Origin of the sequence: Brevibacillus sp. LEMMJ03 (genome assembly GCF_007197875.1) — a bacterium.
Taxonomy (GTDB): Bacteria; Bacillota; Bacilli; order Brevibacillales; family Brevibacillaceae; genus Brevibacillus; species Brevibacillus thermoruber.
In genome coordinates this window covers 1-45,572 of the sequence record NZ_VKJN01000024.1, presented here as the reverse complement: position 1 = coordinate 45,572, position 45,572 = coordinate 1, and the positions used below count along the sequence as shown (strand labels likewise).

Below are 45,572 nucleotides of genomic sequence, written 5' to 3'. Positions count from 1 at the left end.
GGGCCAAATTCTGTTGCAACTGTCCGTTCAGTTTCCGGAGCGAGTTCAACCATATCTCCGCTGAGCCTAACGGCTATTGGAGTTTACACAAAATCATTGACAGACCCTGGTTGGATAACAAACCTTTCCTCTCCCAAAGGTGGTATCTTCTCCATATGGATGGAACTGATCTTCGCGGGTGTCCTTACTTCTGTCTGCAGGTCATGAAGAAAGGACTGGATACACGCTGGATCTCCTTCTATTTCAATGACAACTCCCCCCTGTTCATTACGGGAACATCCTGTCAAACCGTGTTTTACTGCTGTTCGGTAGACAAACGGGCGAAAGCCAACGCCTTGGACGATTCCTTGTACAGACAATCTTACCCTTTCCATCCTACTTCTCCTCGTGTGGTCATCAGCCAATCACTAAATTCTTCCACACCCTTTCCTTTCAAAGCGGAAACGGGGAACAATCGAATGTCCTTATTTAGGTGGAACAACTCTTTATGAAAAATATCCAAATCAAATGAAACGTATGGCAAAAGGTCGATCTTATTCAGGACAACAGCATGCGCTTGTTGAAATACTGCCGGATACTTCTGTACTTTATCCGATCCTTCTGCGGTACTTAGCACAACCACGCGAATCTCTTCTCCCAAATCAAAATCAGTGGGACAAACCAGATTCCCAACATTCTCAATGATCAACAAATCCAATTCGGAAAGGGAAAAGTGGCGGGAAGCACTTGCAATCATTTTCGCGTCCAGATGGCATGCGCCATGCGTATTGATTTGAACCGTTTGGATCCCGCAGCGAGCCATTCGTTCCGAGTCGATTGTGGTTGCCACGTCCCCTTCAATCACTCCGACCAGTACGTTCCTCTTCATATAAGGAATCATACTCTCCAATAAAGTAGTTTTTCCGGCTCCGGGTGACCCGATGACATTGACCACGAGTAATGCGTGTTCCTGAAATCGTGTGCGATTTTCTTGTGCCCATCGCTGGTTTCCTTGCAGGACCTGTTGTTGAAGATAAATGCGCTGGCTCACGTCCTTACTCTCCTTCCACATAGTCTACATACAGCTCCCGCCCACTGGTGCTGCCAATTTCCAATGCCGCCTTTCTCGCACATGAATTTTCCTTTATGAAGGAAAACGCAAACTGAAGAGCTTCAGGAATAACCATCAGTTGCTCGCCGACAACCACCTTTATTCGAGTAACAGTAGTCATTCCCGCTTTCTGTGCAGCATGTTGAACAATGGCTAGTATTTCAGCTGCCAATCCTACTTCATGCACGTTATCACCCGGTTTCGTAGTACTTTCTCTAACCATATGATCTTTTCCATGTCCATTATTCCTAGGGGGAGGAAAAACATGCAGAAACAAACAGCCTCCAGACTCATCCTCCCTCCTAGTTACGGCTTATGGAAACGGATGCGGATGCGGATTAAGCTGTTCAAATGTAAGCGGTTGCTTCGCATACCCCAGTTCCGCCGGTACCCGGAGCACCCTCTCCAGCCCGGTCAAGCGGGTAAAGTGATGCCCGAATGTCATTGGCAGCATGCCCGGAATCAGCACTTTCACGCAATACAGTCCGTTTCGCAGGATTTCCGGTGTCGTCTGGTCTACCACAATTACATCGAGGCTGAATCGGCGAAACGCCTGGAGCAACTCCTTCAGATCGTCGGTCAAGTCGGCATGCCTGGCTTTTTGCTTGAATTCCTCGTCAAACGTTCGCAACGGACGATTTTCATCCAGCAAAAACTGCAGGCGTCCTTCCGCTTCCGGCAAACTGTACAGCATGGAATGGTCCTCCATCTTCTGCACCAGGGACGGATCGTGGAGCATTTGCACGTATTTCTCCCGATTCGCCTCAAATTTCTCGTCAATCGTCAGCAGCAGGCAGGCAATCTCGTGTAACGAGCTTTTCACCGCCCGAACCGGATCCGGATGAGCTCCGGCCGCACAGATGAGATTCACTCCCTTTTGCTTCCTGTTTTTCGCCAGCGTCCAAACGCTTGGAATCCCGTACTCCATCGTCGAGTTAAACAAATACACATCATATCCCGTCACCGCGCGCAGACGTTCGATCATCAACCGCAATTCTTGATCGTTGGCGGAATAAGGGTCAAGGCGCGGAATAGGCAGCTGCGCGTACCAAGTCATTAGGAACGAATCGCGCTCCACCACTTCCAAAATGCCGTAGAAGATCGCCTCCTCCAAACTTCCTCCTAACGCGCATCCGTTGGACGTTTCATAGACAAAGCTGTGCCCACAGCCCGAGCTGTAATAGGCGAGCAGCTCCGGAACCAGAATCGGACGCTCTTGCAAAAACGAATAGCCCCATACCCAATCCATAGTGAGGTCAGGATCAAACGGTTTGAACGGAAAATCAGGCCGCGCATACTGTTCCTTCGCGTGTAATCCAACCTTGACGGGGTTGAGCGCTTGATCCGCCAGATTGCGGAAACTGTCGCGGATCACCTTCCGTTTTCCGCGGGGTTCCACACCGCAATATCGCTCCAATCCCTCCAAAATGGCTGTCAATTCGCTGTCCGCATAGGAATGAGTCCGACCTGCTGTTGACTCGTCCTCCGTAAACAGCGGCAGATTCACACTCGCATCGGCAAACGATGCCACGAGGTCAACCATTTTCCCATTCATTACTCCAGTCCGGTAATCCAGATAGTCTTTGACCAGAACCTTCTTCAGTTCCCCCATCGGACGGCAGCGGTAACTGTCGGCGCTGACCTTCGGACTAGGCTGCAGCGAAATGTGCGCCGCTGTCGCTGAATCGTCGGGCAATCGCCCACACACCTGACACAACGGGTTGGGCAGAATGAAGTGACGCGAGCACTTCAGCGTATTTAGATTGATGAAAAACACATGTTCTTCCGAGTGGGCCTGGCTGCCTTGCAGCACCCTCTGTGCCTCCGCCACGAGCAGCTGAGCCACCTGCAAAAGTCCCGTGCGCGATGCCCATGCGTCACGCGGTTTTCCCCCTTGCGAAGCCAACCTCTGCTGCAGCTCCCACATCTCCTTGCGGTCGCGTCCCGCAATGAGCTGCCGCAGGTCCGCACATTGGGAGCACCCTGGCGCGCCCGGGCGAACCAGCGGCCCGACCACGCCCTCGCCAAACGAAACGAAGCCGCGCAGCCAAGGGATGCCGACCGGTTGCAATACCTCTTCCGCCTCGTGATGAATGGAGGGATGCCAGGCATCGTGCAGTACCAGAGCCAAATCCGCCGCTTTTGGTACTCCTGCCTTGAAATCGGTCTGACGAACGACCTCGTATTGGGCGGACAGTCCTTCGCACACGAAGTCCGCCAACACCCCTTCTCCGACAACCGCCACGACAGCGCTCACTCGGATTCCTCCTCTCGCAGCAACACGCCAAACACTCCTGCCAGTTCCTCACTCAAGATTGGTTCCAACGCCAGATCGAGGACAAAGAGCCGCTTGCCATTCCGTTTCAAGACCTGCAGGGCGGACTGCAAGACCTCCGATCGTACCGCCTCTTCACATGCGGGGATCACAAGGCGTTGCGGGACCTTTTCGTCCAGCAGCACGGACGAAACCTCCAACGCATAAGTCGCGAGGCACGCCGCTTGGTTTTGTGCCTTCAGCAGCGCCTGTTGCAATGCCTTCCGCAACGCTATTGTCACATTCAAGCCTGCACTGCCATACCATCGGCCGTTCGTACCGACCCAAACCACAGGGAAACCGGACACTTCCGCTCCCAAGCCGATCATCGGGGTTCCTTGCATCGTGGTCAATGCCTGCAAATAAAACCGACAGCGTTCATCTTCTACCGCACTCAACTGCAGCGGGATGACATTCGGCTTCTCAACCATCTGTTGCTGTTTGCCCAGCTCCTCGGCCAAACACTGTTGCAGCCCGCGGCAAACGCCTTCCGCAACCGTTTCCCCCGCTCCGACGCCAACAAATTCTTGCGGGTTTACCTGCCCTTCCTTTTGATGTGAGGAAAGCGTCGCAACGAGAGGAGCGACTATTCGCGACACATACGCTTCAATCCCGGCCAGCCCAGCCTCCCGCCGCGCCTCCTCATGCGTCAGACCATTACAGACAATGTCCGGCAAAAGCTCAGCCGGTCCCTCCGACAGCGGGTCGGCTGCCTGAACGCGGCACTGAGCCAACGGAAGCTGCTTCAAGTCCCCCTCCTCCCACACATGGAAAATCCCTGATTCCGCCGATGTCAACAGGCTGAAGAAAGGAAACAAGTCGCTCGACTCACGTTTGACCGCACTTTGTTCGAGCCGTTGATCGAGATCTACCACCCATTCGGCCGACGCATCTCCGGTCACGAGCGGATGGGGCATGAACGAATGCCAGTTTCCTTCCAACGTCGCCAGATCAAGCAGGAAGAATGTATGATTCAGGCCCGATTCGGTCACGCCCGTAACGGTTTTAAACAACGCAAACACAATCACATTCGCCAACATTACGCTCGCTGCGGAAGAGAAGGTGTGCAACTGCGGGTCTTTGCTAAGCGCGGTTTGGTGAATACGGCGCCACGCCGACTCCCAACATCCCTCAGAGTCCGGATGCACCAGCGGACCAGCCAGACCCACCTGCTTGATACACATGGCGGGGAGAAACACCTTACCCTCCTCCCTGCAGACCGCATGAAGAACCCGGAGTTCCTCCACATCGCCCTCCTGTGACACATACAAAATCGATTCAAACGGCTGCACAGCCTCCCGCCAGAAACTCACCCCCTTTTCCTGCAGAATGACCTCCTCCACCGCCACCTCAGGGTCCGTTTTTCGGGCATGTACCACCAGTTCCGCCAACCGCTGCCGATTGGTCGGCACCGAGTCCGTGACCAGCACGTGGAACTTGGACAATCCGGATTCCAACAACGCCGCAACCAACGACACAAAAAAGGGGCCCGAGCCGACCGCCAACACCTTGGCCTGACGATAGGTCTGAAAACGGTAGGCGCCGGAATCCACTACATTTTCCAAAAATTCAATTTGAGAAGCATACTTTTTGAGAACCTCATCCGGCAATTGATGCGGACGGTCTTGACTCACATCCCGAACAAAGCCGTTTTGGTACAGCATTTCGGCGATTTCATACACCCGGTCCCGATGTCGGTCCGGCAATCCGTCTGTCAAATCCTCCAACGTGTGCTCCCCGTTGAACATCGGTATCAGATTTTCAATCCACCGATCGATCGCCACGCCTTCCATACGGAACGAGCCTACGTTGTTCCGAAAATACACGCTGCCGTTTGGATCAGGCAGAAAAAACGTGTCTCCCTTCACTTTCAGACGCATAGAAGGGTTCAAATTTGTCATTACGCTCCTCCTTACCGCGTTCTCAAATCTGCGCGATCCACTTTCACTGTATACACGGTATACCTAATTCTTACGTATGGCGATTTGTCCCTCATGCCTAATCTTGTAAAGAAAACCCCCCTGCCAGCCCAACTTCTGGACTATGCAGGGGGACCTCTTCTCTTTAAGCAGCCACGGTTTCCATTAGGGAATGAGAAACAACGGGCACAACCATATTATCGGCAGAATCTTCGGCAAAATTCACGACAGCGCTCACGACAAAATTCACGACACCGTTCCCGGCAAAATTCACGACATCGTTCACGACAAAATTCACGGCATCGCTCACGGCAGAATTCACGACAGCGCTCACGGCAAAATTCACGGCATCGTTGAGCCGGAACAACGTCGCTCTGACTGTCCCAAGGCGTCACATCGTCTGAACTGAAATCGACAACTCTCAACTTTAGTAGTTCTTTTTTGAAATCATCCATGTGTACCACCTCCGTTCGATACATCAATTGGGTACTTCGACACCGCAACAAGGAATGGGTAAGGAGGTTAGAACGAAGATCATTCGGAAAACAACTCCCCGACGAGTGAAACCGTCAAGTGCGATTAGTACTATCAATTTATGGACATGATTTGCTATTAGTTACGGTTCAACTACCTATTTATTGAGTTTTGGTATAAATGTCTTTCTAGCAAGATGCCTATGTCATTTTGGATAATAGCTGCTTAACCCACCCGCTCAGAGAACACAACAAAAAAACCGCCGAGCAGGCGGTCTCATCCGATGGACTTCCTTGTTCGCGGGCTACAACCAGCCGCGCGCTTTCATGGCGTCAACAATGCGTTTCTTCCTTTTGCCCTCCCCAAAATCAACGGTTTCCCAGTGACGACGCCGGGGGAACACTGATATCTTCTATTCATGCCCCGTGTCTTCATTACGGAATTAAAACAACCTTGCCTGTTGTCTGACGCCCTTCCAGCAGTTCATGAGCTCTTTTCGCTTCCGTTAACGGCACTCTTTCTCCAATGATCACTTGCAATTTCCTCTCCTCCACGTAGTCAAGCAGCTGCTTCACACTCTCCCTGTACAAGACCGGATGCTGAAGAATGCGCGGCAGCCAGAATCCCACTACGCTCGTATTCCGATGCATAAGTACAGAAGGATCAAACTGGGTTGTTTCTGCGCCCGCTCTACCGTAATAGACAAGTCGCCCGAACGTTGCCAGGCATGTTACACTTTTCGCAAAATGTTCTCCCCCTACCATTTCCAACACGATATCGACACCTCTGCCTCTTGTCAGCTCCATCACCTGATCGTTCCAATTCGACTCCGAATAATTAACCCCGGCATCGGCTCCCAGTGAACGAGCCAGTTCCAATTTGTCCGAACGGCTTGCCGCAGCGATCACGTGCCCCGCTCCCATCAGTTTCGCCAACTGAACAGCCAGCGTCCCGACTCCTCCTGCTGCCGCGTGAACCAATACGGAATCCCTTTGAACCAACTGCCCTGACGTCTTCAAGACATGGTAGGCGGTCAGCCCCTGAAGCAATAAGGCAGCTGCCTGGTCAAAATCCACTCCATCCGGTATGGGATGAATCTGATGTTCAGGAAGAGCCACATACTCTGCATAGCATCCGTTTTCGGTCAAGGCGACGACGCGGTCCCCCACCTTGTATTGGGTTACCTCAGGTGAAACCTCTGCAATGACACCGGCAACTTCCGAACCGGGGATGTAAGGGAGCGGGGTTTTCGCCAAATATTGATTGCGGCGGCGCATCGTGTCCGCAAAGTTTACTCCTGCCGCTTTGACTTGTACCAACACTGTCCCTGGTTTTCCTGTCGGAACGGGAACATCGACTGTTTGCAATACCTCAGGACTTCCATACTCACGAAATTGAATGGCTTTCATCCGTTTTCATCCCCCTGTATGAAGATACGTGATTCCTACTCTGTTAGGATCCACGGCTGCCTCCCTTTCTCGGTGATTTCGTTATTCCCCGCGGAATTCCGGGTTCCGTTTTTCAAGAAAGGCCTCAATTCCTTCCTTTACATCTTGGGTCCCGAAACAGAATGTTATGGAGGAATACTCTTGTTTCAACAATGTGACAAGATCGGTTTCCAGGCTTTGCACGAGGAGTCGTTTCGAAAGCGTCTGCGCAATCGGAGGACCACTGGCCAATTGTCTGGCAAATTCCATGACGCGCTCATGAAATTCTTCATCAGGGAATACGTCGTTAACCATCCCGATTCGTTGGGCTTCATCAGGATATACGTCGCGGCCGGTGAAGATCATCTCTGCAGCCCTTGTGAGCCCGACCAACCGGGGCAAAAAGTAGCTCATCCCCGCGTCAGGATTTAACCCTCGTCTGATGTACCCGGCAGTCACTCTCGCACGATCGGACATAAAGCGCAAATCGCATGCAAGTGCCAGGGCAAATCCCGCCCCCGCTGCCACTCCGTTTATCGCGGCAATCACGGGTTTATCGCAGTGAACGATCCCCAGTGCTTGTCGGCCTACCCACCCAAGGTCGTCCAACCGTCCGTGACGGGAGATGCCGGACGCACTCCTCTTATCCAGATCGGCCAAATCAAGCCCTGTGCAAAACGCGCGTCCCTTACCTGTTATCACGACGACGCGAACGTCATCGTCAGCCGATGCCTCTGTCAAGGCCCTTTCGATCTCCGAACGAAGAGGATCATTGAGTGCATTCAGGCGCTCGGGACGATTCAGGGTTAACGTTCGCACGCCATTTTGTGTATCGATTACAAGTTCTTCCATATCGACTCCTCCAGTGAAGTGTTGGGATTCCTTATATCGCAGTAACCCCTCCGTCAACAGCAAGTACCTGCCCTGTGACGTAAGCGGAAGCATCGGATGCAAAGTACAAGGCGGCTCCCTTCAGGTCGTGTTCCCCTCCATAACGCCGCATGGGAGTGCGTTCAAGGAGTTGATCCCCAAACTTCTGAAGGAGGCCGGAAGTCATTTTACTCGGGAAGAAACCAGGTGCTATCGCATTGACTGTCACACCCTGCCGCGCCCATTTTATGGCTAAATCACGTGTAAATGAAATCACTGCCCCTTTGCTCGCGTTATAACCGATTGCATTCATATAGCGAGGATCGCTGCCAACCAAACCGGCGACGGAAGCAATGTTCACAATTCGACCGTATTGCCGTGCCACCATTTCACGACCAACTGCTTGCGACATTAAAAACAATCCCGTTACGTTTACTTGTAAAATTTGATTGAATTTTTCGAGCGGGTATTCCTCGACAGGGGCACCCCACGAGATCCCGGCGTTATTGACCAAGATGTCAATCTTGCCAAATGCGTTTTTGGTTTCCTCCACTACGCGTTGTACATCTTCCGGATTCGTGACGTCACACGCAAGCGACAGGCTTTGCCTGCCTACTCCTTTGATCTTTTCAGCCACCTCGTCACAGGCTTCTTTTTTCCGCGAGCAGACGACGACAGCAGCGCCGGCTTCTGCCAGCCCCATCGCAACTTGTTCACCGAGACCGCGTCCGCCTCCCGTTACGATCGCGACTTTTCCGTCAAGATGAAAAAGATCGTGAACATGCATGAAACCATCCCCCTAGTCGTTCTCATCCAACACTCTTCAACAGCAGCGCCGATCTTTCCGAATGAAGTTCCTTTCCTCCACGAACTTCACTCTGTCCGTCCAACGGATTTCTGCTTCGCCACCACTTCTTCCACCAAAGATCTGCGCAAAATTTTGCCAACCGCGGTTTTCGGCATCCGATCCCTGAATTCAACCGATCGTGGAACCTTATACTTGGCCAGGCGTGCGGAGCACCAATCGATGATCTCTTTTTCTGTAACAGGCATCTCGTTCTTCGGTACGATCACCGCCATCACGGTCTCTCCCCGGTAGGGATCGGGAATGCCAAACACACAGGCTTCCGCGACGGCCGGATGCTGATAGATGACTTCCTCCACTTCGATGGGAAAAATATTGTAACCGCTCGCAATGATCATCTCTTTCTTTCTGCCCACGATGTAGAAGTAGCCTTCCTCATCCATCGTGGCGATATCTCCGGTATAGAGCCATCCGTCCCGCAAAACGGCAGCGGTTTCCTCCTGATTTTTCCAGTATCCTTTCATCACCTGGGGGCCTTTGATGATCAATTCCCCCGGCTCTCCGGGCGGCAGTTCGACCGTTCCCGTCTCCAGATCGACCACCTTGCAATCCGTATTCGGGAGCGGCAGTCCGATGCTGCCCGGCTTTCTTTTTCCGTGGATCGGATTGCGGTGGGTAATGGGGGCAGCTTCAGATAACCCGTATCCCTCGATGATACGCGCCCCCGTTTTCCGTTCGAACTCGCGCATCACCTCGACCGGCATCGGTGCCGACCCGCTGTTGCATACCTTGAATGAGTCAAGGCCGATGGTTTCCGCATCGGGATGCTGCAGCAAGGCGATGTACATGGTGGGAACCCCCGGGAAAAAGGTGGGGCGGTATTTGCGGATGACCTCCAGTGTGTGATTCGCATCAAACCGGCGGAGGCAGATGATGGTGGCTGCCCCGTACACGGCGATGTTCATGGCACCGGTCATCCCGTACACGTGAAAGAAAGGGGACACGCTTAGAATGCGCTCGCCGGGCCGCTCGAACACCCCGTCGGAATATGCAAAGCTTTGCAAGACATTGCTGACGAGATTGTAATGCGTCAACATGACTCCTTTCGATCTGCCGGTGGTTCCTCCCGTATTGGAGAACGGCGATATCTTCCCGTGGGTCGATTTCCACGGAAGGAGGTTTGGATGATACAGCGGCTATTTCTTCATAATAGCCGTACTCGCCCTCATGGGAAGCCCCTTCGACGAAAATCAGCGTCAGTTTTGCATCCCATCCGATCAACGCCAGTTTCTGCTTTTGTTCCCGATGGCCAATGAATGCCGTTGCTTCCGAATCTTCCAACAGATAGGCCAACTCGGACTGCTGGTACATCGGGTTGACCTGGACGAGAATGCCGCCCAGGCGCTGAATGGTATAGTAGGAGACGATATACTCCAGACAATTGGGCAGCATCACTGCGATCCGGTCGCCTTTGCGCAGCCCCAGACGATACAGGACGGCAGCAAACCGATCCACGATCCGCTGTAATTCTGCGTAGGTCACGTTCTTTTCTCCATCGATCACGGCAAGCTGTTCCGGATATTCCCGCGCTGTCCGTGCCAGGAGATCATACAAGCAGATATGCGGAAGCTCGATGTTCACGGGAACCCCTTTTGGATAAAATGCGTACCACGGCCTGTTCACATCCATCGCCCCTCTTCCTTTCCAGCCGACCTTCTATTCGCCCCAGCCAGCCCTTGATGGCCTGTGTTGCACCATTCCTTTTGCAAGTTCCGCTCCAGGCTGATTTCACCGGTTGACGTTCAGTCCATCGATTCAAAAATGAATCAAGCAGATGTACAGTCGCTGGTTTTCCGCGATTCTTTTTTGCTTGCGTGATTCAAATTTGATTTGCGAGGCCTCTTACGTCGCAAAGCAGACAAAAAAAGAAGGCCCTTCATTAAAAGCGCCTTCTCTCAATGACAACTGGATGCTTGCGGCCGGTACTTGTTTTTTAAAGCGACTCAATCGACCCGACCGTGAACAACATGCCGGAATCAAACGCAAATCAGAGGGCAGGAACGATGGTGCTGCCCTCTGCCCCATTCATCCGCAACGGTTTGCCGGAGGTGCCTTTTCGTAACAGCCGTCCCCCTGCCAACCGCTCTGCCCACGGCGGTGCCCCTCATCGAAACAGCTTGGTCACCGAGACAAAGGAAAGAAGATTCAACTTCGCGAGTAAGCCATGCTTCTCGTCTCCGGCGCAAACAGGCTCAACGCCAGGCTGAGCGCTATCCCAGCCATCATGAACCCGCCAAAGATCCAGGGCGATGGACCGTAGGATTTCGCCATGGAGGTCCAGATCAGCGGTCCAAAACCGACAATGGCCGCTGCGATCTGATAACCGACCGACAGCCCCGTATACCGGACTTTGGGCGGAAACAGTTCGGAGAAAAACGTCCCCTGCGTGGAAAAAATCGCCGCCCAGATGATCCCGAGCACGATCGCCTGCATCCAGTAAAACCAGCCGGCCCCTTTGCCGATCAGCGAAAAGTAGGGAACCGCCAGAAGGAAGAGAAGAATCAATCCCCCGATGTAGATGCGTTTCCGGCCGACAAAATCAGAAAGGTACCCGATGATCGGGATGGTGACGAGCATGACAGCGCATCCGATCGTCAGGGCGTTCAAGGCCGTGTCACGGGGGTAACTCAGGTAAACGGTGGCAAAGGTGAGCACGTAGGACATCGTGAAGACGTTGAAGAACCCGTCACCCAGCTTCAACCCGATGGCGCGCAGCACGTTTTTCCCGTCGCTGCGGAGCGCTTCGACGATGGGCACCCGCGCGATATCGCCGCTCTCCTTCTGCTCCTGGAAGATCGGGGTTTCTTCGATGCCGCTCCGGATCCAGATCGCCAAACTGACGAGCACGATGCTGAAGAGAAAGGGAATCCGCCACCCCCAGGACATGAACTGCTCGTTGGTCGTGACGTGGCTGATGAGCGAAAAACTTAGAGTCCCGGCCACCAACCCGATCGGTACCCCCATCTGGGGAATCGAGCCGTAAAGCCCGCGAACTCCTTTGGGCGCGGATTCTGTCGCCAGCAGGATGGCTCCGCCCCATTCGCCCCCCAATGAAATCCCCTGGATCAGCCGCAGGATCACCAGGAAAATGGGAGCAAGCAGCCCGACTTGTTCATACGTGGGGAGCAGCCCAATCAGCGTCGAACTGCCTCCCATCCCGACCAGCGTATACATGAGTGCCGCCTTTCGCCCCAGGCGGTCACCGAGGTGGCCGAACAGCACGCTGCCAATCGGCCGAGCGGCATAGCCGGCCCCAAAGGTGGAAAAGGCGAGAATCAGCGAAATGGCCGGGTCGTGGGTCGGAAAGAACAGCGTGGAAAAAACCAGGCCAGTTGCCGACCCGTACAGATAAAAATCATACCACTCAATGATCGAGCCAGCGATGCTGGCAAAGAGGACGCGGAACTTGTTCAAAGGACTTCCTCCCCCTTCCGTTCGGTTGTCACATCCCGCCGCTTGCTCCCTGCCAGGCAGCCGGTAATCCGCCGCTCCTTTCTTGCGGATTGCCAGCACCACACACGGGAGCCTGCTCGACACAGTCCGCCAGCGGTACGCATGCCCCGGTTAGACCCTGCGCGTACGCCCGTCCCAGTACCTGGCGCGGAGGTCACGCTTGAGCACCTTGCCATAGGCGTTCTTGGGCAGCTCCTCGACGAAGTCCACCGAACGAGGCTTCTTGTAGCTGGCGAGGTGATTCCTGCAAAACGAAATCAGCTCCGCTTCCGTGGCCGCGTGCCCCGGCCGCAGCGCCACAACGGCCTTCACCGCCTCCCCCCATTCCGGGTCCGGGACGCCGAAAACGCACACTTCCTGGATGGCCGGATGACACAGCAGCACCTCTTCCACCTCGCGCGGGTAGATGTTGTTTCCGCCGCTGATGATCATGTCCTTCGTCCGGTCCAGAATATAGAGGTACCCATGCTCGTCCATGTACCCGACATCGCCTGTGCGCAGCCACCCGTTCACAATCGTCGCGGAGGTAGCTTCCGGGTCGCGCCAGTATCCCTTCATCACGAGATCGCCCCGCACGGCAATTTCGCCGATGCTCCCAGGCGCCAACGCGCTGCCTTCGGCGTCCTGAATGCGCACCTGCACGCCCAAACGGGCTGTACCCGCAGAGGCCAGGCGATCGGGGCGATTCAGGTCGTGCTCGTGGCGGCTGAGGCCGGTCACCGTCATGGGGCATTCGCCCTGCCCGTACACCTGCGCAAATACCGGTCCGAAGGCCTTGAGCCCGGCTGTCAGATCCTCCACGTACATGGGAGCGCCGCCGTACACGATGCACCGAAGGCTTCGCAGGTCGTACCGGGTATGCGCCTCCGATTCAATCAGGCGCTTCACCATGGTGGGAGCCATGAACGGAAGCACAGTGACCCGGTGTCTTTCCATCGCGGCAAACACCGTTTCCGGATCAAACCGGGAGGACGGCAGGATCACATTCGTCCCCCCTTTGGCGATCAGGGGAAGGGCGTACAGACCGGAGCCGTGGCTGAGCGGCGCCGCGTGCAGTCCGATGTCGTCGTGACCGAACGGATAGATGTCGGCACAGGTGTTCAGCGCCATCAGCAAAAGAATCCGGTGCGTCAGCATCGCCCCTTTGGGCCGCCCCGTGGTGCCCGAGGTGTAGAAGATCCACGCCAGGTCGTCTCCATCAACCGGCTCCACCCACTCTGCCGCATCCCCGCTGTCCAGCAGTGCGCGGTAATCAAGAGCCGTCAACGAATGCCCCCGCTCCTTCCCCGCCAAGCCATCCAAACAAATCGAGAAACGGGTTGCGGCGAGGTCCCCCGCAATGAGGTCGAGATCATCCTGGTACACACCCGCATGCACAAGCACCTTGGCTTCACTATGGTTCAAGATGTAGCGCACCTCGTCCCGGTGGAGGCGGAAGTTCATCGGGACGGCTGCCAGGCCTGCCTTCCACGTCGCAAAAAGCACTTCCAGGAGTTCCGGGCGGTTCGGCGAGAGAATGGCCACCCGTTCCCCTTTCGCCAGGCCAAGTCGGCGCAGCGCGCTCGCAGCCCGGTTGACGCGTTCGTTAAACACCCGGTACGTCACCACCGAGTCGCCGCAAATGACGGCCGGATGATCCGGATATGCCGCCGCCGACCGAGCTGCCAGATAGCCGAGGTTCATACCTGCCATGCAATTGCCCCCCTTGCAACGTCCACGTATGATAAACGGGTCCTGAAACCATTATATTGTCAGAATATCACCAAAATTATGAATAGTACAGGTCTGTCGCTTAACTACCGCAAATGGCTGGCAAAAAAACCGTTGAAGTGGATGAGTACAGAGAGGCTTGTTTGATTTACCATAAAGAAAAGGAACATCACGAATTTTCTGGATCCAAAGGAAAGGGGAACGAAAATGGGAAACCAGCAGCATGCCGTTCGCGTGGCTGTCGTCCAGGCTGCCTCCGTCATCATGGACCGGGAGGCCACGACCCAAAAGGCCGTCTCGCTAACCTTGCAGGCAGCGGAAAAAGGAGCGAAACTCGTCGTATTTCCCGAAGCATTTATTCCCGCCTACCCGCGCGGGCTTACATTCGGAACGACCGTGGGAAGCCGATCGCCCGAAGGACGCCAGGATTGGCTTCGCTATTGGGAAAACTCGGTTCCCGTGCCCAGTGAAACCACGGAAGTGCTGGGAGAGGCCGCGCGGAAAGCCGGCGTCTATCTCGTCATGGGTGTCATCGAAAGAGACAGCGAGAGCAGCGGTGGTACCCTGTACTGCTCCGTCCTGTTTTTCGGACCGGATGGAACGCTGCTTGGAAAACACCGCAAGTTGAAGCCGACCGCTTCCGAAAGAATTATCTGGGGCGAGGGTGATGGCAGCACGCTGCCGGTTTTGGATACCCCGTACGGAAAGATCGGGGCCTTGATTTGCTGGGAAAATTACATGCCGTTGGCACGAGCAGCCATGTATGCGAAAGGCGTCCAGATTTATATCGCCCCGACAGCCGATGCGCGTGATGTGTGGCAGTCCACCCTTCGTCATATCGCCCTGGAAGGAAGGTGCTTCGTGCTATCGTGCAATCAATATGTGACAAAGGACATGTATCCGACCGATTTGGCCTGCTATCACGAATTGGAATCATCTCCGCACGAGATGTGCAGGGGAGGCAGCGCAATCGTTGGCCCATTGGGCGAGTATCTCGTGGAACCTGTGTACGGCCGGGAAGACATCCTGATCGCCGATCTCGATTTGCGGCTCATTGCCAGCAGCCAATTCGATTTTGACGTCGTCGGTCATTATGCCAGACCCGATGTTTTTCAACTGCTGGTAAACGAAGAGAAAAAAGAGAGCGTCACATGGGTGCGTCATTCCCGCTGACCATCGCATGAACCAACGCATTCGAGCAGCGAGAAAGGAACGACTGATTTCCAGAAAAAAAGCCCAGCGTGTAGACCTTGTCCCTCCGTGCCTAGTCTACACGCTGAACCCTTGATGAAACAGGGGTTTTCTTTTTTGTCGCGGAATGTGCCGGTGATCTGCATGAACGCCCTTTGTGGTTATTCTTTGACGGTAATGGTGCCCTCAAACAATCCCATTCCACAGGTATATCGATAGGTTCCGGGTTTTACTTCCTGCAGCACAATGGAGTTGTCCTTTCCTGGCTCCAGGATGCTGTTTATTCCCAATTCTTCCGAGAACACTTGCCGCAAGCAATCGGCAGCTTCCTCCGTCCGGAAATGAATCCTGGCAGGAATGCCGGCTTTTACTTCAAGATGTTGGGGGCTGTATCCGGAAGCGCTCACGGTAATCGTGGCTTCTTGAACATCACCCATGATCTCGGCCTGTGCCGAAGAATGACTGCCAGCCTCATGCGAACTCGCTTGGCTCACGCCGAAGAGATCCGATTTTACGACAAACAGCCCACCAGTGAGGGCGATCAGTCCCACCATCATGCCGACACTGCCGAAAAACGGCCGTTTCCCTTCGTTCTCTTCCTTTTTGGCTGTTCCTGTCTCTTCCTTGATCAACTGCAGCAGAACAACCATCACGGCCGCGAAGAGGATATTGATAAACCAAACCATTGCGGTGGGAAAGACGAGCATTACACCCAGCATGGCTCCCATCATTCCGCCCATGATCCCCGCCAGCATCCCGTCCATGGCCGCCATCAAGCTGACGGGTTTGCCGGCTGAATAACCGGCGATCATCCCGGCCACAACAGCTAAAATGGTGGATTTCGTCACGTCATGATGCATATACACACCGATGAGAATCCCCAGCGTAAGGCTCACCATCATTCCCAGGGTCATCGCGATCATCATTCCGGCGATGCACGTCAATTTCTCCCGCCGCTGACCAATCACAAAGACGATATAAGCAGTAACGATCAAGATCCACAGCACATTTACGACGGCCACCATCATCCCCCCAAACTCATGAGCAGCGCCACATGCAGTTTCCTGCCATCTGGACAATACACACCTTTCACGTTTGGTTTGCAAACAGATGTAGCTTCACCGCCTGGATCCACGACTCCAGATCATGGACATCGACAAAACGATCGACATAAGGAAGCGCTGTGCTCATTCCGGTAGCGACAGGTTCATATCCTTCTTCACCCAGCAGCGGATTGACCCATACGATTTTGCCGACCAGCCCGGATAGCGTGTCCATCGCGCGTTTTAACATGTGGGGATGTCCCGTGTCATATCCATCCGAAACAATGATGAGGCATGTCTGTTTCCGCAGCAGACTGCCATACCGATGCGCCAGTCGAGACAGACAAAACCCGATGCGTGTGCCGCCTTTCAACTCGATCAATTGTTCAAAGGGGATGCCATGAACAATGTGACGTGATAACAGCGGTGTAATCCGCTTGATCTCCGTACTAAACACAAACGTTTCCACACGTGCCCTGGTGTGCAAAAAGGCCCAGGCAACCGTGGTGAAAAAATCGGCATGCGGTTTCATCGAGCCGGAGATATCTGTCACAATCACAATTCTCGGGCGAGCCCTTCGATATTTGCGTTTATAGATGACAAGAGGATCTCCCCCATTTTTCATGGCATGTCGGATGGTTCGCCGAAAATCGATGGGAAACCGCCGTCCCTTTTCCAAGCGCCGACTGCGCGGGCTTTCAAATTGAAGGACCGCTTTTCGGGTCCAATACAGGATTTGTTGTAACTGCCCCTCTTTCAGTACGCGAAGCGCGTAGCGTTGACCATGATTGGGATTGTATGCGCGGAGCATGGCGCCTTCAATCTGCAGGGACGACGAGGTTTCAGCGGAGCCGCTCCCCGACTGCTGCAGCTCGGTATCGCCTTCCAGCACGGTTGTCTGTTTCCATTCGTGCTGGACAACGCCGAAATGACGCTTGAACAGACTCGGAAATATCGCCCATTCTGCCGGATTTTTCACGTAGATGGAGCGCATGGCATCCATCACTTGTTCCATCGACTCGATCTCAATGGCCGATAAGGCCTCGATTGCCGTCAGGCTTTCGGGAGTCCCTACTCGAAATCCGTATTGTCTGAGAAACGGAGCAAAACTCTGCACCTGCTCGATAATCCTGCCGGACAGCAGACCGATCTGTCTGGACAGCACCTCTAGGACTTCCATAACAGGGCCAACCCTTTCTGATACACAAACTCCATATCTTCTTGTGTCTTCAGAACACATCCCAGGGTAAGGGAGATGCTTTCCTCATCCAGCTCACGTACATCCAATTTCTCGATGGCCTGTGCCCAGTCAATCGATTCGGCCATTCCCGGCGGTTTCAACAAAGACCACTGCCTCATTTGACGCACGGCGCGCGTGATTTGACGGATCAGCTCTTCAGCCAATCCCGGCACACGCAGCCTGATGATTTCCACTTCGCGCTCCAGGCTCGGATAGTCCAGCCAAACGTATAAGCAGCGCCTGCGGAGAGCATCCGACAGATCCCGGGTACGATTGGATGTCAGGATCACCATCGGGGGCTGTTGAGCGCGGAAGGAACCGATTTCCGGAATCGTAATTTGAAACTCCGCCAAAAATTCCAGCAGCAGCGCTTCAAACTCCTCATCAGCGCGATCCACCTCATCTATCAACAAAACAGGCGCGGGCTGCGACCGCAGCGCTTTTAAAAGCGGACGCTCGATGAGATACTCTTCGGTATAGATATCTGTTGAGATTTTTCGCTGTTCGTGTCCTTCGATGACCGTGCGCGCGGTGAGCAGTTGTTTGGGATAATCCCAATCATACAAGGCATGGGCAGCATCCAATCCTTCGTAGCACTGCAACCGGATAAAGTCAACACCGCGAATCTGCGCCATCACTTTCGCCAATTCCGTTTTTCCAACGCCGGCTGGCCCTTCCATAAGAACAGGGCGCCCGAGACGCCCCGCCAGGTACAGTACGGTTGTGAGTGCCTGATCCGCCACATAACGGGCTCGGCGCAATTCTTCCTGCAGCTTATGAATATGTTCGTTCATTCTTCCTCCTCATTTGTCACCGCCACTTCGCTCTTCAAGGAAACCAGCGCATTTCGTATGTTCTCAAACACTTGTTCGGTAATCTTCCGAGCCTGCCCGTCAATCAAGCGTCCTCCGATCGTGGCAATCGGCCCGCTGACCACGACGTCGCAGGTCCATTTCAAAAGGGTACCCTGCTCCTCTTCCAAATCTTCCAAAAGCATGTTTGCGTTCATATCAACCCCGCTTCCCATGCCTCCCCCCTTGACCGACATGGAAGCCGACTTGCCCTCTTCCTCTACCGTAATACTGTTGGCCAAATCAAAAGCGCCGCGAATAGGGCCTACACCGACACGCACTTTGGCCCGAAAATGGTGGTTGTCGGATACGTCCATGCTTAACAAATCAGGCAGGCACGGTCCCACCTTGTGCGGGTCCATCAGAAAATTCCAAACCATGTCGCGGGATACCGGGATGGTAAAATCTCCACTGTAAGTCTTCATTCTAAATTCCTCCTTCGATATCAACGTTAGACTTCTACCGTACATGCATAGGTTTCAGGATGTTTCAAGAATTCCTGGCGGCAATGCGGGCAACAAAAGCCATACTCCTTGCCCTGGTATTCCGCTTTATGGAGAGTCGTGTTCAAATCCACCACCATGCGGCAGATCGGATCAATCACCTCCCGCCGGGACTTGTTCTCTGTCACAGGCGGCGTCAAATGCGAAAGGGTCTGTTTCTTCCTTCGGGATTCGATGATTTCCGCCAAAATCGTAACCGCGATTTCAGCCGGATCGACCGCTCCCAAATCCAATCCGGCCGGAGCCGAAAGGAAGGAACAAAACGCTTCCGAAACTCCTTGATTCTGCAAATCTGCGAGTACCGCTTCTCGTCGTCTGGGACTTGTGACCAACCCCACATACGAAAGGGAAAATCCCTGCAGCGCCCGGAGGCTTTCCGTGTCATAGAGCCCCATCGAAGCGACAACCACATACGCTCCCGGTGACAAATGTGCGCGGATGGTTTCCGTGAAACGGGACAGGTTGTCGGCGCCATCAGACGACGCATGGTCCAGTGCCACGGATTTTACCTGAAAATCCAGGTGGACCGCTATTTTTTGCAAGGAATCAGCGATGGGGGAATGACCGATCACCAGTAAAACGGGCGCCGGGAGCTTTGGCTCGATAAACAATTCAACGGTCCCCTCCGAGTGGCAGGTCATCGGCAAAACGGTAATCCCGTCCGTTGAACGAAGCTGCGACGAATCGGACGTGATCAGCACAAGCTGGCTGGTCCCATTTTCGATGCATGTCAATGCTTGTGAAATGACAAGGGATTGTATGCATTGACCGCCAACAAAACCGATCATCTCTCCCGCTGCGGTAACCAATGCTTTTGCGCCAACAATCGCGGAAGAGGGTTTTACGGTTCGAACCACGGTAACCACAGCGAACGGTTCCCGGGCTTCTTCCAATCGAAGCGCCTCTTGCCAGATCTTATCCATATCGGGTGTCTGACGGGGAGCAGTCCCCCGTCAGACCATCCTCCTCTCATGCGCAGGACTTCCTTTTTATTCGGAGACCCCGTTCTTACGCAAAATCTCCCACACCTTCCAAGGGAAAATCGGCATGTCGATATGCTCAACACCAAACGGAGAAAGCGCATCCACAACAGCGTTGACGAAGGCGGCCGGAGAACCGACATTCGGTGATTCGCCCACTCCTTTTGCCCCGATCGGGTGATGCGGCGATGGGGTAACCGTCCGGTCTGTTTCCCAATGCGGGGAATCAAGCGAAGTCGGAACGAGGTAATCCATCCAGTTCGGTGCCAGGCAGTTTCCATCCTCGTCAAACGGAATGTCCTGCATGAACGCAATGGCAAACCCTTCCGTCAGTCCACCGTGTACCTGCCCTTCCACGATCATCGGATTAATCACGTTTCCGCAGTCATCCACAGCCAGGAAACGGCGTACTTTCACCGCGCCCGTACCTGTATCAATATCCACAACCGCAATATAAGCCCCATGCGGGAAGGTCAGGTTGGGCGGATCGTAATAATACGTGGCTTCGAGACCAGGCTCCATGCCCTCCGGCAAATTCGTATAGGCGGCCAAAGCGACTTCCCCCATCGTAACCTTGCGGGACGGGAGCCCCTTTACTTCGAACGCCTCTCCATTCCACGAAACATCCTCTTCCCCCACTTCAAGCAGATGCGCTGCGATCTTCTTCGCCTTTTCCCGAATTCGCCGCGCACAGAGAGCCGCCGCTCCTCCTGCTGTCGGGGTACTGCGGCTCGCATACGTCCCCAAGCCATAGGGAGCCGTATCGGTATCCCCCTCTTCCACCAACACGTCATCTGCGCTCAATCCCAGTTCTTCTCCGATGATTTGCGCAAACGTCGTTTCATGCCCTTGTCCCTGGTGCCGTACGCCCAGTCGGGCAATCACCTTGCCGGTCGGATGCACGCGGATTTCAGCACTGTCAAACATTTTGATCCCCATGATGTCAAACGAATGGGAAGGACCGGCACCCACCACTTCCGTAAACGTGGAAATCCCGATGCCCATCAGCTCGCCGCGCGCGCGCTTCTCCGCCTGTTCCTTGCGCAGTTCATGATAACCGATTTTCTCAAGCGCCAGCTTGAATGTTTGCTCATAGTCACCGCTGTCATAGGTCCATCCTGTCGGAGACTGGTAGGGAAACTGTTCTTTCTTGATAAAATTGCGCAATCGCAGTTCGGCCGGATCCATGTTCAACCTTCGTGCCAAGACATCCATCGTTCGTTCGATCAAATACGCAGCTTCCGTGACGCGGAACGAACAACGATAGGCCACTCCACCCGGCGCCTTGTTGGTATAAACGCCGTCCACTTCCACAAACGCCTGCTGAAAATCATAGGAACCGGTCACGATGCTGAACAATCCGGCAGGAAACTTTGTAGGGTCCGCCGCAGCGTCAAACGCGCCGTGATCCGCAATCGTTTTCACCCGCAGCCCCAACACCTTGCCGTTTTCGTCCGCGGCGATCTCCGCCTTCATATGATAATCACGGGCGAATCCCGTGCTTGCAATGTTTTCCGTACGGGTTTCGATCCATTTGACCGGCTGCCCCAGCTTCAGGGAGGCAACGATGGCACACACATAGCCCGGATAGACAGGAACCTTGTTCCCGAACCCTCCGCCAACGTCCGGAGAAATGACATGAATCTTGTGTTCCGGCAGACCGGTTACCATCGCCAACACCGTTCGATGCGCATGCGGCGCCTGGGAGGTGACATACCAGGTCAATCTGCCTGTCCCCTTGTTGTAATCAGCGATACATCCGCATGGTTCCAGCGGGGACGGGTGTACCCGTTGAAAACGCACGTCCTGACTGACCACCACCGGAGCGTTTTGAAAAATCTCTTCTGTCTTTTCCCGATCTCCCGCTTCCCAGTGCCAAATATGGTTGCTCTTCTTCTCGCGGTCGTCCCGCAGTACAGGAGCATCCGGCTGCAAGGCGCGGAACGGGTCGACTACGACCGGCAGCGCCTCGTATTCGACCTCGACCAATTGGGCCGCATCCACTGCCGCAGCGCGGGTTTCCGCAACGACTGCCGCCACCTCTTGATATTGGTACAGCACCTTGTTGGTTGCCAGTACCATCTGCACGTCGCCGGCCATGGTGGGGATCCACGCCAGCTTCATCTTTTCCAGATCCTCACCGGTGATGATCAATTTCACACCGGGAACCTGATAGGCAGCGTCAGTATTGATGCCGGTAATCTTCGCATGCGCATAGGGGCTGCGGACGATGCTCATGTACAGCATATCGGGCAGCACGATATCGTCCACATATCGCCCCTGTCCTCGAATAAACCGGGGATCTTCTTTGCGATGAATCGATTTCCCCATCGGCCGAAGTTCACATTGATTAATTGCCACTGGGAACCACCTCCGATTGGTCGTTGGGAACCTTGTTTTGCTCCGCCATCTGACGCCCTGCTGACTGGATCGCCTTGACGATGTTCACATAACCTGTGCACCGGCATACATTACCTGAAATTCCTTTGCGAACTTCCTCCTCCGTAGGAAACGGATTTCGTTCCAACAGTTCACACGCTGTCATGATCATTCCCGGTGTACAGTACCCGCATTGGAGGGCATGCTCTTCCCAAAATGCCTTTTGCAGCGGATGCAGTTCACCGTCACGTTCGAGTCCTTCCACCGTCAGGATTTCTTGGCCGTTCGCCTGTACCGCCAACACCGTACAGGATTTCACCGCCTTTCCGTTCAACAAAACGGTGCACGCGCCGCACGTTGTCGTGTCACATCCGACGTGCGCCCCCGTCAGTCTCAGATGTTCCCTGAGATAATAGACCAGCAACGTGCGGGGCTCGACATCCGATTCATACACACGTCCGTTTACCGTTACACGCATCTGCATAAAATCATCGTCCCTCCCAGTTTCATACTGAAAACCTGTATCCAGCACGTACAGCTAGCGGAGTTCATCGGCAATTTCTTCAAGACCTCGCTTGACAAACACCCGTACCAGGTCTCGCTTGTACTCGGCGCTTCCACGGAGGTCCGTAGCCGGATTCGCGTCTTCCTGGGCCAGGAGCGAAGCCTGTTGAATCGTTTCCTTGTCAAGTGAGCGACCGATCAGCCATTCTTCAGCCTTTTTGGCCCGAACGGGAACATCGCCGCATGCGCACAAGCCAATACCGGCATCCAGAATGGTTCCGTCGTTTGCTTTGACAACCTGCAGCGCCACCCCCACAATCGCAAAATCTCCCGCTTTGCGTTCCAATTTCATGTAGCGTGCTCCTACGCGGCCTATGGGGGAAGGGATCAACACGGCCGAGGCAATCTCATCGATCTCCAGCGATGTTGTGAAGGTGTCGACAAAAAACTCGTCAATCGGAACACGCCGCACACCGGATGGACCGATTACCTCAACATCCGCACGCAGGGCAATCATCGCGGCTCCCCAGTCCGAACCCGGATCTGCATGGACGAGAGAGCCGCAAATGGTCCCCCGATTCCGAACCGGTACGTCCGCAATCCATTCTGCCGTTTTCGATAAAAGCGGGTAGCGCTCCATCAAATTCCGTTCCTGTTCGAGATCGGCATGTCTCGTCAGCGCCCCGATTCTCAAGTACCCATTCTCTTCTCGCCAGCCTCGCAAATCGTCAAGTTGATTGATGTCAATCAAAATGGGCGGCATCGCTACGCGCAGCTTCATCATGGGCAGCAAACTTTGACCGCCCGCCAAAATCTTCGCATCGTACCCGTGTTTTTGCAGTAAGGCGATCGTTTCGTCTACGGTCGTCGGTGAATAATAATCAAATGCAGTTGGAATCATAAAAAAAGAAACCCTCCCTTTACCGACTTAGAATTCTAATAATTATGACTGTTTTGAATTAATCCCAGTATACCACGATACCTGAATCATTAGAATATTGAAAATTTAATTCATGCAGATTTTTTTGCTAGATAGATCATCATGACCTTTCAGGTTTATCCGGTATGTCGCAGCACATTGGTCACGCTATCAACCGCTCCCACATTCTGCTTTCGAACGTTCATTTCTCATTTTCGTTATGCTATAATGACTATCGTCACGAAAATTCACAAAATATTTTATTAATTCAAACAAAATTTCGGAGAAGGGTGTACGCATACCCGGCGATTGCCGATATCCTATTTCATGACGTAAGGAGGAAGCGATCATGTCGCGCATTCAAGAAGCACGAGATGTGTTGCAAAACATGAAACAAGCCTGGCAGCGCAATCAGCAAACATGCTTGTTGATGATTACGGAGGTACGTGGATCGGCTTACCGCCAGCCTGGTGCCAAAATGATGATGGCAGCGGACGGACAAAGGTTTGGTACATTGAGCGGGGGCTGTTTGGAGAATGATCTGTTCGAATGGTCAAAAGAAGCCATTCGTCAAAACCTCCCGATCACCAAACAGTATGATCTGAGTGAAAATGACCTCTGGACGTTGGGGATCGGCTGTAAAGGATCCTTGGAGATCTTGATTGTTCCTGTCGATCCCGAGGACAGCTTCTGGCAAACAGCCCTCACCGTCATCCAAGAAGATCGCCCCCTTTCCCTGATCCTCGAAATTCCCACGGGTATTCGCGTCCTGCTTGATTCAAACGGAAATGGCTGGGGGGATTTGGCTCAGTTCCCAGACGAGGTTCGGCAGCACGCATTGGATCGGACCTTCCAACGCACGCGTGCAGAAGTTCTTTCCCTCGGAGATCGCCGTTTTGTCATTGATACCATGAGGCCCAATGAACACTTGATCATAGCGGGTGCCGGTCATGATGCCGTCCCCCTTGTATCTGTCGCTGCGCAAGTGGGATTTCATGTAACCGTGTTAGATCCTCGGAAAGACTTTAACAACGGCTTTCGTTTTCCGGCCGCATCCCATCTGGTCGTTGAACCAGATGCAGCGGACCCTGCAGGTTTGCAGGATAGCTGGTGGGTTATCATGAATCACCAGCAGCGCCGAGATGAAGCCTCGTTAGCGCTCGCACTGCGAAGCAACCCTCGCTTTGTCGGTGTGTTAGGCCCCCTGTCCCGCACCCAGGAAATGCTTGCCAACATCGGAGCGACTCTGTCGAGCGGCCCTCTGCGCGCACCAATCGGACTGGATGTAGGCGCCGAAACGATTGAAGAAGTTGCGATCAGCATTATTGCGGAACTGATGATGGTCCGAAGCGGCAGCAGCGGCAGGCCCCTTCACGGCCGAACGAAAATCCATGCGTAGAATAGGTGCGGTCATCCTGGCCGCAGGCATGTCGCGTCGAATGGGGGTGCCTAAATTATTCCTGGAGGTTCACGGCAAACCATTGTTTCGTCATTCCGTTGAATGTGCCATCCAATCGAAGCTTGATCCCATCCTCATCGTCGGAGGAGAACATGTTCACCTGCTTCATGAGCATACCAGGGATTTGTCCGTAGAAATCATCAAAAATTCAGAATACGCCAAAGGGATGGCAACTTCGCTGCAGCGAGGAGTCGAAGCGCTGACAGGCCGGGTCGATGCCTTGCTGGTGTTTCTGGCCGATCAACCGTTTGTTCCCCCCATGTTGGTCAGGAAGCTGCTCCAAACGTATGCGGATTGGCGATCGCATGGAATTCAGATCGTGCGTCCCCAGTACAGCGGCATACCCGGGCATCCCGTATTGTTTGACGCCGAATTGTTTTCAGAGTTTTCGGACTTAAAGGGTGACGAAGGGGGGCGCCTGATCATTTCGCGCCACGCAGCGAAACTGAAACTGATCCCCGCTGAACAATCCCTGTGGGGCGCTGACATCGACACACCGGACGATCTGAAGAAATGGGAAACGTCTTTTCCTCCGACATAAAGGAAAAAACGCAGGTACGCCTCACTGGGTACCTGCGTTTTCGCACGACTCGATGTTTGTTATTCCGGCTGGACGGTTTTTTGCGGGGCCGCATGCCCTTTGAGCAGCGGCAGAATCACCAGCACCCCGATGAAGAACAGCACGGTGGCCGCTTCGAACATCGCCACCAGCGAGAACATGGCTTTCAACCAACCGGTGATGCTCATCATGACCACCATCGCGCCCATGAAGAGCGGGCTCAGGATGCCGTTGACGCGCCCGACAAACGACGCCTCGGTGTTTTGCAGTATCAGCGTGTTGATTCCGATATGGATGCACGGCATGACCAGTCCGCAGATGAATTGGGCCGTCAGCGTCAACCACAGTTCAGTGGAAAGCCCCATCACCAGGAAGCCACAGGCGCTGACGGTCATCCCCAGGACGAGGAGCTTTTGTGGAGCGAGTTTTTTCGCCACTCCCATCATCACGCCTCCGCCGAGGATCATGGCGATGCCATTGGCGGCCATGAGCCATTGCAGGTCCTCCTTCGGCAAGCCGAGACGTTCGGTGATGAGGAAAACCACCAGCGGCTGCGTCAGGCCAATCGCGAAACCCGCGGCGGCAAAACAGCCGCCGAGCAGGGTCAAGGTCCGGTTCCCCAGCACATAGCGAAATCCCGCTTTCATTTCCTGCCACAAAGTCGTTTTCTCAGCCTGCTCCTCCATGTCGCGATCAGGCGGCAGCATCAGAAGCACGACAGCGGACAGCAAGAAGGCTGTGCCCGTGATCGCGATTGCGGCGCCGATGCCGTAATGCTGGTAAACAAATGTCCCGACAATCGGCCCCAGGATCATAAACAGCGCGAACAGCGTCTGGTACATGGACATCCCCATCTGGATGAGCTGTTCCGGCACGTGCAGCTTGAACAATTTCATGCCGGACGGCTGCGAAAACTGCGACAGCACGGACGAGACCAGCGTCGCGAAAAAGATGGCTTTCCAACTGCCGAACACCAGCGTAAGCAGCACGACAAACATGGAAAGCGAACTGAGCACGTCACACCAGATCATCGTTCGCTTGGGCCGCCATCGGTCGGCAAACGTGCCCCCGATAAAGGAGAACAGAAAAATCGGCGCAAATTCGGCCACGGATATGAGCGATACGGCAACCGGGTCCCCGTTCGTCCGCTCCATCACGTACAGCAGAATGGCGTAGTTGCGGACCCAAACGCCGATCTGCAGAAATAACGCCGACAGCAGAATGGTCCGTACCACCCGGTTGCGGAACAAATCTCCTGCCGAACTGTTGGAAGTCGATTGAACTGTCATACCATCCCTCTTTCTTTTGCAAGGTAAATGTGAACGTCTGATAAGTCCAGGTACATGTTTTGTGCGATCACTCCTCTGATCCGGTTTCGTCCCGGTTCGGTGTTCAGTTGCCCATTCTCCACACTCCTGTTGATTTGATCGGGCAGCCCTCCACTGTTTCGATTGCAGCGGGCAGGATGACGGAAAGAGCGGCAGCGGTTCTTTCCATGCATGAATGGACGTCGGATGTCCAACACGTCGTCAAGCGCAAAAAGACGCCGGGCTTTTCCCGACGTCTCACGCTGCGCACGAAGACGCCGGGCTTTTCCGACGTCTCGCGCTGTGCACAAAGATGCCGGGACTATTTCTGACGTCTCGCAAACGCAAAAAGACGCCAGGTTGTTATCCGACGCCTCACGCTGCTCACGAAGACGCCGGGTTCTTCCCGACATGCCGCAAACGCAAAAAGACGTCACGGTTCTTCCCGACGTCTGTGTTCATGCATGTATGGTTCCGGCTGTGCCGCTCGCCTTTCGATATCCCTGAACCCATGACGGCAAGGGAACGCGAACTAGACCCATGCTGCAATCGAACGATCGGGAAGTGTTTTCGTTATGGCTGTTTGTACGAATTCACTTACCATGATCGTTCTTGCCTCCTTACGCAATGTTTCCCTTTTGCAGGGGGCGCAGGCACAAACCGTGCTGTCTGACATGGAAAGTATAGTATGGGGATTGACACCCTGTCAAGCAGGGATTTTTATGAAAAACCAACGCGAGGGAGAACGGCGGCGATGCCCAACTGCTCGTCACCTGCTTGTCCGAACGGCTCGGAGCGGCACGGGGCGGCGCGTAGGCAGGCGTCCCGGACCCGGCTTTCAATCTCCCGTCGTCCAAGCGGCGATGCCGCGCGAATCGAGACTCGGCTGTGATGGCCGGTGTACGGCGTTTTTTCATAACGGGCCCGATAATTTCATTTCCGAAACAATTCAATCTCATTTCTCAATTAGTCATTTTTGTCAACCAATGTTAAAATGATCCTGCATCACGCGACTCTTTTTTCCCACAAAGGTTGTGACGACAGATGACGTTTTCCTGGAAGCGAAATCTCGTCGTGCTGTGGATCGGGGTGTTTTTCTGCAGCACGGCGTACTCCATCTCCATACCGTTTCTGCCCCTCTTCCTCCACACGTCTCTCGGCGTCCATGAGCATCTGGAGGCGTGGTCGGGCATCTCGTTTGGCATTACCTTCCTGGCAAGCGCCTTGATCTCTCCCTACTGGGGCTCGCTCGCCGACAAGTACGGGCGGAAACCGATGCTGATGCGGTCAGGGTTCAGCTTGGCCGTGTTGTACTTTTTGAACTATTTCGTCACCGACCCGTACTCCTTCCTGCTGCTCCGGGTACTGCAGGGGCTGCTGGCCGGCTTTGTCCCCGCCTCCATTGCCCTGGTGGCGACGAATACGCCGGAAAAACACGTGGGCTACGCGCTCGGGGTCATGTCGACGGCCGGCGCCACCGGAGGGATCGTCGGACCGCTCGTGGGCGGCTTTGTGAGCCATTTGTGGGGCAGCCGGGAAGCGTTTCTCTTCTCCGGGTACGTCGTGCTGGTGGCGGCGCTGATTGCCACGTTTTTCGCCAAGGAGACGAACGTCAACCGCTCCGCTGCGCGCTCAAACGTACGGGAGGACCTGCGCACCGCCCTGGGAAACCGCCCGTTTATGGCCGTTTTGGGATTGGCGATGATCGTTACCGTTTCGGTCATGCTGCTGGAACCGCTGCTGACCGTGTACGTCCTGCAGCTCGGGGCGTCCCAGCAGGATGCGTCGCTCAGCTCGGGCATCATTTTTTCCGCCGTGGGCATCGCCACGGTGCTGGCCGCGCCTCGATGGGGAGCGGCGGGGACCAGGCTCGGTTACACCAAGGTGTTGTTCATCGGCCTGTTGGGCGGCGCCATCGGCAATCTGCTGCAGTTCTTCTTTACCCATTTGTACGGCTTCGGCATGTTGCGGTTCGTGTACGGGCTGTTCTTCGCGGCCGTCTATCCGTCGATCAACGCGATGATCGTCAACGTAACCGCACCGGAGTTTCGCGGCAGAGCGTTCAGCCTCAATCAGTCGGTCACGCAGTTGGCCACCATGATCGGCCCCGTGCTGGGCGGCTTTTTGGGCGGACTGATTCCGATCCGCGCGGTGTTTCTCATCAATGGCGCGGCGCTGCTGGTCACTGCCGCATTGGTCAAATCAGGCAAACTGATCGAGAACCCCCGCGGACAGGAGCAGCGCCTCTCCGAAGGGCACGCCACCCTCAAGGGGTAAAGCCGCGAACGACGCGTCATCCGATGGAAACGTACAGACATACCCGAAGTGGACCATGCCCGCGCCGCTGAACTGGTGTACGCAAGAGCTGAACTGATGAACGCAAAAAGAGGGGAAACTCCCCCTCTTTTTTTCATTCGTTATAGGACGTTAGCGGGTGGCCGCCGGCTGCGGGAAAGTGCTCTGCGCCGTGAAAAACTCCTGGTAGAGCGCCAGAACCGCCTTGTCGGCATCGGCCGCCTTGACGCCAAAGATCATGCTCACTTCGGACGATCCCTGATTGATCATCTCCAGGTTGACCCTCGCGTTTGCCAGGGCGGCGGTGGCTCTGGCGCACACCCCGACGGAACGCCTCATCCCCTCTCCGACGATCATGACCAGGGCCAGATTTCGTTCGACGGAGACTTCATCCACATGCAGTTCGTCCATGATCCGCTTGATGACCCGCGACTCCGTCTTCTCGTCAAAGAATCGTTCCCGCAAAATGACGGAGATGTTGTCAATGCCGGACGGCGTGTGTTCGTACGAGATGCCTTCCTCCTCCAGGATTTGCAGCAGTCTGCGGCCAAAGCCGATCTCCCGGTTCATCAGGTATTTGCTCACGTAGATGCTGCAAAAGCCTTTGTCGCTGGCGATGCCGGCCACCGGCGCGTCTTTCGTTTCCCTGCCCGACACGATCTTGGTCCCCGGCGCGGCGGGATTGTTCGTATTTTTGATGCAGACCGGAATGCCTGCGCGGAATGCGGGCAGCAGCGCCTCTTCGTGGAAGACGGTAAAGCCGGAATAGGCCAGCTCGCGCATTTCCCGATAGGTGATGACGCGGATTTCTTTCGGATTGGCGATCAGGTTGGGGTTTACCGCGTAGACCGAATCCACGTCGGTAAAGTTCTCGTACAGGTCAGCCTTCACGGCGGCGGCCAGGATGGAACCCGTTATGTCCGAACCGCCCCGGGAAAACGTGACAAGAACCCCGTCCGGCGTATACCCAAAGAAACCGGGAAACACGACGATGCCCTGCCGCTGGCGCAAAGACTGCAGCCGGTCGTATGCCTCGGGGAGCACCTGGGCGTTGCCGGCCTCATCCGTCACGTACAGCCCGGCTTCCCGGGGATTGACGTACTCCGCCTGCTCGCCAAGCTGGCGCAGATACGCCGCAACCAGCTTGGCGCAGGTGTCTTCCCCGGCCGCTTTGACGGCGTCCACAAAGCGGTCGGGCTGATCGGCGGGCGTCGCGGCAAGGCTCTCCTCCAGCTCGGCGACGATCTCCCGGGAGAGATGTGCAGGCAGCTCCAATCCCTCCATGATCTCCACAAACCGGTTGATGACGGCCTGCTTTTCGCTTGCCGCTTCGCCTTCGTTCAGGCGGCGTTGGGCATAGGCGATCAACAGGTCCGTCACTTTCGTGTCCGATGGATGCCGTTTTCCCGGCGCCGAGACGACAACGATCCGCCGCTCCTTGTCCGCTCTCACAATCTGGCACACTTTCCTGATCTGCTCGGCATTGGCCAGCGAAGTTCCCCCGAATTTTGCAACCTTCATCTCCTGATCCTCCTATCCCGCATGAGAGGTGATCTCTCCTGGTTCTCTCTTTTTTTCGCGCATGTCGTGTTTCCGCGGTCCCGACCCCGGCCGTGAAAGAGGAAGCCTCCCTCCCGGCATTGCGCGGTAGCGGCAGATGCCGCGGCCGGACGAATGGCCCCGATGTCTTCTCTTAGATTACGCGATTTACGTGAAAAAGACAACTGTCTATTCCAGGCGGACAAAACGAAACGTTACTCGACCGCAAACGAAAACGCTTGCCGTAACAGCAAGCGTTCCCGGGGACGGTTACTCTCCTTTCGGCACCTCACATGCTGCTTTCCACTCCCCCGCAATCTCGTACAGCAGCCGGTCGACGGTTACGTCAATGCGCTTGGAGGCCTGCACGAATTTCGCGTCCAGAAACATGTCGAAGGTGCCCTCGCTGCTGCTGCCTCTCTGCCCGTATTCACCGGGCTCGCCCCGCTCGTTTGTCGCCGTCACCGTCAGCGGCAGTTTCCGATTGATTCCCATTTCTGCGTCGTTTGGAGTTTCGGGAATCAGATGAAGACGGGGTACCTTTCCCGCTTCTTTGTCCTCATAGCGAACGGAAAAGGAAATGCCCCTGTCGTCGTAGTACAGTTCATCCAGATAAATATCGGTGTTTTTAATCGTGGCGATGTGCTGCCCTACTTTTTCACGGTAGGAGTCTGTTTCGTTTTTCACGTGGCGGCTGTATGTTCCGGAATCAAACGAAAAGCGGATCCGGTCGTCTCCCGCGAGCCAGAGAGAATGCAGCGTAAGCTCCAGCTTTGCCGGCTGTTTGTCAAACGGTTCAAATTCGACGTAATGCCGCCCGTTTGGCCCCGCTTCGATCCGACTCAGGTTGGAGTCACGCACCTCTCCCTTGTCGGAACGAAGGGTAAAGGACAGATGGTTCAACTGCTCGCTCCGATCCGGGGAGCGGAAGCGAAAGTACAGCCGGTTGACTGTCGTGCCCAGTTCCAAGGACTCCAGCACGATCGTGCGGTCCATCGGGCGCAGTTCCTGCTTCAACGGTACCGATACCGTCACCTCCTGGCGAACGTCAAAACGGATCGGGAGGGTGACGTCGGGCAGCGGAATGGTTTGTCCGCCGATGCTCACGGACACATCCCGCAGCACGATCTCGTCGACCTGGGGCAAAACGTCGGACATCCCATCCTTGTACAGCGGGTTGGTGGTCGCCCGATTGTAAAACCGCCCGTTGTGAATGACACCTTCATTCGGCATCCAGTTCAAGGTATAGAGCGGATGGTCCGGTCCTCCCGGTTTGTCCCCCGGCAGTCCCATCTGAAACGAGACAATCGGTACCTCTCTCTCGTTGGGAACAGCGCCCAGAAATCCGGAGGGCACATCGATACTGGTAAAGAAAAAGACATGTTTGCTGTTGTACCAGATCTCGTCGATCGACAACGTGCGGCCGGTTCCGGGAACGTGGATCTTGGTGTCAAAGGTGCGGACGAGATGCAATTCTTCCGCCCGTTTCAGCCCAGGGGTCTTCGCATATTGATACTGCTTTACTTCCTCCCAACTGTCGACTTTGATCACCTTCTGATCGCCTGGTTGGTCCCATCGCTTCACCGCAAACAGGACAAGAAGCAGAACGACCAGAAGGATGACCCCTGTTCGTCTGTTACCGTTCACCTTTCACATTCCCCCCTGGGTTGCAACGAACATGCTCAGCGTCTTTTCGCAAACCAACCATATTATACCAACGGAAACGGGACCGATCCATATGGGAACCCTAAGAAAAAGCCCGACTCGACAAGCGAATCGGGCCTCTTCCCATATCATAACAGGGTTTACTTGCCGTACCCCAGACCGTGACCGAACGGGTACAGGGTGCCTCCTTTCCCGTCCGGAATGGTGACCGGCAGTGTTCCCGTCGGCTTGTTTTGGCCGAACATCGTGTCCGCCGCCGCTTGAAAGCTCGCGGTGCGGAAGCCGTATTGAGCCAGGTAGGCATCCGCTTCCGGGTACGCCATGATATCGTACGGATTGCGGATGCCGACGCCGATCACGGGTTTGTCCGCTTGCTGGCTGATCTCCCGATACAGTTTCATCAGCGGGTTGTCCGGGGATCGTCCTTTTACGTCGAACGTGTAGGAGCCGATGATCACGGCGTCCGCCGCTTCCACCTGCTTTCGCTGTTCGTCGGAAAGGGTGTCGTTTGCCACCTTGATCGTGACGGTGTTGGCATGATGCTTCCTGACGGCATCGGCCAGGCTGTCGATGTACGTGGTCCCCACCACCGCGATGCTCGCGCCCTCGTCCATGTTGAGCGGCAGCACCCCGTCGTTCTTGACCAGGGTCACGGAACGAGCCGCCGCTTCCGCTTCCACCCGCTTGTGCTCCGCCGAGCCGACCACCGCGAGGGCACGGGCGATCTGGTCGTTTACATCAGCGGGCTGCTCGGCTTTCACAATTCCCCGTTTTACTTTCAAGGTGAAAATCCGCCGGACGGACTGGTCGATCCGCTTTTCGCTGATCGTGCCGTCGCGGACGGCTTTTAGGACGCCGTTGGTTACTTCTTCCAGGCCGATCGGCATCAACACGATGTCCACGCCCGCCTGCACGGCGCGGATGGCCGCGTCCACCGGACCAAAGTGGTCAGCGATCGCCTGCATGTTCATCGCGTCGGTGGAGACTACGCCGTCAAAGCCCAGCTCGTCGCGGATCAGCCCGGTGATCACTTTGGGCGACAGGGTGGCGGGCAGTGATATTTCCGTTCCGTCTTTGCGGGAGACGGCTTTGGTGTCGTCGATCTTCGGAAAGGTGACATGTGCCGTCATGATCGCGTCCACGCCCGCCGCCATCGCCTGCTTGAACGGGTACAGCTCCACGTTCATCAGCCGTTCCTTGTCGTGGGGAACCTCCGGCAGTCCCAAGTGGGAATCGACAGCCGTGTCGCCGTGGCCGGGGAAGTGTTTGGCCGTGGCGGCGACGCCGTTTTGCTGCAGCCCTTTGATGTAGGCGACACCCAGGTCGGCCACGAGCTTGGGATCTTCACCGAACGACCTCACGCCGATCACCGGATTGTCCGGGTTGTTGTTGACGTCCATGACCGGAGCGAAGTTGGTGTTGATGCCCAGGGCGGCAAGCTCCCTGCCGATGACGCTGCCCACCTGATAGGCCAGTTCCGTGGAACGGGCGGCACCGAGGGCCATGTTCCCCGGCGTGTCGGTGCCCTGCTGCAGACGGGTCACGATGCCTCCCTCCTGGTCGATCGTCACGAGCAGCCCGAATTTTTCCGCCGCCTGCTGGTAGTCGTGGACAAGGCGCACCGTTTGCGCGGTGTCCACCACGTTTTCCCGGAACAGAATGACGCCGCCGATGTGGTACTTCTTCACCAACGTCTCGATTTCCGGCAGCATGCGGGTCACGTCTGCGCCGTTCCACTTGCGGAAGTCGGGCATCATCATCTGGCCCACTTTTTCTTCCAGTGTCATGCCGGCGATCGCTTTGCCGATGACGTCGTACCGCTTTCCTTTCTGCTTGACGACCTGTACCTGCGGCTCCCCTTTTTCCTTGTAGTCGAGGGCGATGCGGTCCTCGAATCTGCCGTCGGTAACGGAGATGAAGGTTCTGCCGTTGTGGCCGGCAAACGTGACGGTGCCCTGTGCGTCGACAGCAGCCACGTTTTTGTTGGAGGACTGCCACCTCAAATGCTGCGTAGTCTGCTCAAAATGGCCGTCCGCGTACAGATGCAGCGCCTGAAGCCGCAGCGTCTTGCCCGACACGACCGCTTCCGCCTCGGGGATGTTCAGGCTGATGATCAAATCGGTGGCGCCGGCCTTGTCCGCCGCTGTCGCAGGCGCCGCTGAAGTCGCAGGCGCCGCGCCTGCGGTAACCATTGCCTGGCAGAACAGCAGCACCAACGCAAAGAAAGATGCCAGTCCTGTACGTTTTTTGTGATCCACGATTATCTCCCCCTGTTTTTGCCTTCGTACGACCAGCCTTGCGGGTTCCAGACGGCCTTCACCGGCTTGCCGGACGGGCCGGCAATGGACGGGTGCTGCACATACCAGCCACGGCCGTTCACGCTGGGATCGGTGGCGTAGCGGAACCGGACCTGTTCCGTACCCGCGGGAAGCTGCCACGTGACCGTCTGCCAGTCGCCTTCGCCGGTAAGCGCGCTCCCCACTTCCGTCCAATGCTCGCCGTCCGCTGACGCTTCCACATGGCCGTAGTCGCTCTCGTTTTCGATCCGGTACCAGGTGTCAAACGTCAGGGTTCCCCCTTCCGGCAGATCGGTCTTTGCCGTCAATGTGTTGTCCAGCTCGTCGCCTGTACCTGCAAACCAGGCCCCTTCCTTGCCGGGCAGGTCCACCGGTATCGCCAGCGCCGCCAGCCGGGCGACTCCCCGGCGAACCGGGTTGGTGGAGACGGTGTTGCGGGTGGGATGGACGCGGTTGGTCAGCACGATGCAGATCGTTTCGTTGTTGGGACTGACGACCATCGACGTGCCGGTGTAGCCGGTATGCCCCATGGTCCGGCTGTCGCCCAGCGCGTCCATGTACCAGCCCTGGTTCAGCTCCCAGCCGAGTCCGTGGTCGTCGCCGGGGAACTTCGGAATCTGGTTTTCCGTCATCAGCTCCACCGATTTTTTGGACAAAATCCGCTTTCCGCCGTAGGTGCCGCCGTTGAGCATCATCTGCGCAAAGACAGCCAGATCGCGGGCGGTGCTGAACACCCCGGCGTGCCCGGCGACGCCGTCCAGCGCCCAGGCGTTTTCGTCATGGACCTGTCCCCAGACCAGTTCCCGGTTTGTCCAGGGCTGGTACTCCGTCGCCGCCGTCCGTTTCTTCAGGCTCTCGGGCGGATTGTACATCGTATCCGTCATGCGCAGGGGCTTCGTGATGTGATCGCGGACGTATTCGTCCAGGCGCTGGCCGCTCAGCTTCTCCACCAACGCCCCCAGCGTGATCAGGTTGAGATCGCTGTAGACGTACGCGCTGCCCGGCTTGTTGACAAGAGGATGGCGAAAGACGAACTCCAGCCGCTCTTCCCGGCTGTTCCCCATCGTGTACAGGGGAATGAACGGTTCAAATCCGGAGGTATGGGTCAAGAGCTGTCGGATGGTCACCGTGTCCTTGCCGTTTTCCGCAAATGCCGGGATGTACCTGGCCACCGGATCATCCAGTTGGAACAGCCCTTGTTCATGGAGCTGCATGACGGCGGTGGAGGTGAACAGCTTGCTGATCGACGCCAGGTCAAAGAGGGTGTCCGTCCGCATCGCGACCGGCTGGTCCAGCAAGGTCCCCCCGTCGTCGGCGTAGCGGGCGGCATGGCCATACGCCTGTTCCTTGACAATCACCCCGCGTCTGGCGATGAGCACGACCGCGCCCGGCATCACGCCGTCGTGGATCGCCGACTCGATGAACGAGTCGATTTCTCCCAACGGCGCAGGCGTCATCCCTGCGGCTGCAGGCGTTCCCGGATGCAGGCTGCCGGAGGACCGGCCGGGTTTGTCCCAGGGATGGGACAGCGGGTGCTTGACAGGCTTCGTCTTTTTTTCCTGCGCTTCCATTGCCGACGACTCGCCGTCGCCGTGTTTGGCCGCGACTGTCGGCAGAAAGACCGCTCCCCATGACAAGCAGACGCAGAGTCCAATCATTGCGGCGCGTTGGTTCATTCTCTTCTCCTCCCTAGTGGTAGAGCAGATAGGACTTGCGCAGTTTCTTGAATGCTTCCAATTCCTCCTGCCACGCTTTGACGATCGCGTCGACAGGCGTGCCCGCGTCCATCGCCTTGCGGACCTTGTCCGATCCTGTCAGCTTGTCGATCCAATTGTCGGTTCTCCAGGCGAAGTCGTCCGGATACAGGGCTTTTACTTCCGCGATGATGGAGAGGGCTGTGTGAACAGGGTCGTACTTGTCCCGGTCGGTCACGTATACCTGCAGCCCGCCGACATTCTTGCCCGCGTGCTTGGAAAACGTCGGATTGAAATACGCCTCGCGGAAGCTGACACCGGGCAGACGGAGCGCATTCATCCGGTCGGCCAGCTCCCATGCCTTGATGTACGGCGCGCCGATCAGTTCAAACGGCCGCGTCGTTCCCCGGCCTTCGGAGAGGTTGGTCGCTTCGAACAGACAGTTTCCCGGATAGACCGCCGCCGTCTCCACAGTCGGCATGTTGGGGGAAGGCAAAACCCAGGGAAGGCCCGTTTCGTCATACCACATGTCCCGCTTCCAACCTTTCATCTTCACGACCGTGAGATCCGCCTTTTTCCCGATCTCCTTTTTCAGATACCGTTCGTTAAACAGCATGGCCAGTTCCCCCACGGTCATACCGTGGCGGATGGGGATGGGATAGATCCCGACAAACGATTCGTAACCGGGCTCGAGTACAGGTCCCTCCACTTTTTCCCCGCCGATCGGGTTGGGCCTGTCCAGCACGATGAACGGCTTGTTCTCCAATGCCGCCGCTTTCATCGCGTACGCCATGGTCGATATGTACGTGTAGAATCGGGAGCCGACGTCCTGGATGTCAAACAGGACGACATCCACATCCCGAAACAGCGGCGCGATCTCTTCCGGCGACTTGTCGTACAGATTGTAAAACGGCAGCCCCGTTTTCGGGTCTTCGTAGGTGCCGGGCGCCGAACCGGCCTGTTCCGTCCCGCGAATGCCGTGCTCCGGCCCGTAGACGGCCACCAGGTTCACCTTTTTGGCCAGCAGGGCATCGACGTCGTGCGTCAGGTTGCTGGTGACGCCGGTCGGATTGGTGATCAGCCCCACTTTTTTTCCTTTTACCAGCTCCGGATTGTCAAGCAGCACCTCGATGCCCGTCTGGACGCTGCGGCCGTTCGGCTTTTCCTTGGCAAATCCGGGGGCGGCCGCTCCCGCCACGGTCATGGTGCCCAGGAGCGCCAGTGACAAAAGAAGCATCGACCAGCGGATGGGTTTCAACAGCATCACCTCATGTTTTTGAACGTAGTGCCAATCGCCTGTGAACGGATGAAGGAGCGATATTCGCTTTCACCCCGTCGCAAAACCCTCTTGATTCCTGCGTCCCCCTCTCTGTGTTGGCTTGTTTGTGTCAGAAAATTCTGTAAGTCTATCCTAATCATAAAGGCTGGCCTGTCTTTTTTCTCGGGAATTACTTCCCATATTTGTTCATTTTCGTCAAAAGTTTCCCTGTCTATGCGCCTAGTTCCTTTTGGCTAGGGTGGTTTGGGAGGGAGAAGGCTTCTGTTTCGCGGTTTCGAAACCTGCCCCCGTGTTGTCGCAGTTTCCGGCCGAGGCCGGTCTCGTCGTCGGGAACGGTAAAAAGGAGGCTGGCCGATCACCGGTTCAGCGCTCTTTGGCCGGCGTGTCAAATCGGTACCCCACTCCGTATACGGTTTTTATGTATTCCGGACGCTTGGGATCGTCTTCCAGTTTGTGGCGTAGATTTTTCACGTGGGTGTCGATGGTCCGGTCGTACCCGTCAAAATCCATTCCCAGCACCTCCTCGACCAGCTCCTCGCGTGTCCAGGTTCGCCCCGGATGGCGGATCAATGTGGTCAACAGCCGGTATTCACTGGGGGTCAGCTCCACGGTCACTCCCTGTTTCTGCACGCGCTTTTCCCGCAGGGAGACAACCAGGTCCCCGATCTCGATCCGATCGGTGAGCGACTGAAATTCCCCCACCCGGCGCAGGATGGCCCGAACCCGCGCGACCAGCTCCCGCGGGCTGAACGGCTTGACCAGGTAGTCGTCGGCACCGATCTCCAGTCCGGTGATCCGGTCCGATTCGCCGCTTTTGGCCGTCAGCATCAGGATCGGCACGCGGGATTCGCGGCGAATGCGGCCGCAAACCTCCTCCCCGCTGATATCGGGAAGCATCAGGTCCAGGATGATCAGGTCGAGCTGGCCGCCCGCAGCCAGCTCCAGCGCGTCATTGCCATTCGTGGCGGTGATCACGTGATAGCCGTCTTTTTGCAGATAGGACGAGAGAATGTCCACAATCTGCGGTTCATCGTCCACGATCAGGATGGTCGCCATGACGTTTTCCTCCATCGGATGGTTTGTGGTGAGCTTTTCACAGCCGACGCGCCCCAGAGGGCGGTGCCCCGGGACGCGCTCGGAGATTCAATGGGGGTTGTTGCCGACAGTGGAATCTTCCACGAATTTCGGTGATCCTTCGTAGTGCACGGTGGAGACCATGCCGGCTGCCGCGTGGTGCAGATCGTGGCAGTGGAACATCCACTCGCCGGGATTGTCCGCTGCGAACGCCACCACGTACGATTCGCCCGGTTTCACATTCAGCGTATCCTTCATCAGCGGGGCACCGGACAGAGGCGTTCCGTTTCTGCTGAGCACCTGGAAAAAGTGGCCGTGCAGGTGCATCGGATGATCGGAAGAGCCCTTGTTGACCAGTGTCACTTTTACCTTGTCCCCCTGTTTTACCTGGAGCGGCTTGATGTCCGGATAGGTCCGGCCGTTGATCGTAAAGAGCGGCTCCATGCCGTCCCTGCCCATGGTTTCGCCCAGCTCCATCCGGTACTCCACATCGTACGTCATCGACAGGTCGAACGCACCGCCGCCCGCCTGGCCGTACCCGGCGATGTCGACAGGCTCCGCCTTGACGGTGTCCGCTGCGGCTTGGCTGTTGTCCTTCCCGCCTTTTACCTTGACGGGAATGACCATTTGCCTGGCCGCGTCGCTTTCGTCATGGCTCTCGATGACCCAGTCGCTGTCCGCATGGGCGACAAACTCCACGTCATACCGCTCGCCGGGAGCGATCGTGAACGGGCGGTCCTTGACCGTCGGCGGGTTCTGAATCGTCTGCCCGTCAGTGCTGACGATGGCGTACTCCTGGCCGTGCAGATGAATCACATGGCTCTGGAAGCCGGCGTTGACAAAGCGCAGGCGGACGCGTTCCCCCTTGGCTACTTCCAGCGGTTCAATCGCCGCTCCGCTTTTGCCGTTGACGGTAAAGATCGTGTACATCTCCCGCATCATCCGGTCGTGCATGGCCCCTGGCGCCATCCCTGTTCCCGGCTTCCCTTGGGCGGCAGCGCCGTTTCCATGGGTTCCGTGGGACTTGGTGCCGCCGTTCCCGCCGGCCATGCCCATGTGGCCGTGATCCACGTGGGGGACGCTCATGCTGCCGTGATTCATATTGCCGTGGCTCATGCTGGACATGTCCGCCCGGCCCGGGTCCGGCTGGCCGTGGTTCATGCCGCCGTGATCCGTGCCGCCTCCCTGGAGCGCTGCCGTGTTCCACTCGTCCAGGACCAGCGTGTAGTCGCGCTGTACCCCTTGCTCCTCTTTTTCCTCTACCACCAATGTGCCGTACAGGCCGCGGTCCACCTGGTTGGCGCTGTCCTGGTGGGAATGGTACCAGTACGTGCCGGGGACGGTCGCTTCAAACTCGTAGGTAAACGTCTCGCCCGGTCTCACCGCGTTTTGCGTAATGCCGGGGATGCCGTCCATGCCGTTGGGCACCGGATACCCGTGCCAGTGAATGCTTGTAGGCTCCGTCAGCTCGTTTTTCAGTGTGACGCGGATGACGTCGCCCACTTTTGCCCGGATCTGGCTTCCGGGGACGACGCCGTTGTACGCCCACACGCGCACCGTTTTGTCCGCGGACAACGGCCAGTCCGCTTCCTTGGCAACCAGTTCAAAGCTGCGCACGTTCCTGCCGTTTTCCTGCGTGACGACGGGCTCTGCCATGTATTGGGCATGCGCGCGTGTCCCGCTGTCGTTCCCGTTGAGAAAAACCCCCGCCGCCAGGGCGGCGAAAATGACCGCTCCGGCCGTTCCGAACATCAGTGTTCGCTTCACCGTGGATTCCTCCTTCTGCTCTGTCTCCGTTCCGATGGTAGCAAAACATCGTGAAGAGATTATGGAGACGCCCGCCTTCTTCCTGTCTCATCGTTTCCCAAAAGGGCGGCGGATAAGCAGACGAGGCCACTGCGCGGCCGACATGCTGATTGTACGCACCCAAAAAGTTGCACGGACAAAAAAAGGCCGCGCCCACATCCAGACTGGATGCAGACGCGGCCGCATGCTCCCGGAGAGCGGGATTACGGGCAGCCCGCGGACGTTCGCCGGGACGCCGACGAACCGGCAGACCAACGTGCGCCGGACTGGATGTCCCGGTCAAACACGAACACCGTGATCGCGACGTCGCTCTCGAGGTTGATGTCCGCAAACAGGGTCACCAGTTTCGCGTTGACCAGGGTTTCCAGTTTCTCGACCACCTCGGCATGTTTGTAAATGTCTTTGACCATTTTCGTTCTCGTCTCATGGATCATGCGCCGGCCCTCATTTGAATCGATCATCCACTTCTCCACGTCGGTCAAGTTGCCCTTCATCTCGGTGATGGCCCACGGGCCCACAAAGCGCGTCCGGATCTGCTGCGGGCCGCTGCCCACGTATTCCTTGCGAATCTCGCGTACGAGCATGCTGAATTCATGTTCCACACGTCTGGTCACCGAATCACCACGTTTCCGGCCGGCTCTTGCCGCTATTCTTTCAATCCTTGCCCCATGCCTTTCAACAGGTTGAGGCCGAAGCCGATCGCCCGGTTGATGTCAGGGTCCTGCAGCGCTCTGACCAGATCGAACAGGCCCACTTTGCTGTCCTGTTCGAGCCCCTCCTTGGCCTGCTGCAGCCCTTGGACCAGACTGCTGACCAGCTTTTTGGTCATGTCCGGCTCGATTTCCGACAGGGCTTCGGCCACCGCCATCGCGTTGTTGATCGAGTTGGTGACGGGCGGGCGAAGCAGTTGGCCCACGGCGATCTTGGCCACCTTTTCCTTGGCTTCGAGCAGCGACTTCAGCGCCTCCAGGATCCCGCTGTCGTGCAGTTCCTGCAGCAGTTTCAGCGCTTCGCGGATGCCTTCCGCGTGCTGCGCCGCATCCTGTTTCACCTGCTCCAGCGCCTGCGCCTGCTTCTCCGCCTCGGTGAGAACGGGTCGCACGATCTTGGTTGTCGGTTTCGCCATTATTGCCCACCTCCTGCCACATTGACGTCAGCGATGGGCTCGTAGTCGCTGCGTGCCCATTTGCGTTCCACCTGCACACCCAACTGCGGGTTGCGCTTGGCGTAGCGCGGATTGTACATCGGCAGCGGATTCTTCCCGTCCACTTTGAGGATTTCCATGCGCACCATGGTTTGTTTGTAGGCGGGTGTCCGCGTCCGAACGTCCACGGCGTTGCCGGTCAGGATGTTGATCGCGTTTTCGTGGCTGGCGGAGTGCATCGGAACAAACAGATTCTTGCCCTGTACGCGATCGGTGACCACCGCCCGCAGCTTGATCGCGCCATACGGGGACACCAGGCGGACCAGCGTGCCGTCCTTGATGCCGCGTTCGCGGGCCAGTTCCGGCGACACTTCGACGAAGACGTCCGGCAGCTTGTAGTTGATCCCTGGCGACTTTTTGGTCATGTTGCCCTCGTGGAACTGTTCCAGCAGACGGCCGTTGTTGACGACGAGGTCAAATTCCTCCGGATATTCCACCGGCGGCTCGTAATCCACCAGCGAGAAGCGCGCCCGGCCATCCGGGAAGTTGAACCGCTCCAGATAGAGCAGCGGTTCGTCTGTTCCATCCGGCTTGACCGGCCACACCAGGCTGTTCCAGCCTTCCAGGCGTTCGTAGGAGACGCCGGCGAAAATCGGCGTAAGCGAGGCGATTTCGTCCATCACTTCGCCCGGATGGCTGTAGTTCCAATCGAAGCCCATCCTCTTGGCAATTTCCTGAATGATCCACCAGTCCGGCTTGGACTCCCCAAGCGGTTCGAATACTTGATACAGGCGCTGAATACGGCGCTCTGTGTTGGTAAACGTCCCATCTTTTTCGAGAGACGGCGCAGCCGGCAGGATCACGTCGGCAAACTGGGCCGTCGTGGTGAAAAAGACGTCCTGCACGACGAAGAACTCCAGTTGGCTCAACATTTCCTGGACGTGGTTGGAGTTGGAATCCACCCAGGCCATGTCTTCGCCGATCACGTACATCGCCTTCAGCGTGCCATTTCCGATTGCCTCCACCATTTGAATGCTGGTCAGACCCGGCTCGCTGGAAATGGCGACGCCGTATGCATTTTCAAATTTTTTCCTAGCCACGTCATCTCTGACACTCTGGTAACCCGGCAGCACGTTGGGCAGCGCCCCCATGTCGCAGGTACCCTGTACGTTGTTGTGGCCGCGCAGCGGATAGGCTCCCGCGCCCGGACGGCCGAAGTTGCCGGTGATCAGGAGCAGGTTGGCGATCGCCGCGCATGTGTGCGATCCGGCGACGTTTTGCGTCACGCCCATTCCCCACAACACGCACGTGCCGTCAGCTTCGTGAATCATCGTGGCCGCTTTGACAAGCTGCTCCTGCGGGATGCCGGTCACTTCTTCCGCATAGGACAGCGTGTATTTTTCCAAGAGCTTCAGGTATTCTTCGTAGTTATTCACGCGGGCCTTGATAAAGGCTTCGTCGTGCCATCCCTGGTCGACGATGTACTTGGCCACAGCCGAAATCCAGACGAAGTCCGTCCCCTGTCTCGGGTGCAGGTACAGGTCGGAACGTTCCGCCATTTCGTGCTTGCGCAGATCGGAGACGATCAGTTTCTGGCCGTGCAGCTTTTTCGCCCGTTTGACCCGGGTTGCGAGCACCGGGTGCGCCTCCGCCGGGTTGGCCCCGACAATGATCACCAATCCGGCGGACGCGATGTCCTTGATCGTGCCGGAGTCACCGCCATAGCCCACGGTGGTCAGCAAGCCGTCCGTAGCCGGCGTCTGGCAATAACGGGCGCAGTTGTCCACATTGTTGGTTTCAAATACCTGACGGGCCAGCTTCTGCATCAGGTACGCTTCTTCGTTGGTCGTCTTGGACGAACTGATGAAGCCGAGCGCGCTGCCGCCATACGTTTGCTTGATCGCTCCCATCTTCTCGGCGATCAACGTCAGGGCCTCGTCCCAAGTTGCCGGAACGAACTCGTCCCCTTTGCGGATCAGCGGCGTGGTCAGGCGCTGGTCGCTGTTGACAAAATCCCAGCCGAACTTGCCTTTGATGCACGTGGAGATGCTGTTGACCGGCGCGTTTTCCGTCGGCTCAATTTTCAAAATCTTGCGCCCTTTCGTCCACACTTCGAACGTACAGCCCACTCCGCAGAACGTGCAAACCGTCTTGGTCTTCTTCGTACGGGTTTCGCGCATGGCCGCTTCGATCTCGGAAATGGCCATGATGCTGCCATAGCCCGGCTCCACTTCCTTGACCAGATCGATCATCGGATTGAGCAGGTCTTTGTCCAAGCCGGTCATGAATCCCGCTTCACCCAGCATCGACTTCTCCATCAGCGCGTTGCACGGACATACGGTGACGCACTGGCCGCACGAGACGCAGGACGACTCGTTGATCGGTTTGTCGTCGTCCCAGATGACCCGCGGTATATCCCGCTCCCAGTCGATGGTCAGCGTTTCGTTGACCTGCACGTCCTGACACACCTCTACGCAGCGCCCGCACAGAATGCACTGGTCGGGATCGTACCGGTAAAAGGGGTTGGACATGTCCACCTCGTACCCTTTTTCCCGGAACGGACGGCTTTGATGCTCCACGTGCAGGAGTTCCGTGGTATTGTGCACGCGGCAGTTTCCGTTGTTGTTGTCGCACACCGTACAGTACAGCATGTGGTTTTCCAGCACCCGGTCCATCGCTTCCATCTGGGCGGCGCGCGCTCGGGCGGAAGCGCTCTGGATGTTCATGCCTTCCGTGATCGTCGTGGAGCAGGCGCGCATGATCTTGCCGTCGATTTCGCACATGCAGGTGTCGCAGCTCTGTATCGGCCCCAATATCGGCGAATAACAGATGTGCGGATGTTCGATCCCGTTCTCCAGCATGTAGTCCAGGATGCGGGTGCCTTCCTTGGCCTCGTGTACCACACCGTTCAATTGAAATCTCACTGTTTTCTGTTCCATGGTTCCTCCTCTGCAGCAAAAAACCCACCATAAAACAACCCGCGCCTGCGAAGAAAGCGCTCAAGCTGTTTTATGGTGGGTTAATACTTAGCATTTTCGTACCAGTTATCAATCCCGCCATAAAAAGATGAGAAGCCAGGATGTGCCAGAAATGTGTGCATTCCCGCAAGCATCGATGTACTTCCCATCTCCATTATATCGAATTGGGGGAATATTGCAAGAAAAAACGCTTACACGCTTTCTCCTCCCGACAGGAAACCGCCGTTTTTTGGCGAATGCCATCCATGAGAAAACCGATAAAAAGGAAGGATGCCAAAATGGACTGCATTTTTTGCAAGATCGTAAAGGGAGAGCTGCCTTCGAAAAAGGTGTACGAGGACGATCACATCGTTGCATTTCACGACATCAATCCGATCGCGCCGGTGCATGTGGTGGTCATCCCGAAGAAGCACATCACCTCGCTGATGGAGATTCAGCCGGAAGACAAGGAGCTGATCGGCCACCTGCACCTGGGGCTGCAAAAGGTGGCCGAGCTGACCGGCGTGAGCCAGGACGGATTCCGCGTCGTCACCAACGTCGGCAAGCACGGCCAGCAGACCGTTTTTCACATCCACTACCACGTGCTCGGCGGCCGTCAGCTTCAGTGGACGATGTAAGCGGCCAAAGACCGTCGAGACGAAAGAAAAAGACAACGTTCGCCCTTCGCTGGTATTATCCCCTCAAGGTAGACAGTAAAAAAAGAGTTCATGATATCATGGACTCATTACTGTTGACCGGAGGGGA

At 56.2% G+C, this 45,572-nt stretch carries 35 protein-coding genes and 1 pseudogene; 6 read left to right on the top strand and 30 right to left on the bottom strand.

All coding sequences use genetic code 11. The features are described 5' to 3' along the window. Positions 1-83 precede the first annotated feature (83 nt). The 5 genes from FOI68_RS24305 to FOI68_RS20950 form a co-directional block, all read right to left on the bottom strand. Positions 84-374, bottom strand: a complete 291-nt coding sequence (locus FOI68_RS24305; protein ID WP_143864198.1) for an acylphosphatase — start codon at positions 372-374, stop codon at positions 84-86. After that, positions 362-1,030, bottom strand: a complete 669-nt coding sequence (hypB, locus tag FOI68_RS20965) for a hydrogenase nickel incorporation protein HypB (protein ID WP_143864197.1) — start codon at positions 1,028-1,030, stop codon at positions 362-364. The genes FOI68_RS24305 and hypB overlap by 13 nt, the downstream gene beginning before the upstream one ends. Before the next feature lie 4 nt (positions 1,031-1,034). After that, on the bottom strand, positions 1,035-1,313 hold the full coding sequence (locus tag FOI68_RS20960) for a hydrogenase maturation nickel metallochaperone HypA/HybF (RefSeq protein ID WP_082059622.1): 279 nt from the start codon (positions 1,311-1,313) through the stop codon (positions 1,035-1,037). Between the two features lie 90 nt (positions 1,314-1,403). Further along, on the bottom strand, positions 1,404-3,347 hold the full coding sequence (locus FOI68_RS20955) for a TOMM precursor leader peptide-binding protein (RefSeq protein WP_044899156.1): 1,944 nt from the start codon (positions 3,345-3,347) through the stop codon (positions 1,404-1,406). Beyond that, a complete protein-coding gene (locus FOI68_RS20950; RefSeq protein WP_143864196.1) occupies positions 3,344-5,305 on the bottom strand; it encodes a putative thiazole-containing bacteriocin maturation protein in 1,962 nt (653 codons plus the stop codon). The genes FOI68_RS20955 and FOI68_RS20950 overlap by 4 nt, the downstream gene beginning before the upstream one ends. 190 nt (positions 5,306-5,495) lie before the next feature. Here FOI68_RS20950 and FOI68_RS20945 point away from each other — a divergent pair, with 190 nt between their 5' ends. Further along, a complete protein-coding gene (locus FOI68_RS20945) occupies positions 5,496-5,732 on the top strand; it encodes a hypothetical protein (protein ID WP_143864195.1) in 237 nt (78 codons plus the stop codon). Between the two features lie 499 nt (positions 5,733-6,231). On the opposite strand, the gene FOI68_RS20940 is transcribed toward FOI68_RS20945, so the two are convergent. From FOI68_RS20940 to FOI68_RS20910, 6 genes and pseudogenes are all read right to left on the bottom strand, one after another. Beyond that, positions 6,232-7,206, bottom strand: a complete 975-nt coding sequence (locus FOI68_RS20940; protein WP_143864194.1) for a quinone oxidoreductase family protein — start codon at positions 7,204-7,206, stop codon at positions 6,232-6,234. Positions 7,207-7,287: 81 nt separating this feature from the next. Next, positions 7,288-8,076 carry an enoyl-CoA hydratase/isomerase family protein gene (locus FOI68_RS20935; protein WP_255433754.1) on the bottom strand — a complete coding sequence of 263 codons (789 nt, stop codon included), beginning with the start codon at positions 8,074-8,076 and terminating at the stop codon, positions 7,288-7,290. Positions 8,077-8,107: 31 nt separating this feature from the next. Continuing rightward, positions 8,108-8,881, bottom strand: a complete 774-nt coding sequence (locus tag FOI68_RS20930; RefSeq protein WP_044899161.1) for an SDR family oxidoreductase — start codon at positions 8,879-8,881, stop codon at positions 8,108-8,110. A gap of 86 nt (positions 8,882-8,967) precedes the next feature. Further along, positions 8,968-10,588: pseudogene (locus FOI68_RS20925) on the bottom strand (long-chain-fatty-acid--CoA ligase). A 516-nt stretch (positions 10,589-11,104) separates the two neighbouring features. Then, complete coding sequence (locus tag FOI68_RS20915; protein ID WP_255433753.1) at positions 11,105-12,475, bottom strand: MFS transporter; 1,371 nt, start codon at positions 12,473-12,475, stop codon at positions 11,105-11,107. 48 nt (positions 12,476-12,523) lie between these two features. Beyond that, positions 12,524-14,104, bottom strand: coding sequence for an acyl-CoA synthetase (locus FOI68_RS20910; RefSeq protein ID WP_255433752.1), 1,581 nt, complete (start codon positions 14,102-14,104; stop codon positions 12,524-12,526). Between the two features lie 225 nt (positions 14,105-14,329). On the opposite strand from FOI68_RS20910, the gene FOI68_RS20905 reads away from it, so the two are divergent. Beyond that, positions 14,330-15,295 (top strand): carbon-nitrogen hydrolase family protein, encoded by a 966-nt coding sequence (locus FOI68_RS20905; RefSeq protein ID WP_143864191.1) that lies wholly within the window; start codon positions 14,330-14,332, stop codon positions 15,293-15,295. A 179-nt stretch (positions 15,296-15,474) separates the two neighbouring features. On the opposite strand, the gene FOI68_RS20900 is transcribed toward FOI68_RS20905, so the two are convergent. The 8 genes from FOI68_RS20900 to FOI68_RS20865 form a co-directional block, all read right to left on the bottom strand. Beyond that, entirely contained in the window at positions 15,475-16,341 is an 867-nt protein-coding gene (locus tag FOI68_RS20900) for a cupredoxin domain-containing protein (protein WP_143864190.1), read from the bottom strand. Between the two features lie 61 nt (positions 16,342-16,402). After that, a complete protein-coding gene (locus FOI68_RS20895; RefSeq protein ID WP_185973995.1) occupies positions 16,403-17,536 on the bottom strand; it encodes a vWA domain-containing protein in 1,134 nt (377 codons plus the stop codon). Beyond that, positions 17,524-18,390, bottom strand: a complete 867-nt coding sequence (locus FOI68_RS20890; RefSeq protein WP_035297651.1) for an AAA family ATPase — start codon at positions 18,388-18,390, stop codon at positions 17,524-17,526. Before FOI68_RS20890 ends, FOI68_RS20895 begins: the two co-directional genes overlap by 13 nt. Then, a complete protein-coding gene (locus FOI68_RS20885; protein WP_044899166.1) occupies positions 18,387-18,872 on the bottom strand; it encodes an SRPBCC family protein in 486 nt (161 codons plus the stop codon). Before FOI68_RS20885 ends, FOI68_RS20890 begins: the two co-directional genes overlap by 4 nt. A 26-nt stretch (positions 18,873-18,898) precedes the next feature. After that, entirely contained in the window at positions 18,899-19,843 is a 945-nt protein-coding gene (locus tag FOI68_RS20880) for an XdhC family protein (protein WP_185973994.1), read from the bottom strand. Positions 19,844-19,939: 96 nt separating this feature from the next. Continuing rightward, on the bottom strand, positions 19,940-22,291 hold the full coding sequence (locus tag FOI68_RS20875) for an aerobic carbon-monoxide dehydrogenase large subunit (RefSeq protein WP_143864187.1): 2,352 nt from the start codon (positions 22,289-22,291) through the stop codon (positions 19,940-19,942). Beyond that, on the bottom strand, positions 22,281-22,793 hold the full coding sequence (locus tag FOI68_RS20870) for a (2Fe-2S)-binding protein (RefSeq protein ID WP_035289752.1): 513 nt from the start codon (positions 22,791-22,793) through the stop codon (positions 22,281-22,283). The genes FOI68_RS20875 and FOI68_RS20870 overlap by 11 nt, the downstream gene beginning before the upstream one ends. A gap of 54 nt (positions 22,794-22,847) precedes the next feature. Continuing rightward, positions 22,848-23,714 carry an FAD binding domain-containing protein gene (locus tag FOI68_RS20865; protein ID WP_029099741.1) on the bottom strand — a complete coding sequence of 289 codons (867 nt, stop codon included), beginning with the start codon at positions 23,712-23,714 and terminating at the stop codon, positions 22,848-22,850. A gap of 367 nt (positions 23,715-24,081) precedes the next feature. Here FOI68_RS20865 and FOI68_RS20860 point away from each other — a divergent pair, with 367 nt between their 5' ends. Next, on the top strand, positions 24,082-25,131 hold the full coding sequence (locus FOI68_RS20860) for an XdhC family protein (RefSeq protein ID WP_044899170.1): 1,050 nt from the start codon (positions 24,082-24,084) through the stop codon (positions 25,129-25,131). Then, positions 25,124-25,732, top strand: coding sequence for a nucleotidyltransferase family protein (locus FOI68_RS20855; RefSeq protein ID WP_143864186.1), 609 nt, complete (start codon positions 25,124-25,126; stop codon positions 25,730-25,732). Before FOI68_RS20860 ends, FOI68_RS20855 begins: the two co-directional genes overlap by 8 nt. Positions 25,733-25,791: 59 nt before the next feature. On the opposite strand, the gene FOI68_RS20850 is transcribed toward FOI68_RS20855, so the two are convergent. Further along, a complete protein-coding gene (locus tag FOI68_RS20850) occupies positions 25,792-27,039 on the bottom strand; it encodes an MFS transporter (protein WP_035297658.1) in 1,248 nt (415 codons plus the stop codon). Between the two features lie 1,062 nt (positions 27,040-28,101). Here FOI68_RS20850 and FOI68_RS20845 point away from each other — a divergent pair. Beyond that, positions 28,102-29,334 carry an MFS transporter gene (locus FOI68_RS20845; protein WP_029099738.1) on the top strand — a complete coding sequence of 411 codons (1,233 nt, stop codon included), beginning with the start codon at positions 28,102-28,104 and terminating at the stop codon, positions 29,332-29,334. Between the two features lie 150 nt (positions 29,335-29,484). Here the strand turns inward: FOI68_RS20845 and FOI68_RS20840 are convergent, their stop codons facing one another. From FOI68_RS20840 to fdhF, 10 genes are all read right to left on the bottom strand, one after another. Continuing rightward, positions 29,485-30,873 (bottom strand): aspartate kinase, encoded by a 1,389-nt coding sequence (locus FOI68_RS20840; protein WP_143864185.1) that lies wholly within the window; start codon positions 30,871-30,873, stop codon positions 29,485-29,487. Positions 30,874-31,161: 288 nt separating this feature from the next. Beyond that, on the bottom strand, positions 31,162-32,538 hold the full coding sequence (locus FOI68_RS20835; RefSeq protein WP_143864184.1) for a hypothetical protein: 1,377 nt from the start codon (positions 32,536-32,538) through the stop codon (positions 31,162-31,164). Positions 32,539-32,696: 158 nt separating this feature from the next. Next, positions 32,697-34,748 (bottom strand): glycoside hydrolase family 3 protein, encoded by a 2,052-nt coding sequence (locus FOI68_RS20830; RefSeq protein WP_143864200.1) that lies wholly within the window; start codon positions 34,746-34,748, stop codon positions 32,697-32,699. 68 nt (positions 34,749-34,816) lie between these two features. Next, entirely contained in the window at positions 34,817-36,529 is a 1,713-nt protein-coding gene (locus tag FOI68_RS20825; protein ID WP_143864183.1) for a serine hydrolase domain-containing protein, read from the bottom strand. A gap of 13 nt (positions 36,530-36,542) precedes the next feature. After that, positions 36,543-37,811 carry an exo-beta-N-acetylmuramidase NamZ family protein gene (locus FOI68_RS20820; RefSeq protein ID WP_143864182.1) on the bottom strand — a complete coding sequence of 423 codons (1,269 nt, stop codon included), beginning with the start codon at positions 37,809-37,811 and terminating at the stop codon, positions 36,543-36,545. A gap of 378 nt (positions 37,812-38,189) precedes the next feature. Beyond that, positions 38,190-38,882 carry a response regulator transcription factor gene (locus FOI68_RS20815; protein ID WP_143864181.1) on the bottom strand — a complete coding sequence of 231 codons (693 nt, stop codon included), beginning with the start codon at positions 38,880-38,882 and terminating at the stop codon, positions 38,190-38,192. A gap of 87 nt (positions 38,883-38,969) precedes the next feature. Then, complete coding sequence (locus FOI68_RS20810) at positions 38,970-40,652, bottom strand: multicopper oxidase family protein (protein ID WP_143864199.1); 1,683 nt, start codon at positions 40,650-40,652, stop codon at positions 38,970-38,972. A gap of 257 nt (positions 40,653-40,909) precedes the next feature. Next, on the bottom strand, positions 40,910-41,320 hold the full coding sequence (locus FOI68_RS20805) for a Na-translocating system protein MpsC family protein (protein ID WP_044899347.1): 411 nt from the start codon (positions 41,318-41,320) through the stop codon (positions 40,910-40,912). Between the two features lie 32 nt (positions 41,321-41,352). After that, complete coding sequence (locus tag FOI68_RS20800) at positions 41,353-41,832, bottom strand: helical membrane plugin domain-containing protein (protein ID WP_044899346.1); 480 nt, start codon at positions 41,830-41,832, stop codon at positions 41,353-41,355. After that, the gene (gene fdhF / locus FOI68_RS20795) at positions 41,832-44,789 is read right to left on the bottom strand and encodes a formate dehydrogenase subunit alpha (RefSeq protein WP_044899345.1); all 2,958 of its coding nucleotides are present in this window, start codon (positions 44,787-44,789) and stop codon (positions 41,832-41,834) included. The genes FOI68_RS20800 and fdhF overlap by 1 nt, the downstream gene beginning before the upstream one ends. A gap of 317 nt (positions 44,790-45,106) precedes the next feature. On the opposite strand from fdhF, the gene FOI68_RS20790 reads away from it, so the two are divergent. Then, positions 45,107-45,445, top strand: a complete 339-nt coding sequence (locus FOI68_RS20790) for a histidine triad nucleotide-binding protein (RefSeq protein ID WP_044899344.1) — start codon at positions 45,107-45,109, stop codon at positions 45,443-45,445. Positions 45,446-45,572 lie beyond the last annotated feature (127 nt).

Excerpts from the sequence above, each read along its gene's own strand:
- FOI68_RS24305 (WP_143864198.1), bottom strand. The coding sequence starts at position 374 with ATGGAAAGGGTAAGATTGTCTGTACAAGGAATCGTCCAAGGCGTTGGC.
- FOI68_RS20960 (WP_082059622.1), bottom strand. The coding sequence starts at position 1,313 with ATGGTTAGAGAAAGTACTACGAAACCGGGTGATAACGTGCATGAAGTA.
- FOI68_RS20950 (WP_143864196.1), bottom strand. The coding sequence starts at position 5,305 with ATGACAAATTTGAACCCTTCTATGCGTCTGAAAGTGAAGGGAGACACG.
- FOI68_RS20945 (WP_143864195.1), top strand. The coding sequence starts at position 5,496 with ATGAGAAACAACGGGCACAACCATATTATCGGCAGAATCTTCGGCAAA.
- FOI68_RS20940 (WP_143864194.1), bottom strand. The coding sequence starts at position 7,206 with ATGAAAGCCATTCAATTTCGTGAGTATGGAAGTCCTGAGGTATTGCAA.
- FOI68_RS20935 (WP_255433754.1), bottom strand. The coding sequence starts at position 8,076 with ATGGAAGAACTTGTAATCGATACACAAAATGGCGTGCGAACGTTAACC.
- FOI68_RS20930 (WP_044899161.1), bottom strand. The coding sequence starts at position 8,881 with ATGCATGTTCACGATCTTTTTCATCTTGACGGAAAAGTCGCGATCGTA.
- FOI68_RS20910 (WP_255433752.1), bottom strand. The coding sequence starts at position 14,104 with ATGGCAGGTATGAACCTCGGCTATCTGGCAGCTCGGTCGGCGGCGGCA.
- FOI68_RS20905 (WP_143864191.1), top strand. The coding sequence starts at position 14,330 with ATGGGAAACCAGCAGCATGCCGTTCGCGTGGCTGTCGTCCAGGCTGCC.
- FOI68_RS20900 (WP_143864190.1), bottom strand. The coding sequence starts at position 16,341 with ATGATGGTGGCCGTCGTAAATGTGCTGTGGATCTTGATCGTTACTGCT.
- FOI68_RS20895 (WP_185973995.1), bottom strand. The coding sequence starts at position 17,536 with ATGGAAGTCCTAGAGGTGCTGTCCAGACAGATCGGTCTGCTGTCCGGC.
- FOI68_RS20890 (WP_035297651.1), bottom strand. The coding sequence starts at position 18,390 with ATGAACGAACATATTCATAAGCTGCAGGAAGAATTGCGCCGAGCCCGT.
- FOI68_RS20885 (WP_044899166.1), bottom strand. The coding sequence starts at position 18,872 with ATGAAGACTTACAGTGGAGATTTTACCATCCCGGTATCCCGCGACATG.
- FOI68_RS20870 (WP_035289752.1), bottom strand. The coding sequence starts at position 22,793 with ATGCAGATGCGTGTAACGGTAAACGGACGTGTGTATGAATCGGATGTC.
- FOI68_RS20865 (WP_029099741.1), bottom strand. The coding sequence starts at position 23,714 with ATGATTCCAACTGCATTTGATTATTATTCACCGACGACCGTAGACGAA.
- FOI68_RS20860 (WP_044899170.1), top strand. The coding sequence starts at position 24,082 with ATGTCGCGCATTCAAGAAGCACGAGATGTGTTGCAAAACATGAAACAA.
- FOI68_RS20855 (WP_143864186.1), top strand. The coding sequence starts at position 25,124 with ATGCGTAGAATAGGTGCGGTCATCCTGGCCGCAGGCATGTCGCGTCGA.
- FOI68_RS20850 (WP_035297658.1), bottom strand. The coding sequence starts at position 27,039 with ATGACAGTTCAATCGACTTCCAACAGTTCGGCAGGAGATTTGTTCCGC.
- FOI68_RS20845 (WP_029099738.1), top strand. The coding sequence starts at position 28,102 with ATGACGTTTTCCTGGAAGCGAAATCTCGTCGTGCTGTGGATCGGGGTG.
- FOI68_RS20840 (WP_143864185.1), bottom strand. The coding sequence starts at position 30,873 with ATGAAGGTTGCAAAATTCGGGGGAACTTCGCTGGCCAATGCCGAGCAG.
- FOI68_RS20830 (WP_143864200.1), bottom strand. The coding sequence starts at position 34,748 with ATGGTTACCGCAGGCGCGGCGCCTGCGACTTCAGCGGCGCCTGCGACA.
- FOI68_RS20825 (WP_143864183.1), bottom strand. The coding sequence starts at position 36,529 with ATGAACCAACGCGCCGCAATGATTGGACTCTGCGTCTGCTTGTCATGG.
- FOI68_RS20820 (WP_143864182.1), bottom strand. The coding sequence starts at position 37,811 with ATGCTGTTGAAACCCATCCGCTGGTCGATGCTTCTTTTGTCACTGGCG.
- FOI68_RS20815 (WP_143864181.1), bottom strand. The coding sequence starts at position 38,882 with ATGGCGACCATCCTGATCGTGGACGATGAACCGCAGATTGTGGACATT.
- FOI68_RS20810 (WP_143864199.1), bottom strand. The coding sequence starts at position 40,652 with ATGTTCGGAACGGCCGGAGCGGTCATTTTCGCCGCCCTGGCGGCGGGG.
- FOI68_RS20800 (WP_044899346.1), bottom strand. The coding sequence starts at position 41,832 with ATGGCGAAACCGACAACCAAGATCGTGCGACCCGTTCTCACCGAGGCG.
- fdhF (WP_044899345.1), bottom strand. The coding sequence starts at position 44,789 with ATGGAACAGAAAACAGTGAGATTTCAATTGAACGGTGTGGTACACGAG.
- FOI68_RS20790 (WP_044899344.1), top strand. The coding sequence starts at position 45,107 with ATGGACTGCATTTTTTGCAAGATCGTAAAGGGAGAGCTGCCTTCGAAA.